The sequence below is a fragment of the uncultured Holdemanella sp. genome (assembly GCF_934772795.1).
In the GTDB taxonomy this organism is placed as follows: domain Bacteria; phylum Bacillota_I; class Bacilli_A; order Erysipelotrichales; family Erysipelotrichaceae; genus Holdemanella.
In genome coordinates this window covers 1-55,337 of the sequence record NZ_CAKVMR010000001.1, presented here as the reverse complement: position 1 = coordinate 55,337, position 55,337 = coordinate 1, and the positions used below count along the sequence as shown (strand labels likewise).

Here is a 55,337-nt window from a genome sequence, read left to right as displayed (position 1 = left end):
GGATAACCTGTTGGATAGAATATATATTCTCGTAAGGGAATGTAGCATCTTCACCTCTTAATTCAACTTTAACGTGTGTTGTATCTGTTGGAAGTTGTAACTTGCCACTCCATTGACTGTTTTGTGCCACTGTTTCCCAACCTGATGAATAAGCCAATGGCCATGTATCTGCATGAGAGAATATTACTTGATTATAAATCTCTCTCCATGAGGCTTTGCTGTTGTTAGAAACACTAATGATCAAAATATAGTTGTATCTTCCGCCATACTGTACATACTTTCCGTTACCTGTATATGTACCAGCATCCGTTACACCATAACCAACTAAATCTAATGTGAAAGTAACACCATAGTTTCCATCATCTGAAAAGTTGATACCTTTTCCATACCCTTTAGCATGGGCGGTAGCAAGAGGAAATCCAAAGTCTGCGGTATTGCCTGGATTTCCGCCTAATACTACGTTATTGTATGGCCCTGTGTTATCGTAAGCTCCATGAAAGTTTTGCCATGTCATTAAACACCACCAGCCAAATCATTCTCAGAACTTCCATTATTAGTACGGATGTATGAGTTTCCGTCAGGAGTACCACCAAAAATATTGATATTACCTGTTGCAATGCTTCTTCCGTCATTGAATTTTCCTTCAAATACAGTATCTCCTGTTTGTTTCCATGCACCACTGTTTTTAAGATTTGTAAGAATCTTTTCAACTGCACTGTACATATCTCCAACGCTGCCTTCAAGTTTTCCAACCTTATTTTGTAAATCTCTGATAGCATTCCAAAGCTTTTGGATTTCTGCCCATAGCTTTTCGATTTCTTCCCATTGCCCACAATCAGAACAAATCATTACATCCATGATACTGATTAGGTTCTTTTCCAAATCTTTGATAGCTTCTTTTGTGTCGCAAACATCAATTGTATCTATCTTTTCTAGCAATCCACCTAATAAGCAATCGTTCATATCGTGCATATCTGTACAGTTATTGTGGCCCTTGTTTTCAAAGCCTTGGTTTGCTTTAAGATTTGCACAAATAGTATCTGTTACACCTTTTTGAATGAAATTACTGCTTGTAGCTTTTAAAGAATCGCAAGCAGAACAAACATCTTTATTCATTTACGTGTACCTCCTAATCTCTACAGATAACGAAATTTACTTTGTTATCATTTACAAAACGAGTGTGTAGAGATATTTCATCATCTTCTAGCCAATCAACATAAATAGAAAGGAATTGCAACCAATTCGTTGTTTCTCCAGCTTTTACTGTTCCACTCATGCTTAATTCCACTGTTTTGTTAATATCTTCTTCAAATGAAGCATTTGTGATTTTTTGATATACCAACGATCCACTCTTATTAGGAACACGAATTGAAACAGTAGGAGCTGAACCAGCTTGAACTCCTGTCATTTTATAAGAATAGTGTTTCAATGTAACACTATTGAATTTGTATGTAGCACTCTTATCTTTATTAGGTTTCATACAGAAATCTACTTTTCCTGTAATGACTCCATCTGCTACCTTCGTATATCCACTTGTGTGAATCCAATCTGAATACTTGAATGTGAAATTACCTTGTCTGTCAATTTCAACGCTCAATCCAGGTGTAGACTGTTGAATAGTATATTGTGTTTCAATTGCTAAATTTTGAAGTTGAAGATTATACAACTGGTCTTGCAATCCACACATCCAACAAATCATAGCTGCTTTCATGTTGTAATCATTGTTAGCGTATTGGCTCATGAATAATTTCCAATCACACAAATCAAATCCATCTATAATGTCATATAAGCCTTTTGTAAGGCAATCGTTGGCATTTTCCATGTCTGTACACGTATTATTGCCATTATCAGGATTTAAGCCTGTATCGTTTCCTAAAGACGTACAGATTGAATCTGTAACACCATTTTGGATAAACTCTGCACTGCTATCTTTTAGCTTTCCACAAGCAGTGCAATAACTCTTTACATTTGCCACTGCAAGCCTCCTTAATTTGTAAGTTCATCAACATCTATATATACACAAGCCATCTTACAACATGAGCCTGTGACAACTAATCTATTCATTCCATGATGTACTGTGAATCCAAATTCATCTTCAATTACTAGATTATCTAAATCGACTTCCTCTGATGCACAACATCCATCTGCGGTAAAGTATAAGTTCCAACTTGAATCAAGTGTTAAAATTCCATCATATTCCCCTAGAATCATCATCTTGTTTCCGTTGATTTCAATTTCAGGGTTTTGGAATTTACCATCTAGAATCAATTTGACCTTATCTGTATCTAATATTGTTCCGCTGTAGAATCTTCCAGCAATTGATTCGACACAATAATCTTTTTTACAGATTTTATTCTTAATCAAATCATCACCGAAAATTTGTTCACCTTTGATGCAATCGTAGACAATCTTGTATGAATTGCCACAATTCATAAAATCTTCCAATGCCTTAGTTCCCATTACACATAAAGATGTTTCCTCTGTAATGTCTCCACAATCACATAAACATGAATTGCAAGTTTCCATATCAGGAGGACAAGCAACACAACACGATACACATTCTTGAGCATCTCTGAAATCCTCACAATCAAGGATATTACATACAGAATAAGGAACTAAGAATGTTTTCTTTGTGTCTGCAATATGCCATACACCTTCCCAAAGTTTGAAATCAATGTCAATTGATAGATAGCCTTGGTATTTTTTGTAATCTTCACTAAATCCTGTGACATAGGCCCATGCCCAAATCAATTTGTTATCTTGAATTGCCCATAATCTTCCTGGCTTAAGCAAATTCAAATTGAAATAGTCACGTAGGAATCTTCTATCTTCATCATGAAAATGTTCATAATTAAAATTCAATGTTAAGGACAAATCACCTTCCGTAAGAAACTGTTGATTCTTTTGGAAAGCTACATAACTACCATGTCCGTAACTATATTCTTGCGTTGTAGTCTTTGTATCTTGCTTTAGAGAGGCAGAGGAAATCTCCTCTGCACTGTCTATTACAAGATCATTGAACTGAACGTATGTTTTTAAAGGGTTTAAGTTATAACAATTCATTATGCCAAACCTCTCAAGCATCTACCTACTTTGATAGCCTGCCTTCTTTCGTTTCCTTCGTTGAAAGCAATACTGTTATTCGTAACACGATTATCGTTATTGTTGATAGTCACATTTTTATTAACAACACTTCCAACATGAGAACCATATCTAGTAGACAATTCTCTGAACGCACCTTTCAAGTCCATGTTGTTTACTTTGTCCAAGAAACTTTGACCTGCGTTCTTAACTGCACTACGTTTCATCACATACTCACCAGGAGTCAACATAGCAGGTACTGTATCTGTTCCGCTAGGTTTCATAACGATAGGTTGTCCACCTTTTTTTAAGTAAACTGGGCCACCCTTAGCAAACTTAAGATTGTTTCCTTTTGATTCGTTACCTCTGTTTACTGTAGGAGTAGTTGTACCACCTGTATTAATGTTTCCCGATTGATTGTTGAACGCATTTTTAAATGCACTTCCTAAGTATTGTCCTAAATCTGTGAATCGTGTTGAATATCCATACATCATAGTAATCTGATTAGAGATTGAACTAGACATATTAGAGATACCTTCACTGAATCCACTCACAACGTCTTTTCCAAACTTCTTACCTACTGATTTGAAGCTTTTCTTCTTCAATGTAGTTTTAGCATTATCAATCTTAGTTCCAAATGAACCTTCAATATCAATGCTTTTGAAGCCTTCAATAATTCCGTTGGCCATTTCTGTACCCGAAGTATTAAATTCCGATTTCATGTTAGATAAAGTTGTGGCCATGTTGTGGAATGAATTAACGATTGAGTTTACTTCCTTAACAACATCCGTAGTAGCTTCTCCAACCTTCAATCCTTTAACATTGTCTAGGAACGTTTGAATACCTGTTGTGACTTCTCCAACCTTAACAAAGTCTAGATTTAATCCAACGATAGAGTTTAAAGTCTCACACGTTTTATTTAATTTAGAAACCGTCTTTTTAACTGTGTCCATGTTCTCTAGATTTTCTGTCAATCCTTTGTTAGTTGCTAAATCATTGATTGTATCTCCAATTGTTTTGATATTTGCTCTTAGCGTTTTAAAATCAAAACCATCAGAATAAACATTCAAAGTTCCAAATTTTAGGATTATATCACCTAAAGTTGTAATTGCATCCAATGCGTTAGTAAATAGCTTAGAATCAGGCATTTGTCTCAAGTTGTAAGACAACATATTCTTGTCTTTTCCTGTACCAACTCCAGCTACAGAAATATAGCCAATAGCTTGAGAAATACTAGTGATTGTCTTTTTAATATCCTCTGCATTTGGTAAAGGATTGTTAGCAATCGTTGCTTGCAAGTTTCCAAATTCAGGTACAATCTGTTCCAAAATCTTCAATGTATCTAAGAACTCCTGAGCATTTGTAGAGTTTAAATTAGATTTAATACTCTTTGTAACATCAGGGAAAACAATCTTCTTCATTGATTCAACAACACTAGCTACATTCTTTAAAATGCTTGTACAATTCTCAACGTTAATTGAACTTCCGTTGATATTAGACATTTTAGATAAGCTAGAAGCCATTGTTGTATAGTTCTTAACGATACTGTTTGCATCTGCAATGTTTGTTGCACTAGATGTACTAACTGTTGGGAACTCAAAGTCATTAATACTCTTGATAACTTCTTGAATATCTTTGAATTGATCGTTGAAAGAACTGCTATCAATGCTCATTTCTTGTACTTTTGAAATTGATTCTCCAATTGTAACAAGTTTCTTTAGAATCCTAGTGATATTCCATGTTTCCATGTTCTTCCACAAAGACTCAGAGCTTTTAATAACTTGACTCCACCATGAAGAATATGTTCCTCCACCTTCAAACATATCAATAACATCCATGATACCTTGGATTTTCTTTTTCAATCCTTTTGTGTTTGAAGGAACATTCTTATCTACTTCTTGCATAGCCTTAGCGCAAGCAATCAACGTACCAGCCAATCCTGTTGTTGTTATCATGCCTAATATTTGAGCTAATGTAGTGATTCCACCTGTTAAGACTCCAGCACCGCCTTGAATTCCTGTAATAAGTGTCATAGCACCTATACATTCAAATAAGCCTAATAACTTATCGTTGAACGTGTCGAATCCATCAGGCATTGTTTTGTCTAGCTCTTGCATTGCTTTAGCAAATAGCCATAAAGAACCGCCCTGACCAATCATCATTGCCAATCCTGTAAGAGCGTTATTCATTTCTAATGCTTTTGAGACTGCTGCATTAAGTGCGTTAAATCCCATCATCAATCCCATTACAGAGAATAGATTTGTTAATCGCATAGGCAATGTAGTAATGTCATCAGGAACATTCTTTTCAATTTCCTTTATAGCTTTACAATAAAGAATGATTGTTCCAGCTCCACCAGCTATGATAGCTAATGAAGATAGTTTATTTTTAAATCCAACTGCATCAAAAGTCTTTGGAGTACCTACCGCAGTAGTAATCTCATCTGAACTTTTGAACACATCTTTAATAGAACTAAATTTGCTTCCTAGTTTTCCTAGGAAAGGAATATTGAAACTTTTTCCTTTGAATTTTGAAGCAATGTTTAATAAATCTCCTAAAAGACCAATTCCACCACTTCCAAGTTTCATTAATCTACCAGCCCATTTTAATCCAATTCCAATTTGGATGTAGTCTGATACGAAACGTCCTAATCCTTTAGAAAAGCTTCCATCTCCCATTTCAGTGATTTTATCTTTCACGAAATTATATAGGCCACTAACAAGAGGTTTGAAGAAATCAATTGCTCCTTTGAAATCTTCTAATCCTTGTTTAAATCCACCAATAAAATCTTTGAAGCTAAATGTTTTTAAAACGCTCCATAATTCAGTAAACTTCGTTTTAATGAAGTCTATACCTTCGCCAATTTCTTTTTTATGGCTTCTAATGAAGTTTGCTCCTATATCTCCTAAGCCTTCAACTTTTTGAGAAAGTTTGTAGATATTTCCGTAGATTGTAGAACCTGTTAACTCTGTAGAAACCTCATCTAATTCACCTAACCACTTTTCTTCGGCTTTACTGAATCTCTTAGGAATTAAGTCAAAAGCATTACCGATTGTGGCTACAGACGATTTAACCATAGTAGCTAATGAATCTAGGCCACCACCGCCTTTTTCATCCAACTCAATTAAGGCATCCTCAAATTGTTGTAATGAAATAGTTGGATTTGAACCTGTAAACGCTTCTCTAAACTCTGCAAATGACATATTAAATTTCTTTGCAATAGCAGTTAAGGCTGGTGTCATACCTGCATCTTCCATTGATCTCAATGTACGGGCATCCATTTTAGAACCCATGATTTGAGAATACTGAGTAACCGCATTGTTTACTCCCTCAGAATCTCCACCAAATGTCAAAATGGAATCATTAATTGCCGAGAATAGCTTTTGAGACCTATCTAAATCATGATTGATTGAAGTAAATCTCGTAACATGGCTTAGAGCATCGTCTAAAGTGGTTGGTAGGCCCAAAATGCTTTCATCAAGGTTATCAATCATCTTTTGGATTTTCGTTGTAGAATCGTCTACATCACCTACTACAGTGGACAATGTTCTTTTTGCAACTTTGATAGTATCATATCTCTTAACACCATTTGAAACTGCGTTTCCAATAGTGTTTTGTGCACCTGAAACCAATCTATACAAGCTAGAATATCCAACACCTTGTACTAAGAATCGTCCAATATCTCCTATTGGATTGTTTTGGAAATTCTTGGCAATGTTCAACATACCAGAGCCTAGATTTGACATTTTATTTCCAACATCAAATGTAATCTTACTAGCAGTTTTCAAAGCTTTAGCAGCTTTTTGAAGATTGTTTAGTTTATTCAAGCTATCTTGATAGCCGATAACTTGAGACTCAATGTCTGCTTTTGTGCTTCTTACATCATTCTCTTTTTTGATTGTTTCATCTAGCTTTTTATTTGCATCTTCTAACTTAGAAGAATCAGCTTCTAATTTGATTTTTTCTTTATCTAAATCTGCGATTGAATCATCAATCTCATCAACCAATTTTTGAGCATCATTTAATTCACTGATGTTCGCTTCAATCTTTATCTTTTCTTTGTTAAGATTGTTAATTTTCTTTTGTACTTCATCAATTTCAATGCCAACCTCTCGCATATCGTATTTGAGAGCTTCACGTGCACTGTATAGGTCTTTAAGCTTAACACTTTTATCGTTTTCACCTAGTGTCATGTCGTTAATGACATCATGAATTTCGTTGGCATTAGCTTTTAAATCAATATCAATAGAAAGCTTTTTATTACTCAAGGCTAATAACTCTTTTTTAAGCTCACTAATATCATCTTTAATATCCAATAATTGATTCTTGAAATTAGCTAGATTATCTAAATCTACTTTCATAGCAAGCTTTTGTCTTTCTAAAGCTTCCTTTTCCTTTTTGATTTCTTCTAATCTCGCCTTAATTCTTTCTAATTCTTGGGTGTTAGCGTCAAATTTGAGTTTTACCTTTTCAATTTCTTTTAACTCTTTTTCAAGTTGCTTTATTCTTGCTTCGGCATCCTTAATGTCAAGGACTAACCTAGCACCGACTTCACGTACTGACATCTTCGGACTCCTTCGCTAAATCTGTTTTCTGCATGAAATGAACCGTATATCTGTCAATCTGAGGTATTTTCTTCGTAGAGTTTTTATTCGCCTCATTAATTTCATTCCATGTTTTATCGCTTTGTAGATTTGCGTAGTACCCAAAGGCAACAACTAATTCAGAAACACCCCAATGGTCTAATATCTCATTGGGGCGTATTTTTAGAACTTTACCGACATAATGAGCCATGGTTGAATAAAGATTTAGTTCTGCAAAATAAGTCTTTGCTTTTTTTACCGAATCCCTTTTATCATCCCCCTTATCAATTATTTGATAAAAACTGTTTCTACCTCATTGAATAATTCAGGATATTTGATAATTAGACTAATCATGCAAGTTAAAACTGAATATTGCATCATGTGATCCTCATAAAATTCATCTAATCCTAAGAAAATTGCAACAACTTTATAAAGTCCATCAACTAAATTTGTAGAAGATTGAGCGTATAAATGGAAAATCTGTTCATTCGCTTCATTCATATATGCTTCATAAATCTGAACCATAGTTTTGTTCACTTCTTCATCATCTGCATCTGTTGTAACGTTTCCATCTTTTCCTTCAATGAATTTGTGACCATAGTATTCCTCGATTTCTTGGAATTTTTCTTTATATGGGTCTAGGATTTGTTCTGCATCCAATAGCAATGGTTTTACTTCGATTAAAGCTTCTACCATCTTCATATCTTGTCTAGGAGATAATGTTAGATTTTCAAACTTCTTATCGAACATAACGTATTGCCCTACTCTTTTAGCGTTCTCAGGAACATCAATTTTATGTTCTTCGATTTCTTTTTCAGTGAATCTGAAATTCACTTCAATATCAATTGTTTTAACATCTGTCTTATTTGCATCACCAACAACTGCAATTTCACCACCATTGCCATAGACTGCGTGAGGAGTATCATCCTCACGAGCTACTTTTAACTTTTCAATCATGGCATTTAACTGTGTTGGTTCTAAAATCTTTTGTTCTTCCATCTCATTTGCCTCTCAATTTCTATAAATTAGCGTTAGCTTTGTTTACTACATATACTTCATACCAGTTTCCACGAATATCTTTCTTGAACGCTAAACTAAATTCAAACGCTCCGTCATCGGGGATACCCATTGGGAATGAAGTAATTTTTGCATTGTGGTAAATAAATACTTCTACAGTTCCATCGCTTCTATAACGAGGGATTGTAACTTTTGCTCTCTTATTCTTTAAGCTATCGTTGTTTGCTACATAGTGTTGCAATACATCAACAGTCATTGGATAAGAGATTTTTAATGTTTTACCTACTAAGTTTTTGTTGAAGTAGATTTTTGAACCTTCAACATCTAAACTTGGATTGATTTTACTGTTCAATACTTGGTATTGAGACTCGTCTAAGTTTGCCAATAATGGAGTGTTGATTCGGTTCAATGTAGAATCTGTGATATTGCATTGGTCACTCAATGCTGCATAGATAAATCCACATTCTTCAACATAGTGGTCTGCAATATGGATTGAACCATATTCAGGATGTTCTTTATCTGCTTCAATAACTACTTCCTGAGTACGCATCATAAAGCCTTGAGATTTATCTCCCTTGCCAATGAATGGGTTCATAGTTAAGTAGTTAGATGTTAGTTGAGTACCTGTAAATGAACGCTCAATAGAAGCAGAATCATCATCATAAGAATCATCAAAGCAACTTGTATCTACAGGGTCTACAGTATCGTCACCATCAAATCCTGATAAGCAGCTTACTTTAATATCGTTGTTAGAATCTAAGTCCGCAAATTCTTCAAAGAAAGAAATTGAAGAAAGACCAATCAAGATACTATCTCCTGATTTATCTGTTAATGCTACTTCAATACTTAAACGAACACCTGATGTGCTTGCTTCCCATCCTTTTCCTGATGTTTTTGTAGGTACAGTAGATAAATCAATCTGTACAGGATAGAAGCCTTCTTTATCTGCTTTTAAAGTAGTTGTGTATTCATCTGTGTTAGTCATTTCATGATCTAAAACATCTGAAATCTTTGTTGTGATTGTATAAGTACCAGCTTGAGGAACATTTACATAGTAGTAAACAACACCTGCTGCAAAGTCTAATGCATTCTTCAATGCTTTAAATACTGCACCGCTTGTGTGTACTTTGTTTCCTTCTCCGCCTGTTGCATCAGTTTCTTTAGAAGTGATGAACAATGTACCTGTATTCTTGCATCCAAATGATTCGCAAACGTTGATTAAATCAGGTGCAATAGTACGTGATGTATAAGCACTTGCAGTACCTGTAATCTTTTCAAATTTACGAGTGTTGATTTTTAAACAAGCATCAATATCACTCATGATAGTAATATCAATTTCTTGAGTTTTAGTTAATTTAGAGACACTTAATTTGTCACTAATGATTTTGTTAATGTTACAGTTAGGCATTACTTTTTCCCTCCCATTGTAGCTTTTAGTACACGCTCCATAGCACGTTCTGCTTTAGCACCGCCTACTTGATTTAAAGCGTTTAATTTGCGTGAAACAAATGCTTGAACATCTACTTTTTGTTCAGGAGTGTTTTTAGCTTTTACAACTTTTTCTTCCATTTTTAATCTCCTTTATTTAACTTTTGCATCAAATCTAGATACCGCTCTAGCAACAAAATCATTTGCCTTTCTAGGTGGCATCTTAATTTTGTATGCAAAGTGTTTCTTTCCCATTTCATCTACCCAAACAAACGGACTTCCGTTTTTACGAACTAATGTATAAACTCGTTTTGTTCCGTTCTGTACCATTGGGGAGTAATCAACGTGAGAAGGGTTTCTAGAATCTTTTTCTAGTTTGTCTGCATCTACACCGATTAGATATTCGGTATTAGATACTTTTTCTTTCGTGATTGAATCCTTTAAAGCACCTGGTCTATATTCATTCCATGGCATACTCGTCATTTCCTGAGCATAGAACCTACTCCCTCTTGGAGCTTCTTCTCGCATAGTTTCTTCTAATTCACTAGCTAATCCTTCAAATTCTTCTTCACACACTTCTATAACATCTTCTAAGAGACCTTTTAGCATTTCCTACACCTCGATAAAGGGGTAATATACTTTGCCTCCATAGACGTATTTAAAGCCTTTTAGGAATACACCATCTTCATACGATACTTCCTCAGTTTTGTTCATAAGGAAGATTTTTACTAAGCCACTAGGCAAACACATACGTTTTGAATATTCGTAAGATATGTTTGATTTGGCTTTTGCACCGCATACAGGGCATCCATTTTTCTTCATGGAACTTTTCATTCCAATATATTTGATTCTCATACAACATCACCAACCCATATGTCTTTTGAATTACATACTGATAAGATACCTAACTGTTCAGAGTATGCTTTTGTAATATGTTCACGAACATACATACTAATCGAAATCTGAGCATCAGAATTTTCTTCTGAAATAAGAACATCACTACCATCTGTTTCTTCACATGAACTACATCCGCATTCGCATCTGTTCATTGCGATAACGAACTGTAGGAAGTCGCAGAATACAGGCAATAGACATTCAGGTATCGCTTCATATCCAGCTACATAACTGACAACGATCTTAGACAATTCATCACATCCACAATTGCACACATCTTTGTAGTCGATATTAGATAAATCAACGTACACGATACTTTCGTATGGGTTGTAAGAAAAATCTTTATCGACTTCTAGTTTGTGGGTAGTAAATGTAATTCTTTCTCTAGTGATAACAGATACCTCAATCGTTGTTGGGTCAATCATTGGATAGAATAGCGGTATACGTACAATTCCTGAATCGCACCCACATTTCTTAAATTCACCAACATCAAAGACTTCCTCTCTTTGAGATGAGAGGAAAGTCTCACAAGGATGGTTTTTCCAACAAGTGATGGTACTAATTAAATCAATTAGTTCTCCAACATTCTTTTCAAGTTTACCTGCTTCTAAATCGCTTTCCTTTATGCACGAACAATAGTCTTTCAATTGTTCGACAATTTTTTCGTACATTATTCACCAATGTTGATTGGTACGATTGTTGTTGGTTTCAATACTAGGTCTAATCCGTTTAATGTATCTCCTAATGTAGCTGCTGACATTGGAATACCTTGGATTACCATTAATCTGTTTGCATCTGTTCCAAATGCACATCCAAAGTTGTAGTAGTAGTCACACTGAGTACCGCATCCTTCGGATGGAGTATCTGTAGCACCGAATGTATGACGTTGGAATTTTTCAGATGGTTGGAAAGTAGTTCCCATTACCAAACCTACTGTATTTCCTTCCAATACCCATACATCACCTGTACCTTTTGTGATGTCGCATGGAACTAATTTATCTGCGATAAATCCATGTCCTTTATAAGCAACTTCTCCGTTCTGAGATTTTGTCCATCCATCAGGATATTCTCCGTTGAATTTACCTGGAACAATAACAGACTTGATACCTTCAAGTACTAATGGGTGACAAGCGAATTTATAATCGCCATCTCCTAATGCTGCCAAACGTAGTCCAACTGAATCAAATGCAGATAATACATTTGTACCTACGATTTTGATAACTGCTTTATCTTCCATTACTTCCAATAATCCATGGAATGGTTTTAATGTAGCAGTACCTGTAGCCATTGTTCCTAAGATAACGTTAATAGCAGTGAAGTATGCCATTGAAATCAAATCCATACGTTTCTGAGCTTCTTTAATAGTTTCTCCTTCACGTTGGAAGTAGCAAACCATGTCATTAGCTTTGATTTTACGTGTTTCGTTAACTAAGCTATCCATAATAGGTTCGCAGCTCTTTAAACACAATAATGCTAATGGTGCATTGCTACCGCATTTAGCTAAATCTAATGGAACCCAGCAACATTCACCTTGTGTTGATTTAGGTTCTGTTGTTCCGTATGTGAATGGCAACTGAATATAGAATTTGCCATCTTCTTTTTTTGTTACGCTCCATGCTCCTCGGTTCATAGCACCTTGCATCTTGCGTGAAGCAGGTGTGTTCATTAACCAAGAAACCAATGGGAACACGTTTTGGAATGGGTTGGCTGGTGAGTTATCTGAGTAATCAGTACCGATACCAACTGTTCCTACATTTGATTTAGAAGCATCTGCTGCTAAATTCTGTCTTGCTTTTTCATAATCAATATAAGCTCTTGAGAATGATGTTAAATCCTCGATATTAGAACTTAGACGTTCTACCATTCCTGGTGTAACTGCCATTTTTTCTAATAATGTGTTATCAGGATTTGTAAATAATAAATCTAACATGGTTTACCTCCTATCCCCACATATCTCCGCTAACTTTAGAAGTAGAAGCTAATTTTTCTTCTTTCTTTTCTTTATCGTTAGCTTGTCCTGAGATCAAACTAGACAATCTGTCTAATGTGCTTTCTGCTTTCTTTTCAAATTCTGTTTTTTCTTTCTTAGAACTTTTTAATTTTTCTTTTAATTCGGCATTTTCTTGTTCTAATGCTTCAACTTTTGCGCTTAAAGCTTCAAAGGCATCCATGAATTTGTTGATTTTTTCCATGTCATCCTTAGACATTTCAACAGTTTCTAATGTTTCTTCGCCTTTTTTAGCTTCTTCTTTGTTTTCTGCTCCTTCTTCTTTACTTTCAGGTGTTTTTTCTTCTTTAGAAGGTTCTTTTTCTTCTTTTTCTTCCTCTTTTTCTAAAGCTTCATTCTTCTTTTCTTCTTTGTTTTCAGAACTCAACTTTAAAATCTTTTCCCATAGGTTCATTTCTGAGTCTCCTTTACTGTTCAAATTTTCGCCTGTACTGTTTACATTGGCGGGGTTTGCAACAACTGAGAAACCAGCAATCTCGATTTCGTTGTAGAAAGGTGCATTAAATTTGAATGACGATTCAAAATCGAGTGTTCCTCTCAGTTCTGCACTAATACACAATGGTATTTCTTGTTTCAATAAATCTTGCACAATGTGCAATTCCCTGTTTAGTTTGACGTTTACATCAAGACCTTTTCTTCCATCCCCAATATCGACAACTGTTAAATCATCTTTAGTCCATGTACCTAAATTTAAAGGGAGTGATGTAATGTCAATGTGTGCTAGATTGATATATCCTACATAATCAGAACTCAAGCTATCGTAGAACGCTTGTACTGCCCCTTTTTTGATGTATAGACGAATATCATCTCCGCTCTCATACGTTATTGCCCCCTCGTCAATAAGACGTGTAGGCTTGTTTTCTACGTACCCTGATGATAGGTTCACACTGACATAATGGTTTTCTTTATCTACGTTCGATAAAGTGATTGCATTGTCATAAAATGCTTTGCCTTTTTTTCTACGTTCAAGGCTATCTTTAATGCTTGTTACATATGTTGGAATCTTCTTTTGTGGCATTATTTCTTAGTCTCCGTTTCTACTACGATTACTGGCTTATAGAATAATTTTTGAATTCTTCCCCCACATGAATTACATTTTCTGACTTCGTATGGAATTTTAGCTTCCTTTAAGATTTGCTCCATTGTTGAATCATATCTCTTTTGGATAGTTTTATTTCTAAGTGCTTCTAACAAGACTTTATCTTCGGGAATCTTGTATTTCTGTTTAGGCTCAAGAACTACATACCCGTATAGCAAAGTACCGCTATCCAATTTTGAATAAACGTCAATTTGCGTTTTTTCTTCGATAACATCAAGAAGCATTAAATACTGCTTTGCATTGTATGCTGCTTTTTCCAATACGAACTCATGTCTGCCATTTTGTTTTAAGAAAGCATTTCTTTCTTCTAGGGAATCGAACCAAGTAACACCGTTAATAGTTTGTACGTTGTTCTGCATGGTCTCTCCTTCTAAGCATCATGGCATTGATCGTCTGTATACTTTGTTTCTGTTTGTTCTGAGCGTTCTACTTTTGCTACATTACAGAATAAGAATGAAGTATAAGTTGTTACTGTTTTTACATTAGGTTTTTCACCTGTAGTAGTAATAACCGGCCATTCAAATCCGATAGCTCCGTCTTGGTCTAACATTTTGTTATGCCAAGCAGTGTTAAAAGCAGTTGCATCTTTTCCTGTTAAAGTGATAGGGTCTCCGTACCCTTCTTTAAAAGTGATTTTTACAGTGAAACTACGTTTAATTGACATTTATGTATCTCCTTTCGTTGTTTTGCATATAAAAAGGCAATACCTCGAAATATGCAAAAATATATATAGACAGTGAAAACTGTTTATACCTTTTGTTTATTTCCAAATATTGCCTTGTTTTCTTCTACTTTTTACTTCTAATTAAAACTCTAATTTATCTTCTACTTGTCTTGTTGGCTTATTACCAATCAATTTATAAATCTTGACCATTGATTCTTTGTCCAATTTACCTTTGAACTCGTTTATGAAATCTGTATCTGAAATATTTCTTTGACCAATTAAGAATAAATCAGCATTCCTTTTTGAATCTTTCTTAGCTCCAATCTGATATACAGGAATTGTAGTTGTATATACACGTCCACTAGCTTGTTCTTTGCAAGCTCTGTAGTCTGTTACAACTTCGTAATATACATCTTTAACAACTTCTTTTTCTTTCTTCGTTTTTTCATCAACAATTTTTTCTTTTACTTCAACTTTTCTGTATCTGTTCTCAAAGAAAGAAGTAGGAACTGCGATTGCATTGGTTTTTGTTTCTAAATAGCCTAATCCGTCAGGTCGCATAGGTCTTTCACCAAATTCAACCTCTTTACCTTGGATTTTCTCTTTAACCAATCCAATCTTGTTGATTCTCTGTGCATCTTCAAATGAATAAATAGGAGTTCCGTTTAAACTTCCTAATGGTGTTACCTCATTTTCAGATAAGATACTTTTTAAAATATCCATTTCCATTTTATTTTCTCCTCTCGCTATAGCGTTTTTTCGATAGAATCCATCATTCTAACAAGTGATTCCATCATCTGATTCTTTGTGCCCTTGTCTAACTGTTCTGCTCCGTTGACAATAGCACCTACGATTTGAGTAACTGACAATGCCAATTTATATGTCTTTGCAGACTTGTCTTGTTGTTCTTTCAATTCGTATTTATCAAAATAAACCTTCGGTACACCTAATTTCTCACTTAACATAGGAGAAATCTGAGTGGCGAACCTCTCTCGCATTGGTACGATTGTATTTGTCATGGCATTATCTATGATTCTTTCCATAGATACGTTTCCTGATACATCCCCTAAACCAATTAATTCAGGAGTAAGACCGAAACACTGACAAATAATAGAACCTTCCTTCATTTGAAGGTATTCTAAGAACTCTGTACCTTTTGTAACACGAGGCAAGTGGTCCATTTTATCGAAAATAGAACTTGCAAGGATTACATTGTCTGATTTTGAATTTCTGATTTCTTGTCCTAAGCGTTTAGCTTCAATTCTTGCTTTGTCGGCTCTGTCTGCTTTAGAACTTGATGATTCGTCTAAAACTTGTGAAGCCGATAAATCAATCGTATCTCCCTTGGCAAATCCATCTTTTAGCCAAAAAATCAAACGTCCTGGGCCATCATACTGAATATCGTAATTTAAACGCTCGTAAACCGCACCTAATAGCTTTAGACGTTGTTTATCACGTAATAAACACGATAATCCATTCTCATGGTCTGTTCCGTTTCTTAAATTGCAGAAATTATCAGGTATTTCTACAATGATCGTTCCGTCTTTGGACATTAGTTTGCCTGTTTGAAGGAATAATGCTTCGTCAAAGTCGATTTCTTTTGTTCCTAATGAGATAGGTTCTTTATCGTTTGCCGACATGGCATAACAAACAGGAACTCTAAATCCTTTATGTTCATCATCTTCACGAACGATGGAAACATAGTTGCGATAATTCTCTGTGATAATTCCTTTTTCTTCATCTAGCCAACGAATACCACACTTTCCATACAATAAGGACTGCATAATAGCATTTTGAAGTACAGAATAGTTCGTGACACCTTGTGCGTTTTGTCTGTAAAGGAATGGCATAAGAACATCTTTGTCTAAGTTCTCGTCACCCGTTGTGATGCCGTTTGAGAATATAAAGTCAATAACCTTACCGATAACGTATGGTAGCGTTGGTAGATTGTCTATCATCCAATCAATCTCATCAAACTGATTATTAAAGTTTGTCTTTACAAATCCGTTGATGCAATCTGAATTGCAGTTTAACATAGCTTCCATGACCTTTTCGGCTTCGGTTTCTGCATTAGAACTGTGAATATTGTGCGAAATGTTAGTTGACACATAGGTATTGGATGCTAGTTTAACTCTATCCTTTTGTCTTTTCTTTGTTCTTCGACTCAAATTAGCACCTCCTAATCGTTCTCTGCATACGCAAGTATTTCACCGCTTAGATTATACATTAAACAACTGCGGACAGAAAGTACTGAGGAATCTAGGGCATCAGGAGAGTGTCCTAAGCGTTGTTTTATCTCCTCTTTAGGAATAATGGCTATCTTCTTATTGTTTTTCGATACAGTCCTTGTAGCAAGCAATTCAGGTTTCAATCTTTTGGCAACTTCCGTTGTAAAAGTCAATTTCTTACTATCCATTAGCTGTTGAAAGTCTAGATACATTTCTGCTCTTAAATTAAATGCATATACTGCACTGTAATGTCTTGCCTTGATACGTGTTTTTGTTGGCCCTCCTTGGAAATTGACACCCTCAAGGATAAATCCTAGCTTATCTGAGTATTTTGACAATCCTTCGGTCAACCAAGTACCGAAACCAACGTCAACACAAACATATTTGATGTTTAATGTCTCAATAATCTTAACAATCTTGGCAATAATCTTCTCAGATGTGACTCCTTGCACCCAAACACCCTCTTTTAGATTGTAAATTGTCTCGATTTTACAGTTTCCATATCTATTTTGAGAGCATAAAGCAACATCTATACCGTCTTTTCCTGTATAAGCCGAGTCAATACCTAAGAAAAAACGCTTTTTATAAGAATTTTCGGCTTTATCATCGTCTAAAGTCATGGTTTTGAACATACTTTCGTCTGAAAATTCCTCTAATTCGCATACTAAATAGCGTTGGCAAGTACTTCTATTCTTGTAAAAATGTGAATTTAGTATCTGAGATGCACTTTTCATACGATCTTCTTCGTATGCAGTGCGTACATCCATCCAAACAACTAATGTTCCTTCGGGATATTTGTCGTTTGTCATGCAATCGTAGAACTCTCCTCGTTTGTGGGGGTTGGAAATAGCGATTTCGAGTTCTTTTGACCCGTCAACACTTGAAAATTCCCTTCGTCCTATCTCGGCATACGCATCTTCACTGACTTGGGCAGCTTCGTCAATTATATAATCTCCACCCTTACCGATAGCGTTGTTGTTTTTCTTCGGGTCTACACTGTTTCCACCTAATGTAACGATTTCTACGCATCCTCCACCCTTGAAGGAAATCTTAGTTTTGGAAGTAGAAGTCTGTAATTTCTCAATCTTGTTTCCTGAATCTAATACAGAACTCTGAATTGATTCGTCTGCATCTTGTAAATGCCCAATAACTTTTGACATGATGATAGTCGCAGTTTCTCCAGTTGCGGCCGCAATTCGTACTTGATGTCCTTTATATGCGCGATAAATAGCAATCATGCCTAAAGTCCAACTTTTGCCATACTGAGAAGTAGTAATAGCGTAAATAGTGTCGTACCCCTCTACAACTGCACCGAACAACATAGCTTGTGTAAAGTGAAGATTGACTTGAAAATACGTTAAAGCCTCTCTTGCACCGATAACCGCAAGTCTGAAAGCCTCTTGTTTGGAAACATTCAATCGTTTGTAATGCTCGGGGATATATCCTCTCGTCCAGTTCTTTAATTTATACTTCGGGGTAGCATCTTTAAGCAACTGTACAACAGTTTCTTGGCTCTTATTAATAGCTTTAGCTTCCTTTAAGTCCTCTACATCCTTAAAATACTGTTCCGTAACACTAAGAGTCTGCTTCTTCACACTCATCTTCTTCTTCGTCCTCCTCGTGTTCTATTACTTCGGCATCTAAAAACTCACTTCCCATATTAATACCTAATATATCGTTGATTCTTTCCTCTGCAATCGCTCTTTTCTGTTCAACAGTAATATTATTTACACTTCCAACATTTAAAATGTTGCTCTTTCCAATGCCATCCATTCTATTCAATTCCTTTAAGCATCCTAGTCTATCCTTCATAGCCTTTTCTTCGTCTTGAATGTTATCGCTAAGCCACTGCCTACGTTGCTCTACTGTCATAACACTTCTTTGGTCTCTCTTTTTGACCCTCTCATGTATGACATTCCTAAATAAAGGACTGTTTAATATCTTATATCCCTTGTTATAAGCACTCTTATCGCTTAAATCAGGACGAATCTTTTGCATGGACTTCGTAATATTCCCACTCTTTGAATACTCGTCAAAGAATCTTTTAGCTTCATCCTCACGCTTTAATTCTGAAACACTCTTTGCCTTTGACATTTATTAATCCTCTCTTTCTCTACCTCCCTACATTATAAATGATTTCTTTGAGGACGTTTTAGGTATCAAAAATACATGAACTCATTTTTTTCAAATCGTAAATTATCACTTTTCAAAAAATTTTATCTCAAAAAGGGGGTGGTTTTATCACTTGCGTTGGTTAATGATTTGGTTAGCACTCTGTTATGTGCAGTGCTAGGTGTAAAAAATGTGGTTTGGTCGAGAGGGAAGCCATGGGGTGTGTAGGGTCGTCCGTTCTTGTTGCGATTTTCAAACTAGCAGCAACCACAACAATATACAATGTATGTATTCCATAGACAATTCAATAAAGATCATGTAAATAGTTTTAGCAGCAAAGAGAAGAAAGAAAAAAGAAAAAGACAATAAAAAAGCTAGTTAAACATTTAAAGTTTTAACTAGCAAAGCAAATATATAATAATAAATAATAAGATAAATAATAATATAATCCAAACATAATACTTAAATATGAACGCAAGTATTAGAATAAATACAAGTATAGTTGTTAACTGATCAATCATTTAGCAGCCTTTCAAATTCATTTAATTTATTAATATAATGATTCATTCTCTTTTTTTCTCTTTTAGCTTTAAAACTATCATTATTATATAATTCAATCCAATTATTTAAGCCTTTTTTATAATATCTTAAAAGCTGCTCAAACATAAACTTTTTAGAATATGAATTAAAAGTACAATGATCATTCCCAATAAATCTAAATGTAATACAATTGCCATAAGGATATATAGTATATGTATATATATAGCCTTTATTGAATGCGCCTTTTTCATTTGTTCGTATAGTTTGACAACTTAAGCCAGCTATACAACTACACAAACTTTTAATATCTTTCATATATATTTTAGTCATTTCTTTTGCTCCTTTTTCTTAAGTAATTAATCAATCATTTTATTATTCCTAACTTTTTAAAAAAATCATGATCTATTATATTCCAATCAAAAGGAATTATATTACTTTTTTTTACTCTGGCATTATGTAATAAAACACTCTTAAATTTATAAGTTGCGCAATATACGCCACTACTAGCACTTAAATTTTTAGCTATATAATATATATATTTATTATTTGCGTACATATTCCAATTACCAGCGCATAAAGCTATTAAATGTAGCTTATTATTATCATATATAATATTATTTCTCATTTTTTATCATCCTTTATTTACTTCAATTAGTTCAGGCATTATCATTTTATGCGTTTTCATAGAGTGTTTGATTTTCAATTTATATATGATTTTATTATTTTTAGTAATAACTCTATTTTTTCGATCTATATTTATATCATTATCATCTAAAATTATTAAACTTCTATTTTTAACTTTATAACTAGACATAAGTCCATAGTTTTCAAAACTACACCAGTTTTTTAAGCAGTCTTTAACTGCTGCTAGCTCATCTTTATTTAATAACATTTCCTTTCATCCTTTCATTTACAATTTATTAATATATAAGTGGCAACACAATACATGACAAACCTAATATAATGCCGCCTATTAATAAGTCAATGCATATGACTATATATATTTTTAATAACGCAAGTATAAGCACGTGTAAAGTGCTCATATTGTCAAGCTGCTTTCTACTAATCATCATAAGCAACCCCTTATTATATATCCATGTTTGAATATATATATTATTATCTTTATATATATTTTTTATGTTTCCAACCGCTATATTATTGTATTCACTACATATTTTTTCAAGCTCTTGTTGTTTTTCATACGCTTTTTTATAAAGCTTTTTCAGCTCTTTTATTCGTTTCGGTATATTGTCGATATATTCTTTACTAGTGTAATAAAGTGTAAGATCATTGAATTCTAGAACTTGAATTTTATTTTCATCTAGTAACTTTTTTTGTTTTCCGTCTATGCATTTTGAACCGCACTCGATATTATAATTGTTATTACTAAATTCTAAAGGTATAATGTGGTATGTTTGTGATCCATATCTTTCGCTGATATAAAAGCTGCAATTTGTTTTTTCTTTTATTTCATCTTTTATTTTTTCTTCTGTTTTCGGGCCGTAAGATTTATTTTTATACTTTGCAAGTGCTTCTAACACCGTTGGCATAGTTTCGTTATATAGTGCTATTTTTGCGTTACTATTTAAGATTTTTATTGTAATTTGTAAGTCTTTCTTTTTTTCTTCTAATCTTGCAAGATCATTTTCTACAGCTTTTCTTTTTTCGTGTCTTTCTTTTAAATTAACGATATTTAAGTATGTGTTTTGGAGTTCTTTTATGTTTTCTTCTAATTCTTTAATTGTTTGATATGACTTATTTACATCTTTTATAATTTCATTAAATTTTTTCATGTTATGCGCCTCCCTAAATTACCCGCAAATTTTTTTCGTAACTAGATCAACACTAAAACTATTATTATGATAATCACATGTATTTTCTTCTATAATATTTAACACTTTGTGCCCGTTGTTCCATGTTTCGGTTTTTCTAATAATATAGGGGTTTTTCATGATGTCTTTTTCACGAAAGCCACCGTACTTTTTTACGATATTCTTTACCATATTGTCATACATTTCAGATTCTTTATTTTTTTCCATTTTCTTTTAGCCCCAATTAAGTTATAATAAGGACGTATATATATTTTTTTGGGGCTTGCCTCATCTTTCTATATTTATATATATACGCTTTTGTGGATGATCATGATTCTATTAAGTTTAGTAGCCTATGGAATCATGATCTTTTTTATGTCTTATTTTTGGATGTCACCTCTTTTCACACCATTATTATACCATGTTACCATTGCATTTACAACCCTTTTTTTCACTTTTTGTTCACGAATCGTGAATATAATAGCGGTATTTTTTATACCAACCCGTATTTTTGTCTACATATCGTGAACATTTTACAAAATACAAAATATACAAAATACAAAATTTTTCGCCGATTCAGGACTACAAAATACAAAATTTATTTTTTATATTGACAAAATTTTCTTTTTGGAACACTTAAAATCTGCCTAAAATAAAGGATTTCACTTATTTTTTGTGAACAAATGATTAATTTAATAAAAAAGACAATAAAAAAACCCATCAAACTTCATTAGAACTTGATAGGTAAATGAAACTAGTAATAATACTCTATATATCTTCTTCTATTAGGCTTTGGAAGGCTCTGTGGAGGACGTAGCTCCTTTTTCTTCTTTCCCCCGAAGTCAAAACCCCTCTTTTACTTCCCCGAGCCTCTTTCCTATTATATATATGCTCAGGGACTTTATATACATCTGTTTTCTTAGATCAATCATCTTAAAATGTGCTGAAATACTTTATAATATAGGCTCTGTGTGCTCAGTACAGAACCTTAAACCATACAATCGACAAGATATAGAATTTATATTAAGAATTTCTAAAGGAGTATGAAATGAAATATCTGCCTATTCATTTCAGTAGTAGTAGTATATGACTACGTGATGACAATTTATGAACCAACCTAAACAATCGTGTGTAAACATTATGGAACTTATCGTTTATTACGCATATATGACTGTATGGACGTTTCTATATCTCTGAATTTACTTGTTTTCTTTCTTTTCCCCCGAACCCCATTGCGATATAAGGGCACGTTTAACACAAATCCTGTTGCGATTGGGTGGCTACTGCGAATCATGGGGGCCATTGAAGAATATGGGGCAGTTTCTTATTGCGTTCCTAGGGCACAATTTCTATTACAACCTACCCCGTCAATTAAATATTGCACTTACACCCTTATAATATCCTCAGATTTCTCTGAGGCACTCAATTCTGAGTAAGTAGAAGTAAAAAATGTCTCGCTAGGAAGTGGCAATATTTGGTCTTTATAGGTACTTCCTAACTACATATATTATACCATTTTTCAATGCGGACGTGTGAAAAAAACCGATAAAAAAAGGCTATTTTGAAGTAGCCTCTTTCTTTTCTCTTTCTAAATCCTTCAAGATCAATTGCCTTACATAATCTGCTTTATTTGGCACTGAATTTAACTTTTCTAGTATCTCCTGATTGTTCTTAGTTATGTATTTTAAGCAAACTTGACTTACGTTCTTAGCTGCATACTTATTGTTTGCTCTCAATTTTGCTTCGCTTGTCTTTGCCATTGCTATTACCTCTACTTTTCTTCCATACATAGTATAACATATAATGATACTCTTGTAAATAATAAATTAAAAAAGCCTATTTTACTAGGCTTGATTTCTGTTATAAGCAAATCCTGAATATTCTAGGCAATCCCTTAGTTCTTCTAGACTGTAGTTGTTGGAAATGAACTGTATGTATCTTGAAAGTAGCTGCTTTCCACTTCTAACCCCATTTAAGTGTAATTCCACCCCGAATACCGATACCCCGATAAACCACGCAAATGCAAATGCATCTAACTCTATATGTTGGGCCTCATATCCTTCGTTTTCGCTCCCTTTATACTCTTTTAACTCCTTTTTCCAAATTTTGAGCATTTCAGGAGTAGCAATATCCGCTAATCCAACATCATTTATAGCCTGATATTGAGCACAATGTCTAACTTCATGTGCCAAACTCAAGTAAAGATCTATTTCATCCTTGAATTTATCTAAATCCACATAGATTCTGTTCTCTTTCACGATTGTTGTTGCTTTGGCAGATGGTTTTAATTGGAAACTTTCTGCTTTTCGCCCGTTTCCATAGTAGGCTTTCCCGTCTTTCTGATAAATAACTGTTGGCGGTTCTATCGCCATCAAATCAGATAAGAACATAATGTAATTGTTGTAAGTGTTCATGTCTATATTTTACTACACAACACTAAAAAAGGCTATAAACATATTTATCGTTTTAAACGTGTTTTTAGCCTTTTCTTTGTTTACCCTAACAAATACTCATCTCAATCTATTTTGTTCGTTAGAATCACTTCTAGACGTGTTTAAATTGATTTTAAGAAGTTTTTCTTCTTTTTCTGCGTAAATTGTAGTCTTTGTCAATCAAAATCTGATGTATCATTGTTCTATCAACTAGATATTCAATGCCATCACTATTGATACCAACGATCTTACACCACCAACGATTGAAAGTATAAGGTTTAGTCAATACAATTTGTACTAATTCAGTTTCTTCAAATAAAGTAGCCATAGCTACGTCACCTGCTCTTAAACCAATATTGCCATGGTAATTAAACCATCCTCCGCAGGTTTCTTTGAAATGCTCGTATTCTGTATCTCTTTTAGGCATTTAAATAATACCAATCTGAGTTAATAATGCACATTTTACTTCTTTTGCTTCTTGCCAATCGAGTGATTTTATATGCCGCTTAACATTTTCTCTGTTGATTGTTAAGATTTGTTCAGCTTTTGCCATTCCGCACTCATATCCTGTATCAATCATAACGTGACAAGGTAAATCCACTCTTTTTAAATTGCTAGTAATTGGAATTACATTTACTGTTTTACTCCCTTTATTTTGAATATCGTTTGAAATAACGATACATGGTCTCCTCTTATAAAGAATTGTATTACTATATTTTGGCAAGTCACACCAATAAATGTTATTGTTTAGGATTTCCATAATGATAACCACCTATCCTTCCTAGTTTATCCTCTAAGTTTTTGTTATGCTGCTGCAATCCGTATATTTTCCTGTCTCTCTCAATTAAAGCTTGTTTAATTAATACCATATCGTCATAGGCTTCATATAATCCGTTGTCTTTCAGAGCTTTTTCTACATTTTTAAAACTCATCTCTACCTGATTCATTGCTATCATCTTCATTCCAATCCATTCCATACACATCATCTATTGTATCTTCCTCATCTTCCTCATCATCTTCGACTGGAACACGTACAATTTTAGTGCCAATTCTATGTGTAAATAAGATACATACTGCCCAAATAGGATGCACATGAATTACCATATATGCAGTAAATATCATTACCGCTATATTGTGGATTGCCATACTTAAATACATCATTTTGTTGTTTTCTCCTTCACATATGTAGCTTTCAAGTCTTCTACTTCTACCCCTTCTTTTGACAATGCAATATTCCAAATTTCATTTAATAAGGAATCTACGATATGGCATGAATTACAGTTATTAACGTCAGGAACACTGATTTTTAATTTAATCAGTACGTCTGTACTTTCTTTAGGCTTATTTCGTTTCTTCAAACCCATCATATTCGCATCTCCTATATTGATACTTGTATTTTCTTGCTTCATATTCTGCTTTATTTAGATCATCAATCAATCTACCATTCGCAACTTCCAATTCGTTGATTCGTTCTGAAACAACTAAGGAATAAAGGAGCATTGAAGCAATACCTCCTATAAATACTCCTGCAAAGAAATAAATCATCAAACCACCTCACAATTATCTAAGATTTCACGAATTGGAATATTTGTATCAATGTCTTTAAAATATCCTTTTTCATGCATTTTAAACAAATGTATTTGATTTGCAATTTGATTATACGTTTTAAAATCTTTATGCACGCTTAACAAATCATACTCAAATTGAGTTAGCTTATATTTTGGCTTTTCATATGGTTTATTTAGCCAATCTTCTACCTTTTTACGACATCCTATTTGATTGATTTTAAAGTCACAATCATTGCAATTAGTTTTATAACATAGCGTAGGTCTTCCTTTGACTACTGCTAAATTCGCCATGCACTCTTCTAAAATTTCATCTTTGTAATGTTCAAAATTTGTTTCTTGCTTTTCTTCTTCTAGCCATCCAAGTTCCTTTAATTGTTGTTGAATTGCTTTTAATAAAGCTTTATTTATCGTGATAGCTTCATGGTCATCATACAATTCAATTTCTTTTTTTGTTAAATCAAACGTGATTTCAATATAACGATGCATTCCTTTTAGTACTTTGGTATATATTAATTTTCCCGAAGATAAATTTCTTGTATATCCAAGTTTTTCAAACATTTCTCTAGTAGTCATCTTCATCGTCTCCTTTCAACTTCTGTCCACAAAAAGGACAACGAGGATAATATTTGTTTCCATGATATGTTGGAATAGCAACAACTCCATGCTTGCAAGTTGGACAACATAACATCAAATCAGCACATGGACCAAACTCAATATCTATAGGTTTCTTTGGTGTTTCTTTATCAGCAAGATTCCCCAACAATTGAAAATATACCTTGGCACGAGCAGTCTCTTCTATGTCTGCTGCTTCGCACGCAATTTGATGTTCTTTTTCAAGAACTTGCAACACTTTTTGATATTTATTCATTTTCTTTCTCCTGTCTTTACATATTTTAACGATTCAATAAACATTTCAAACAATTCATTTTCTCTCATATATATTTCAATCGTTTCGACATATAATTTAAGATATTCATAACGTACATCGTCCAATTTCTCGATTAAAAGATTTTTGCGTTTTTTGATACTTTGGTTGTTCTCATCAATGTATCCTTCATACACTTTAATTAATGCATCAATTCTTTCTTCAATCATTTTCATCCTCCTATATTCGGACAAATACAATCCCAGTTATAATCATCGAATTTAACTTCTTCATCCTTGGTGATTTCTCCATCAATGATCTCAATAATTTGGTTGAACTGCATTCCTCTTTCAAATGCATGAATTCTCATGTCAACTCCGTATTTTTTACAAGATTGTAATAATTCTTCCGCACTAATACACCATGCGAATTCTGCTTCAAATCCAATTGCGATTTTTCCTTCATCGTTCCAATCATCAATATATTCATCTAAGTCAAGAATAAATCCTCTTCTAGTTCCTTTAATCCAACATCTGCTACATTTAACTTGACTATACTCATCCATCTTCAACACTTCTAAATCTTCGCCAAAATAATCAACCGGTTGTAATCCTTCTAAAACAAATTTTGTTAAATTCTCTTTTGTCCCTCTAACTCTTAAAGTTCCTCTACACCAATTAGGCATTTTCTTTCTCCTTATAAGCTTTTGGTAAAGGCATCCAAGCTAAACCATCTAAATCCATTCCACTTCCAAGCCCATATACATAAGCATCAGGTACTTCCCATGTATCAACCCACACATGTTCTTTATCAAATGTGCCATCCATATCCAATACTAAAATATCCTCATCAATATCAGGCAACTCACAATTAAGTATTCCTTCTTCATCAAAGGTAAATGGAATCCACTTACTTGTTACTTCTTTTTTAATCAGTTTAAGGCTATCTAGAAATTCTTTTATAATATATGCCCTTTGCTCAGTATCATTGATTTCTTTCGTCAAATTACTTAAATAATTTTTCTTATCTAAATAATAGGTAGATCCATCTTGCTCGGCTTTAATTAAAGCTCTGACATCTTCTTTTAGACGTTCATTTGCACCATTAAGTTGACATTGGTACATTTCTATAAACATATTAATTCTTTCTTCAATCATCTTTACCCTCCTCTGTTGTCATGATAAACAACAATAACAATAAGAACCAATAACTATAATTTGCACACATATAACAAGTGATTCCAATTATTGCTAAGTTATATAACATACAAACTATTTCTCCCAAACCTAATACCCCTTTGCTAATCTTTCTTTATTGATCTCATTCTTACGAATATACTCGTTGTAGATTTCTCCAAACGAATATCCTAAATGCAATCCTAATGCGATTACATAAGCTAATACGTTATCATCTCGTGTTAAACTGATTACACAACTAAATGCATATGCCTGTCCAAAACCTAAATCCGTTTTCAGCTTGTTGTAATTCCACTTAATATCTTCATATTGATAGCATCCTGAACCAAACTTGATTTCGTACATCAATGCAAAGTGAACAACATCAATGTATTCCTCAAGCACTTTAGCTTCGTCTTTAGGTTCTTGCGTGAACTTCCACCAACACCAATCTGATTTCTGAGCGTGCATCAATTCTCCTAATTCATCAAACAACGCACTTTCTAATTGAGCTTTAGAAACATAGTCTACATTATGTTTCTTAAATACTTCCTCATCATATGCTTTCTGTCTTTCAAGCATATCTTTAATTAATTCTGTACTTGTCATTTGTTTCTCCTTTTATAATCCTAACAATTTAGCAATCATATGCTCTGGTCTATTGCTCAAATCTTCATTATCACATTCTTTTTTTTTGAGCTTTTCTAAGTTGCTCACGTGTAATGACTCCGTAATCTGCTTTTTTATGGCAATTAGGACACAACATAATCAGATTATCTAGTTCTCCACTTCCACCTTCTGAAACAGGTACAATGTGGTGTATTTCGCAACCATATGAAGGTAACGTTTTTCCTTTGTGAATAACCAAATTTTCACTTATCTGCCATCCACATATAGCACATTTGCCTTGATACAATGAGTAAACTTTGTTTTTATCTCTAGACATATCCTTTGCTCTTTTAATTAGTGCTGGTTTTTCTTTTTCTCTAATAGCTGCACGTTTGCATTTATCGCTACAATAAATTGCTCTGTTGCTTTTAGTTTCAAACTCCTTACCACACACTTTGCATATCTTTTTCATTCTTTACTCCTTCAAAACATACTGTTTTATAAATCTTCGTGCATATTGTGGATGAATCATACTTCTTTGCGTTTGAACACTGTATTCACCTTTTTTGACCTTTGAAATAACTTTCTTAGGTACATATTCAATCGGTTCAAAATCTAGATTGTTTTGTACTTTGCAATTTATGAACCAATATTGTGTTGGCTTCTCGAAATAATCTCCGTCCATTCTTCTATTTCTATCAATCATAGAAGGCTTTATGCACCAATAGCTTGTTAAATAATGAGGTTGCGTATATGGATTTTCAATAATCATCTGCAATCCTCTTTTTTCTGCTACAACAACTAACATACTGATTAATTCATATAACTCATGTAGTTCATTATGCAGCTTCATGCTATATTCTAGTTTCTTTATATCATCCCAATTTTTTTGTTGCTGGGCTTGTCCTCTGAACCAAAGAGGAACTCTAGCTTCAAACCTTGTACAAGGAAAGAAAGCAATAATTAAATCGTCTTTCTTTATCCTGTCAAATATGGAAGGCTCGTTATGATACCCCCCCCCCGAATCTCTTTGAACAAATCAATAACATAATCAGTTTGATTGAACTCATTTTGAATATCGTAGTCATAAGCATTAATTCCTAGCTTTTTGAACTCATTCTTAAATGTTCCTGATTGTTCAAATAAACAATGTACTTTCATCTTTTTACTCCTATTTAAAACAATGGTTCTTGCTCAAATTTCTTACCATTAAATGTAAACACTTCTGATTTATTCTCTTTATCATTTTTAAGCTCTTCTTCTCTGTAAAATTCAACTAAATCAGAATAGCAATTTGTAAATGTTCCTTTGTAAGCAATCCCATTTATCACTGTATGATAATCAAGATCAATTTCTTCATCTTCGCCTATTCTTTCAAAAACTAATGCGTGCTCGTAATCTATATAAAACTCTGCATCAGGGAACACACGCTTAATATATTTGTCCGCTTTCTTTAATTCTCTGTTTTTTACAAACAAAGCGTTTCTTCCGTAAATGTTATCCATATACCATTTCACACCTCGTTAAAATAATGTGCTTGTTTCTATTGCGATTCTTTTCTTTGCAATTTGACAATATTCTTTAGATATTTCATATCCAACATATTTTCTTTTATTAAGTTCTGACGCAATAGCAGTTGTTCCTGTTCCTTAGAATGGGTCAACAATCGTATCTCCCTTAACACTGAAATTTTTAACAAACCAATCTGCAATTTCATATTTCATAATTGCTCCATGCCCTTTAAAGTGTTTTTCATTAACTGAGCTATGCACAATGTTTTTGATTGACCCATAAGCTCTAAACTCCTCTGCTTGTTCATTTAAAACAAAGAAATATTCAACCGCATTACATACTGATGTAAGTATGTTTCCGTTCTCATCCTTAATCTTGTTGATACTTGGTTGAGGGTTTGTTTTCTCCCAAATCACAATTCCTTTTAACTTATCTGCGAAATATCCAATGTATTTATAAACATCTTTTTTGTTGAAATACGTTGCTTGAATATTCACGATTACATCTTTCTTGCACACTCTTAATAACTCATTCGTTACATCAACGATCATCTTGTAATAATTGTTTTTAACATCGTCATAATGAGCGTACTTATCATTTCTTACCCTGTTATATGGAGGGGATGTAATCGCAACATCAAATTGATTGTCTTTAATTTCTTTTAGTCCTTTTAAACAATCTTGATTATAGATAACCCCCCCCGTGAGATTTATCTGTTTCTCCATTTATTTATCCTTCCCAACATATTCTCCAATGTAAATTTCTCCGTTGATAACATACACATTCTTATAGTTTTGCTTTGTTACCCCTAGAAAATCTTTGTCAGGCTTTTTAAAAGCTAGTTTTCCATCTCTCGTACAGTATTTGTATTTGTTAGAACTATCATCACATCTTTGAACACTGTACATAAGTTCATCATCATATCTTTTCGCAATCATCTAGAATGGCATCCCTTCACCCAAATCATCATTTGCTGGATATGATTTGTAATTTACTTGATTTGTAAATGGTACTTGTTGAGGTTGATACGCTTGTTGACACCTTTGTTGACTTGCTTGTTGTTGATAAGCTTGCGTTTGTGGCATTGTAGCGTTGTTTAAAGCCAATTCTACGTCCATAACGTAAACACTAGTCTTATATACCTTTTGGTTGTCTTTGTTCGTGTATGAGCTTTTTTGAAGCTTTCCGTCAACTTCAATATGTTGTCCTCTGAAACCATATTGATTAATGTATTCTGCATTATCTCCCCACGCAGTACAATCGAAGAAGTATTTGTGTTCCTGCCCGTTTTTTCCCTTTTCCTTTACTTCAATTGAAAAGTTGCAAAGGCTTTGTCCTGTAGTAGTTTTCTTTAAAACAATATCGCTACCGATTTCACCTGATAAAATAACTCTGTTCATTTCTTTTTGACTCCTTATCTATGCATATTCAACACCTATTGAATTAGGTCTGATTCCTTCTATCATCTGATACATATGTGATGCAGAAATGAAATTCTTTCTAGCACACTCGGCAATTGAGCTATAGACTGTATTGCCTATTCTTACTTTCTTCTTGTTTCTTAACCCTTGAGTCTGAGCTAATTTGATAACTCTTAGGTTTTCAATTTTCATTTCTCCGTCCCAAACGATAGAATCGTTCTTTTCTATTTCCCCTACAAAAGCTTTGTAGGCTTCAAACAATACATTCAAGTATCTTCTTCCTTCTTTAAAGTTCACTGCAACTCTGTATATTGATTCTGTTTCCTTTTTAGCCTTCATTTCCTTTTGATTTCCTTTTAGATCAACAGAAACAACTCTTAAATAACTTGTAATGTAATATCTGATTCCTGTTTTACTTTCGCCAATCAGTTGGAATTGCTCGTCATCTTCACTTGTGACTTTTCTTCTTTCTTCATTATCAGTTTCAACAGGAAGAAGAATACATCCTTTGTGGGTTTCCTCGTTTCTCAACATCTTATGGAATTGAGCGTTTGTAATGCCCAATTCCTTCATTACATCTTTGGCGTTTACGATTCCTCGTACAACTGATATATCGTTTTTATCCAACATATAATATTGCACTTGCTACCCCTCCTTTTTTATCCGTTCATCAAATCTCCCAACATTTTCATTCCTTCCTCCTTTTTTTGGAGGTGCAGGCAATCGATCGTGTTCCTGATACATTTCCAAACTGATTTGTCCTGAGTTTAATAACTGCACTTCTTCTTCACAAATTTCTTTGTAAGCTTGTAAAAATCTATCTCTGTAATATTGCAAGTCTTTTTTATTGCTCCATGCAATATCTCTTAACAGATAGCTCCCTCCGAGTGCTTTCTGAATGTTTCTAGGCAGTTTATCGTAGTTTACCTTACTTGTATGAGGGTCACACTTAGCGTTCCTTAAAACGATTTCCCAAGCCTCTCCACACTCTTTAGTTTTTCCAATAGCAGTTTTACTGATTCGTGTTTTTACTTGCGCTACATTTGGAGCAAACTCTCTTGTATCACTTTGAATGATTTGATTAACTGCATTTGCTACAACCAAGTATTCATAATCCTTAAAAGACACTTGCCAAAGCTTCAGATAGGCTTGTGTATCTTCTTGAGTCATGTTTTTGTAGCTCATAGGATAATTGATTCTTAGCACTTGTAAGATTCTTTCAGTTTCTTCTAATGTCAAAATGCATACCCCATTTCTTTTCTAGTCAATTGCCTTTGACCGCTATTGTTCTGCAACTTGTAGAATGTTAACCAGTTATGCATGATGCTCTGATTTACAATAGCAATCTTGGTAACATCATCTAATGCTAATTCAGTTAATTTATTTAAAGACAATTTCATAGCTCTAGCAGTCAAAGGCTTTCTTGCTTTATTTCTCATTTCAACAAACCCATGCAAAGCATCTTGCAAATCTTGGTTTTGTGTATACTCTGCAATAACAGAATTAACTGTTTCTTTTTTGCCTTTTTCACCTAAAGAATTATTAGTATTTAATCTATTAGTATTTAATTCTTTAGTATTTTGTTTATTAGTATTTATTTGTGGTTGATTTTCCGTGCACCGATTTTCCGTGCATTGAATATCCGTGCACCGATTTTCCGTCCACGGTAATTTGTCATACGGTTTCTCGTAAATATCATAGATGTAATCAAATCTTCCTGTTTCATCTTGAACTCTTGTACGCTTCAAATACTTGTGTTCTTCAAGTTCTTTAAGTGCAGTTTGAACTGCTGCTTTATTTTCCTTAACAATTGCAACTAATCCGTTTACTGAATAATCCCAATTACTAGGTAAAGAAAGCATCAAACCAAGAAGTCCTTTTGCTTTTAATGAGATTTCTTTATCTTGCAAGTGATAATTGCTCATTACTGTAAATCCCTTTGTATTGTTTACTCTGATCGTTGACATAACTAACGCCTCCTAACATTCAGTACCTATGTACTTCCTAAGATTCCCTTTATAAAATATTTTTTCAAAAGGGAATCCTTTAAGGTATCTTCCGTGTGCAAGTTTATATTTTATGCCATATTTTTCGCACCACTCTATAAGTGCTTTCGTTTCGCCATTATGTGTTATAAATACAGTGTTTGTTCTGTTTCTAATTTGTGCTTTTTGATCGGCAAATCTGCAATTTTCAGGGCAATAGTCACCATTAACATCTATTCTGTCAATTGTAAGATTTTCTTCGTACCCATTTTTTATCGCCCAATTATAAAAATTTTCAAACGATTTATTCCATTCATCACAAACTTTTATGCCTTTCCCACCATAATTTTCATAATGGTCATATTTTTTACAGTCGCATCTTTTTTTCATGGATATCCAAAGGCGGTATATACGTGTTTTTGACATACCATGAGTTCGCCTTTGCCCATGCTTTACTTTTCCTTCTTTTTCAAGTTCAGCTAAATGTTCTTTTGCTTTTTCTTTTTGCAAGCATCCACAACTTCTTGTTGGTCTAGTTTTTGCGACTAATTGAGAACCCTTAACTACACAACTATTGCCACAATCACAAATACATTCAAAATAAGCAAATCCGTTTTTATCTGAATGATCGTATTTAATAACTGTCAATCTTCCAAACTTTTTCCCTGATAAATCTCTATATTTCATGATTCCAACCACTTTCGTTCATTTTTTCATAAAACACACAAGCCACTGCTAAAGCAGAATATATGTCACTTTTGAAACCATAAAAGAATCCAGGCTCTTTTTTTGTTCCTTTTCCTTTGTTTGGAGTGTCCTTTGCAAACCTATCAACCAATGCTTGCCTGATATTACTGTCTTTCGCTTTCATAGAGTTGCATAGAAGCATTTTTTCTTCTTTTCTATATACAAATTCCACTTCCCATAAAAGCTTCAAACAATGCTCTTTAAAACGTCCTATCCACACACACGTATCAAATACAGATGCACCAACTGGCATCCCATATGAGGCAATCATTTCAATAGCTACATAACGAATATCGTATGTTAGCTTGAAACGAGTAAGTAATTTCATCAATTCATGATTTTCAACTTTCCCTTTTTCTAGGACTTTGCTTAAATCATCTGCAACAACTACATATGCACTCTCTATATTTCCTGGGTCAATTCCAATGAAAGCCATTTTAAGCACCTCCGATTTCAAACTTAGTGACCTCTATTTTTTTCTTGGTCGCATTCATCTTGGCTTCTATGCTTTCATAAGCAGTTTTGAAACGCTTTAAATCACTATCAACTTTTGCAAGCTTAGTTCTTTCATCAGCTACTTTTTGACAAGCCAACGCTTCAAAGAATTTAATGCTTGGTGCTTTCCCGTCATGGTCACGTTCCCAAGTGCTTCGTTCTACGTAGATAGCGTTTGTCATTTTATTTTCAATATCTGCTTTAAGAATGTTCGATTGTTCCTGTAATCTAGCCATCATTTCACCGATTAAGAACATTTGATTTGCAAGGTTTTCAACATTTAATGCCATTTCCATAACTGCGTTTTCATCAGGAATATAAGCATCCACTAAAATTTCAAGTTGTTCTTGGATTTCTTCGTCTTTCCAATACTTGACTTTGAATGGATTGTATTTAAACAACAGTTCATTTTGACTTAGCATTATATTTCACCTCTGTTTCATCAATGTTTCCATAGATACGTTCTAGATATTTTTTGGCAATACTTAACATTTTCTCTCTCTTTGTGCTTTGGTCTAAAAGATTGTGACATCTTCTACACACTGTAATAATGTTTTTTTCTACCCCAAGACCTCCACATGATCTAGGGATTATGTGTGCTTCGGGAAATGCGAAGGGAGAACCGCAAAAGATACACATTCTCCCGTCTCTTTCCCATACAGTATCTTTAACTGATTTAGGAATATCTGTAGCTTGGCTACGTTTGCTTTTATACAAGACTTACACCTTCGGGTTGCGGTTCTTCGGGTTGCGAATATGTTTGTGGTTGAACAGGTGCTTGTTCAATTGGTTGTTGGATTGGAGCTTCATCCAATTTCATATCCACATTCATTTCTTCCTCTGAATACATCTGTTGGAAATCGTTAGGGAATGTTTCTCTTAAAGCTTGAGTGATTGCAACTTTACGAATCATTGTTGCCATTTTAGCCCCCCATTGTGAGTTAAGTTTTCCATCCTTAGTTCTTCCTGCGTATTCTTCAACTGAGACTTCAATATGCGTTGGATGTGAAGTGTTCTTTCTAAATACATCTGCCCATCCACCTACGACTTCTTCTCTGTCTTTTAAGTAGAAAGCACCTTTTCGGTAAGCCAATTCACCACTTTCACCATTGAGTACGATAATTCCTGCATCTAATCCATCAAATTCTGAATTTCTTTCGGCACGTTTCAAGAAAACATCTTTTGAAACTACCATTTGAGCTGGAAGTGTATTTCCATACTTGATTAAGTAGCAATCTTTAATGAATGGGTTCAACCCTTGCGATTTACATAGGTTGATGAAATAAACAATTTCTTGGTCTGTAATTTGGCCATTTCCATTTACTAGATAATTTCTAACGATAGCTGGAGATAATTTAACTTTTTCTCCGTTGGCAGAAAATTCTACCAATTGATTGTCATTTTTCTTTGCAATATTGTTTTGTAACATAATTAACATTCTCCTTTTTCCAAAACATTGACTTTCACATCATGTTCTTTAATAAATTGATTCAAAATCGGATTAAACGCTTGTAATTCGCTCATAGGGCCTTCAAATCTAAATACACAATATCTTCTTGGCTCTGTCTGATTTTGAGCCTGAGTGACTTCAAACAGAGCTTGTGTAGGAACTGTATTTTCTCTTTCCATTTGTGCTTGTTTAGATTGCTCAATCTTAGCATTTACTTTTTCTTGAAGCTTTGCTTTGGCTGCCTTGATTTCGTTGATACGTTCTGTAGCCTTGCTTAAATCCAATGTTTTACAGAACAATTGGATAACTTGTTCTGCCTGTAGTTCATCATCAGGTAAAGAAGCTTCGATAAAAGATAATTGTTCTTCGGCTTTCAAGAACTTGTTATTCAAGCTTTCTTCAATTTCTTTAGGCTTAACAGATTTGTTCAAATATCTTTCTTCAAAAACTAAATCGAATGGATATTTGTTGTTGGTCATGTTTAACCACAACTCTTTAATCTGATTTTTCTTCAATTCTTTTTCTGCGTTATCAATATCATTGATTCCGTTACCCAATTTATCGGATGCATCTTTGATAGTCTTTTCGACTTGCATAATGTCTTTTTTATCCTTTATCCACTGAGCGAATACATCATCCTCAACTTGCTTACGCTTATCAGATACAACTTTCACTAAATTGTTAAGTGAAGCTCTGTCTGTTTTAGCTTGCTTGTAGTTGTTTTCATCAACAACGTAATCGTAAGCTTTCAATCCTTCTTGGATTGCGGGTAATAAATCGCTTGCATTTGTGTACACTTTTCCGTTTTGTGCACGTACCTCTAAATTAAATTCCATATTTCCATCTCCTCTTTTCTATATAGACAATGTGATAGGTGGTTCTACATCACCTATGAAGTACCTATCCCATTTTTCTATCATTGCTTGTTTTAGATCGTTCATACTGTCTAAAGCTTCTTCTTTGCGATATGAACGCTCAATGATTCGTGCATCACCATCTGCAAATCTTAGCTCTGCACAATAGATAACGAAGTCAAAATCCGTAACAATCAATCCTTCTAAAGTTTGGCAATAATAGTTATCAGGAACTGTTTCGTTTCCTTTAGAACCCCATTTCTGCAAACTATGAGAATTGATTATCTTAGATGTTTTGATTTCCAAGATTCCTCTTTCTCTTGTTTCCTTGTTGTAGATTAGTCCATCAGGACTGTATCTCAAGAACTCATGTTCCTTAGAAACAAGCGTTACGTTATCCACGTATTGAACATCTAATTCAGGGTGTTTCGCCTGAAATAATGTTCTTAAACAAGGCTCTGCGGTATTTCCATATTCGATAGCCTCGTTCGTAATTTGTTGTGAACCGAACTTCTTGTCATGCCACAATTGATTAAGCGTTTTCCATGGGTTCAAATCCATGAAACAAGCTGCATCCGAACCGCCGATTCCACGTCCACGTTTCTTTAGCCATTCTTCATGACTACCATACTTTTCAACACTGAATTTATCGGTGTCTTGGTAAAGATTCATCCTTACTTCCTCCCCTCAATTTACAAACCTCTTATGTACCAATTGGCTATTACAATGAAAGCTAGAGAAACTAAGAAACAGATTAACGAGCAAATGTAATTAAACTTAGCAGCACGATTAACCATATGCGTTTGTTTTTGACTTCTAACAAGCATTGAATACTGGGTTTCATACTCATTATTGGCGAAAGAAGGAAGCGTGATGCAATCACCTAATTCAACTGCATTCTTCTTTGCGTTTGACTTAGAACCAGGCTTCTTCGTCACGTTCTTCTTTGCAACAGTCGAAACAGTAGTCTTCGTAACTGTACTCATCTTGTTCTTCCTCCTCATCTTCATCAATAAAACGGTTGTCATCCAACTCTCTTAAATCATCTACATCCATCATGTTGTTCACACCTTTCTTTAAACTCAGGAAACATCCTGATAAATAACTTTGTTGGAACTTTCTTTGTATCTATCACTTTAGATAGATTGGATTTTTTGTAGGCATCCGTTTCGCAAATAAGATTCAACATCTTGTATGCGGTTTTCTTAGAAACACCTAGTTCCATGATGTCTCTATAGCCTAAGAGAACTTTCATTCTTTTACGCATCTCTTTCCAACTTCAAATCCATATGCGTAAATCATGGAAAGTAAAGTTGATACTTCTTTTAAATCTTCCCTTTTGCATCCGCTTTTGATTAGTACATCAAGAACTCTTCCTTCTGCTTTTACTGATTCATGGATTAAATCAATTGAATTTAATCTTTCATTTGGTTCTGACATTTTATTCACCCTTTCTGTTTATATCCCTTTATCGGGATGTTTATCTTAAAAAAATTTTTGCTCTGTCTTCATCTTTATCAATATGCAAAATTTCGCACATTTTAGTAGCTTCATCAGTATAAAGTCTACATTTGCCTGTTACTTTTAAAGAGAGTGAGTTTTTGCTGATTCCAAGCTTTTCTGCTAACTCTCTTTGTGACATATTGTTTCTTTCGAGCATCATTTTATAAAGCCCTCTGTCCATAAATTCTCACCTCTTTCATCCCTTTTTCGGGTCATCTACAGTATACCACGTTTGCACGATTCGTCAACCCTTTTTTGGGATAATTGTTTTAATTTTTTTATTATGTCATTGCTAAATTGGGATATTATAAATATAATATATTTAGCAGATAGTACTTTAGGAGGTGAATATTAATGAATAATGTAGTATCTGATAGGATTAAAAAAGCAATAGAAAAAAGTGGGTATTCATTTATTGAATTAGAAAAGAGGACAGGATTTTCTAAATCGGCCTTACAAAGATATTCTCAAGGAGTAACAACTAAAGTTCCTGTTGATGTTGTAAATGCAATTGGAGGTGCTACAGGGGTTTCACCGTTCTACTTAATTGGTTGGGGTGACGATCCTAATTATTTCCCTTTGAAAGATGTCAAAGACAAATCAATTCCTTTATATTCTTCTATATGTTGTGGTGCTGGATTATTTATTGATGAGAATATCGAAGACTATATAGCTGTTCCTGATAGATATATAAATTCTAACAAGGAGTACTTTGCCAATATTGCAAAAGGTGATTCCATGATTGGAAAAGGTATCAATGATGGTGACACATTGATATTTGAGAAAACAAACGTGTTGGAAAGTGGACAAATCGGTTCTTTCTGTATCAATGATGGAAATGATTGTGTATGCAAGATATTTAGAAAATTAAATAATGGAATGATTGTATTGGAAAGTGCAAACCCAAAATACGACCCAATAATTATTGATGTTACTAACGAGTGCTTTAGAGTTATTGGAAAGCTAGTTTGTAAATTCAGTGGTGTAGAATAATAATTGTTGAATGGAGATGATATAAGTGATTATATTCGTATGCTTATTAACACTTGGATTGTTAGGCTTAGGAAAAGCTACAGGTAGTATAATAGATATGGTAATAAGTGGATTTGTTTATTTACTTGTTATTGCGTTCTTCTTTAAATATGTACTGCCATTCTTTATAATAGTTTTCATTCTAGTTATATTATATGTATTGTTTTGGTAGTATAAAAACGTCCGCAACAAAACATGATAAACTTTAAGTGCCTGTAAATAGGCAACTGTATATTTTCATCTCTCTCTATTTCATGGAAGGCACATTCGCTAAAGGATGTGCTTTTCTTTTTGCAAACAAAAAAGCACTAGAAATTAATCTAGTGCATCTATCAAATTATCCTTGTCCATAAACTTTGCAATTCCTTTATCGGCTTGAGGTAGCCAATGAGCATAAACACTCAATACAGTACTTAAATTGTCTCCTAAGCGCTTTGCAACGTCATATAAGCTAAAATGCGAGCTTCCATCTCTTACCATATTACCTATCATATAACTTGCACATGAGTGCCTTAAATCGTGTACACGAATGATAGGTATTTGTTCTTCATTGCTTTCATTTGCAATTTTAATGGCTTCTCTCATTCTTGTTCTAACTGTTGTATTACATACGGGTATATCTATACCGAACACAAATGATTTCTCAGGAACATCCAACATTTCTTTAAATTCTCTGTATTCATCAGATAAGAACTGAGGCATTGTAATCGTCCTATAACTGTTTGGAGTTTTTGGAGTTGTGATTTTATGCAAATCTTTTGACCATGTTTTTTTAATTGCAATCGTATTGTTTTCTAAATCCACATCTTCCCATGTTAAAGCTAATGTTTCTCCAATTCGCATCCCCATATAAAATTGATTATTAAATAGAAGATGATACAAAGGATTTTCAACATAAGGAATAAATAAATTGAATTGTTCCAAGGTCCAATACTGCATTTCTGTTTTCTTTTCGTTTGGGTCTTTAACTAATTCTATCGGGGAACAAGGATTGCTTTCTAAATATCCTTTACGAACTGCAAATCGCATCATCTTATTGATTCTAGATAAATAGTTCTTTGCAGTTTCATATCCCACATTATTAATCATTAATTCCATTGCACATTCTATATCGTTTGTTGTAATGGATTTTATATTAACATCGCCAAGAGTATCAATCCATCTATTCAAAATCCTATTCTGACTTATCCAAGAACTTTGTTTGATTCTTTTCTCAGTATAAGCCGAGAAAACATCAAATAATCCTTCCAATGTAATATTCTTGTATGGGTCTTTGATATTCTCTTTAAATAGAATCTCTGCTTTTACTGCATCTTTCTTTTTTGGAAAGCCACGTTTCTTATACTGCCTATACTTTCCATTCTTCATTTTGTACGATCCATAGAAATACCACGTACCTGTTTTTTCATCTTTTTTTACTGCCATGTAATTTTCTCTCTTTCTTTAGATAACACTTAAATTTTATAAAAAACTAGTGAAAAAAGGTGAAAAATAAGGCTATTTTATGCCAATTTTATTCCATTCATATGTTATGCACTTTATATAAAGCAATTTTCTTTTTGTTGAATATTTGGCAGTGTAATCAACAATAATAGCGCAACAATCAACATCACGATCATCATTTCAAGTATTGTAAAACCATTTTTCTTTTCCATTTTTCTTTCTCCTTTTAGAATTGATTTAACATATTGAGTGGCATCATCATAATTTGATAGACAATCAAAACTAAGATGCCAATACTGATATACGAAAACATTTGAATACCCGTCGATATCTTTTTGACCGATTTTTCTAGATCGAAACTGCATTTCTTGATGTATAAATCAAAAAAGACGTGCATTTGATTGCTTGTTAAGGCATAGACCAACATCTTTTTAAATTGCGAATCAAATACTTTGATTTCTAGAAAGCTTTCTTCAAGACTCTTTCCGGTTTTTAAATCATCAAGTATTTCCAGCGATATCTTTCCTACTACACTAAAATCCATACAAGCTAATGTTTCTAATATTTCCTGTGTTGAACTATAGGACATATCTAAAGCTTGATACATACATACAAATTGCAGAGATATCATTTTCTTCATTAGATTAAATGGACACTGCATCTTATTGTTGTATTTATAAAACAATGCATAATAAAGTATCAAGTAGAATACAATCGAAAGAATGCCAAGCGCAAATGTATATTTCAATACATTGATAAACACAAATACACTTATATTTGAAATGTAGTCTTTCATTTGAACAAGGACATAGTCTGAAAAGAATAGAATCATAAAGAACGCAAAAATAAGTAAAAAGAAAGGATAGCTAATCTTTTTTAGAAGTGTTTCAAAAAAAGTATTCGAACTCTTCTCAATCTTATGGACACAAGTTATCGCATCGCTTAAGTTTAATTTTTGAGATAAAATTTTTAAGTATTTAAAATACAATTTCTTTTGATTCTGTGTAAAGACATCCACGAGACTCTTTCCTTCTTTTAAATAATTCAATATCTCTTCATCCTTTTTAAACGTCAAATGAATCAATGTATCTAATGGCAAACCTTGATTCATCAACATCGCAAATTGTTCAATTTCATCCCGATAAACTAAGACTGTCGTATTTTGCCTGGGCATCCACGATATATCCTTTTTCAATACCTTCTGTAATCTTTTTAGATAAAGTTTTAAATTCTTTTGGATACCTTCCATGTTCCAAGACATACTGTAATGTTTTTTGATCCATGATTTCATAAACACATACCTTAGAATCGCCTTTTGAATAGAGGCGTTGTGAAATAATGGCCATACAAACACTGGCCAGATCTTTCTTAGATACCCCTAGATCTTCCAGGCGACTCATACACTCCTTTCCATCTTTGGCATGAATACTTGTAAAGACAAAGTGCCCCGTTAGACTTGCTCTTAAGACCATCTTTGCGGTATAGCTGTTTCTTGTTTCCCCGATACAAATAATGTCCGGATCATGTCGCAACAATTGTTCAATGCCTACATCATAGGTAAATCCCATACTTTCATTGATCTGCAGCTGCAAATAAGAATCATCCTCGATCTCAATAGGATCTTCCAGACTAACAACTTTATGTTTCTTCGTTTTGGCAATCTCATGAAGCAAGGCATGTAGCGTAGTGGTCTTTCCACTATTGGTTGGTCCTACACTAATGACGAGGCCTTGTCTTAATGGCACAAGCGATTGAAAAAATTTCGTGTCTTCATCCCATAAAGATAGATCCTTGAGTTTGATCGCATGCATCGTATTCAACATTCTTATAACACCTGTTTGTACGTTATGATTATGTAGCATGCTGAAACGACAAAAGACTTCGTGATCATGAAGCAAGACTTTAAATTGTCCACTCTGTGGAACATATGGATTAGCTAGATCCATTCTTGAAATGAATTTGAGATACTCAAAGAATGCGGGTTGCCAAATATCTTGGTAGACATCTAACATTTCATTTTGCGTTCGAAGTTTGATTTGAAGTTTTTGATTTTGCAGGACAAAATGAATATCACTCGCCTTTTTTTCAATCGCATACGCAATGAGATCTTTTAATAAATCATCCATTTTTTATCACCCCTACTCTTATACGAAAAAAAAAGCAGAAATTCTAATAAATTTCCGCATATTTTAAACTTTCGTTCCATTTTTTCTCTTGCGATAAAGAAGTTGAGGGTCCATGACCTGGATATACTTTATAATCTTTCTCTAATTGAACCAATTTTTTTAGAGATTGTTTCATACTCGATACGGAGCCTGTAGCCAAATCCATTCTTCCAATAGAACCTTGAAACAAGACATCTCCTGTAAATAAACAATCTTCAAATTTTAATACCGTTGAACCAATAGAATGGCCTGGACAATACATAGCCTCTATGTCAAATCCTGCAATCTCATTCTTTCCTTCTAAAATGGGTTTACATGTGGCATTACATGTAACATCCATATAAAAGGCAGAAGATGAATTTAAGTCGGGATCTTGAAGAAAGTCAAATTCATTGGGATTTAAGTATACATCACAATGAAAGGCGTTCACAATCTTGTCGACACCTGAAATATGATCAAAATGTGCATGCGTTAAAACGATGGCCTCTAAACTACATTCATTTTCTTTTAAGATGGAGTCAAGATTTGGATACATATCTGCAGGATCAATTATTAAAGCATGGCTACCTTCCATCACCAAATAACAATTCGCCTGTACAGGTCCTAAGGGTTGTTGAAGTACTTTCATAGTCTAATACATAAAAAAGACCGGATAAAACGGTCTTTCTTACTTTTTCTCCTTATGTTCAGTCTGCTGATTGCATTTTGGACAATATTTTTTAACAGTCATACGTTCAGGATGTTTTTTCTTATTTCTTGTACCAATATAATTTTCTTCACCGCAAACAGAGCACTTAAATGTAATACGATCTCTCATGTTCAGTCCTCCTCACATTAGTAATTACTAGTTGATTCTAGCATAACTTACAAGTAAATTTCAAGTCATTTTCAAAATTTTAACTTGCCGGATACAATTCAAAATATTTTTTTACCACTTCTGGCATAACAGCCGTTGTACAAATATTCGGTGAAACACTTTGATCATTAACACTTGATGTTGGTGCAGAACAGGCAAATGCCATGGTTGGAGACGAACTTGGCGCAAATCCAACAAGGTTTGCGGTCGTATAGTCGCCAACTTCGGCTGTACCTGTTTTGGCCGATACTTCCACGCCAATATCCTTTAGCTCATCCCCACAATAGCCAGAAGATACACAGGCTCTAAATCCTTGTTGAACACGCTCTAGATATTGCGCATTCTTTTCAGGTAATGTCGATTTAATTTTCTTACCATAGCTTACGACCACTTCACTTGAGTTGACTTCTGTCGCATACGACATAAAGTGTGGTTCATATAGATTCCCACCAGAGGCAATGGTTGTACCATAAACAGCCAATTGAAGTGGTGAATACATGTCAAACTGCCCAATCGAATAGTTTAGTAACATACCTGGTTCAGAACCATAGCCCATATAAGAGCTCGATTCATTTGGAACATCGATACCCGTCTTATTTCCAAGGCCAAACATCGAATAATACGAACGCATTAAGTTAAGTGTCCCTTGAACGTCTGCCACAGCCAATGGTTCTTTTTCAACATAGCTTGCACCCGCTAAACGAATAGCTACATTAAACATATAAACGTTACTACTTACTTGTAGTGCAGATACATCATCAACAGGTCCATGATCTTCATACGAACCAAATTCCTGACCACCAATATTCATGACTTTATCGACAATCACTTCGCCTGGAGTTACGACATGTTCACTCTCGCCCATATAGACAGTAGCCCCTTTGATACAAGATCCTGGATTAACCAAAGACATATAGTTACCAGACGCAAAGTAGGTCAATTCCTTCGTGTCTAGATCCATTTGATAGCCAGACATCGCAAGTACCGAACCATCTTTGGAATTTAATACAGTTGTAAATAAAGATTGGAAGTTTTCACGATTTTTCGTACCACCATTCTCACTCAATGTATTCTTTAATACATTATCCAAAGTCGATTGAAGATCAATATCGATGGATAAATGAATGTCATAGCCTTTTTTTGCTTCCTGAACCACTTCTTTTTGCGCTAGACCCTTTGAATCATAGGTAATCTTGGCAATTTCTGGTGTTCCCGCTAATAAATCATTATATTGATATTCTAAGCCTGACTTACCAACACTCGCATTGTATTGATAGCCTTTTGATAGATAGTAACTCGCAAGCTCACTTGGTAATCCTTGTGTACTTGTAGTCACACTACCTAATACATCGGATAAAGATTCACCATATGGATATTCGCGTTTCCAGCCTCCAAAATCAACGTCAAAACCAGGGAATTCCGTTTTATGTTCAACAAGATAAGCGACATCATCATCACTGACATCTTCAAGTACAACATTTTCTTGACCCGTACTTTGGTTGGCCACCATTCTTTGGTAGATGACACACATCTTTAAATCGGCTTGTGTCATTTCACCAATTTGTTTCTTACCAATACGATTCATTAAGATTTGATATCTTTTACTCTCGGCATTATCACCCCATGCCCCATTCTTATATTGTTTCAATTCTTTAGCCGTCAATAAATGATTGGCGGCATATTCACTATCACTTGGTGATAAGAAGGATTTGTATGTGATATACGCTTGTTTTTTATCTTCATCCGTAAAATCTTTAGCACTGACACTGAAGACTTTTACGATACGCTTGGCATAAAGTTCATAGTCATCTTCATCAAAGTTATTCGGTGAAGTAAAAACGATATTGTGACTGACTACCGTTTTTGCCAAGATTCTTCCCTTTACATCATAAATCTGACCTCGAGGTGCCGATGTATATTGTTTGATAGAAGTATAATCTTCACGTTTTGCGGTATAGTCATTATATGAAATGATCTGTAGATAGAACAATCGTAAAAAGATGACCAAGAAACACACGGCGATTGTGACCGTTAGTATCAATATACGATTGGAAATGACTTGATCAACAGAAACATTTTGATTTGCCCTTTTCAATGTTTTTCTACTCTTTTTCAATTGGATCCCCCTTTGTACGAAACAATATATATTATACACGTTTCCAAGATGAAATGGAAAAAAAAGAAGGAATGGCGTATACTTTAGTCATGGAGGTTGTCTATGAAAAGAACAGAAACTCGTCTAGTAAAAGTAGGAAATCTTGAAATTGGACATAATAATCAAGTCATTATTCAATCTATGTGTAACATAGAGACTAAAAAGGCGGATGAAGTTGCCAAACAAATTCTAAACCTAGAAAAAATGGGATGCGAATTGATTCGTGTCAGCTGTATGGATATGGAGGATGCCAAAGCCATTAAAGACATTAAAAAACAAATCCATATTCCTCTAGTCGCTGATATTCATTTTGATTATCGTTTAGCCTTGGCATGTATTGAAGCGGGTGCCGATAAGATTCGTTTAAATCCAGGTAATATTGGAGCTAGAGAAAACGTAGAAAAAGTTGTGAAGGCATGTAAAGAAAAACACATTCCAATTCGTATTGGAATCAATGGGGGTTCTTTAGAAAAAGACATTCATGAAAAATATGGCAAGCCAACAGCCGAGGGTATGATTGAAAGTGCCAAAAGACATGTACAAATTCTAGAAGATCTAGATTTCTATGACACGGTATTATCTTTTAAATCCAGTGATCCATTGCTTTGTATTGAAGCCTATCGTTTAGCTGCCAAAACTTTTGATTACCCACTACATTTAGGTGTAACCGAAGCCGGTACTACAATGACTAGTGCCATTAAATCCAGTCTTGCGTTAGGTACTTTATTAAATGAAGGCATTGGAAATACGATTCGTATTAGTGTCAATGGTGCTCCTGAAAAAGAGATTCCCATTGTCAAAGAGTTATTAAAAGATTGTAAGTTAATTAAAAACGTGCCAAATCTAATCGCATGTCCAACGTGTGGTCGTACACAATGGGATATGGAGCCGGCCGTAAATGAAATTGAAAGCTATCTTCAAACGGTCAATAAAGAAGTGACCGTCGCCATCATGGGTTGTGCTGTCAACGGTCCTGGAGAAGCTAAACATGCCGACATTGCGATTGCGGGCGGTAAAAAAGAGGGGCTACTCATCAAGAAGGGTCAAATCATTGAAAAGATCCCACAGGAACAAATCGTAGCTCGTTTAAAGGAAGAAATTGATAAGTTTTAAAAAATCTCAGCGTAATGCTGAGATTTCTTCTTTATAAGGCGCCTTTCCATCAATAAAAGGAGTCTCTAATATTTTTGTGACATGTTCAAGCTTTGGATGATGTACAATTGAATACAATACATCAAATCCAATGTATCCTTTACCTAAGTTTTCATGACGATCCTTATGGGCACCCAAATCATTTTTAGAATCATTGATGTGCATACATAATAGATTTTCTAAGCCTAAAATGGAATCAAATTGATTTAAGACTTCATCAAAATGAGTAATATCATAACCCGCATCCCAAATATGGCATGTATCCATACAATATCCAATACGCGATTTTTTATGTACACCTAAATAGATCTGTTGAAGCTGTTCAAAAGTAAAGCCACACTCATTTCCTTTTCCAGCCATCGTTTCTAGGGCAATCTTAACATCACTTGAATCTTGGTCCAAGACTTCGTTTAAGCCATGAATGATCCATTCAATCCCTACATCCATGCCCGCTCCTACGTGGCTTCCTGGATGGAGTACAAGTGTTTTTGCACCGATTTTAGAAACTCTTTCTAATTCTGTCTTTAAAAAGTCTTGTCCAAACTGGGCTGTTTCTGGCTTTAGCGCATTGGCCAAGTTAATGATATAAGGGGCATGTACAATGACGCGATCAATTGAAAAATTGTGTTTTGCCATATAGTCTTTGGCTTCTTCAATCTTTAATTTAGAAACATCCACACGACGTGTATTGCTTGGAGGACCCGTATAGATCATACAGGCATTGGCACCATACGATAGAGCTTCTTCAATAGCGCCTTTAAAGTAATTTGGTGCTTTAAAAGAAACATGACTGCCTAAATAGATCATACGTCCATTCCTTTTTGGCGTTGTCTTTCTTTCGCACGCTCTTTTTGTTGGCGCTTAATATCCGACTTGATCATTTCACGACGCTTTCTACGTTTCATACGATCAATTTCCTGGCGTTGTCTTTTTTTATAGTTTGGTTTTACTTTCTTTTTCTTGTGAACGATTTTTTCCACTTCTTCATGGAACTCATCCTTTTTCACAGGACGCTTGTTGACATAGGGTTTTAAATCTACAAATTGTTTGTTCTTTACATCTTGATGTTCAAATTCAATACCTTGTTTAATCAAAGATTGAATTGATTTCGCATCACTTTCTTTATATAACGCAATACATTGACCATCACGAGATGCTCTTCCGGTACGTCCTGCACGGTGAATATAGAATTTTAGATCTTTAGGGAAACCACAACTAATAACGTGAGTAATTCCTTCTAAGTCAATTCCACGACTGGCAATATCACTGGCAACAATGTAGCTCTTCTTCTGACTTTGAATCATTTTAATAGCCTGCATACGCTGACGTGACTCAAGACCGGAGTGAAGTTCAACTAGATCATAGCCATGTTCACGCATCGTATTCGCAATACTTTGGGCTTCTTGTGTTGTATTCGCAAAGATCAAACATACATAGGGTTGAATACATGGAAGTACGTCTAAAATCTTTTGTTCGTAGCTCTTGTGCTTACATGGAACTAAAATGTGTTTAACATCACTTTGGAAAGCTTCTTCCTTTTTGATTTCAATAAATTCTGGATCATATAAATATTTCTTTAAGAATGGTTGTAAAGATTCTGGAATCGTAGCCGAGAAGACCATCATTTGTACTTTCTTATCCATCTTAGATAAAATTTCATCAATATCTTCTAAGAATCCAAATTCTAACGTCATATCCGCTTCATCGATGACGACAATTTTTGCGGTATCCAAACGCAAGACATTGTCTTTAATAAACATGTCTTTCATTCTTCCTGGTGTACCAATAACGATTTGTGGCTGTTTTTCCATTTGTGTCACTTTTTCCATACCACCAGTCACAAGTTTTACACGTACATTAAAGTGTTTGGCAATCTTACGACAACGATCATACAATTGGTAGGCTAGTTCTCTGGTTGGAGCTGAAATCACGGCTTGTACACAATCTTGATCAAAGTCTAGCATTTCAAAAATTGGCATAAAGAAAGCGTGTGACTTTCCAGAACCCGTACTTGAAACACCGATAATATCTCTATTTTTATTTTTACGATTTAACACCTGTTCTTGGATGGGTGTTAAGGTTTTAAAATGTTCTAAACCCATTATTTCTTGAATACGATTATTCATAATTTTTCACATCCTTTACTTTAGTATTATCCCAAAATTCTTCCCATTTTACAAATACAAATAATTAGGGCATAATGTATATATGAAAACACAAAACATCATTACAGTCAAGCCTCAGGGCTATTGCGGCGGGGTTTTAAAAGCCATTGAAGTCGCAAAGAAAACACGAATTCAATATCCATATCAAAAGATTACGATATTAGGTAATCTTGTGCACAATCAATATGTTAAAAAGGCTCTTCAATATTATTCGATTGATACGATTGAAGATAAGACAAAGACAAGAGTGGAATTACTCGATGAAATCCATGAAGGTATCGTGATCTTTACCGCGCATGGTGTCAGTCCGAAAGTCTATGAAAAGGCCAAAGAAAAGGGACTCGTCTTAGTGGATGCGAGTTGTCCGTTTGTACTTCAAACCCAAAGAATCGTGAAACAATATCTAGATGAAGACTATACCATTTTCTATATTGGTAAAAATAAACATCCTGAAGCCGAATCCATTTATACAATGAGTGAACATGTCTATTTGATTGAGCCACATAAAGAAATTCCAGATATAAGTACATCCAAAATCTTTGTGACCAATCAAACGACGATGTCCATCTATGAATTAAAGGATACTTTTGATAAAATCAAAAAGTTATATCCTTCAGCCATCTTCCATGATGAAATCTGTAACGCCACACGTGTTCGACAACAAGCTATCTTAGATTTAAAAGGTGTTGATTGTTTGATCGTAGTGGGAGATCCTACAAGTAATAACTCCCAAAAGCTTGTCGATATTGGAAAGCAGGCTGGAATCCAACATGTCTTCTCGATTCAAACGGTTGAAGATATTGATAAGAAAGATTTTGAGATGTATACATCGATTGCGATTACCAGTGGTGCAAGTACCCCAACGTATTTAACGAATCAAGTAAAGGATTATTTATCTTTGGATATTGAAAAACCAAAAATCCGTATTCAGGACATTCTCTGAGTACGGATTTCTTTTATATATTCAATTTTTTCAAGAAATTCAGGTTTATTGACTTTAGATAAAATATTTTTGTATTTATTCTCTTCAAAATCTAAATACGATGCATACGTTTCATCCATCTGCATATTTACACCATAGTAAAGTTCAGAATTAGAAACTTCTTGTTTCGTATCTGCACAAACACAATCTAGAATTGGATAGTAGTGTCCATGATCATAGATCATTTTTTCGCGTACGATATGAATGTGATGTTCGTGTAAATACTCTCTTAAGGCATAATCATCTTTATGACTGGATAATAAAAGGCGTAAACCAGGATACAAATTTCCTTTTGATAGGATATCGATAATCAGTTTTCCTCCCATGCCACAAATAATGATTTGGTCTACATCGCTTTCTAAACCTTGAATGCCATCTAATAATCGACAAGATACTAAATCGGATAAGTGATTATCAACGATTGTTTTCTTGGCATTATTTAATGGGCCTTGGGCTACATCACAGGCATAACCCTTTTTAGATTGATGATTCAGGATGGCGTTGCAGACAACGTAGGCATGATCACAGCCAATGTCCGCAATGCACTCTCCATTCACCCATTCTAATATTTCTTGAATACGAGAAGAACAAGGTATCATTATTTTACGAAATCTCTTAAACGCTTGCAGCGATTTGGATTTTTCAATTTACGTAATGCCTTCGCTTCGATCTGACGAATACGTTCACGTGTTACGTTGAATTCTTTACCAACTTCTTCAAGTGTACGTGTTCTTCCATCTAACAAGCCAAAACGCAAACGCAATACTTTTTCTTCACGTTCTGTAAGTCCTTGTAGAACGGCATTGATTTCATCTTTTAATAATTGATTGTTTGTGTAATCATCTGGAGATAATGTATCTTTATCTTCAATGAAGTCACCTAAGTGAGAGTCATCTTCTTCACCGATTGGTGTTTCTAGACTGACTGGATCTAAGGCAATCTTCTGAATTTCACGAACTTTTTCAGCCGAGATGTTTTCCATCTTTTCAGCAATTTCTTCTGGCAATGGGTCACGACCTAAGTCTTGTACCAATTGACGTTGAATACGTGTTAATTTATTGATAGTTTCAACCATATGAACGGGAATACGAATGGTACGTGCCTGGTCAGCGATCGCACGAGTGATCGATTGACGAATCCACCATGTCGCATATGTTGAGAATTTGAATCCTTTTGTGTAGTCAAATTTTTCAACGGCTTTGATTAGACCACAGTTTCCTTCTTGAATCAAATCCAAGAACAACATGCCACGTCCTACATATTTTTTAGCGATAGAAACAACCAAACGAAGGTTTGAAGAAATCAATGTTTGTTTGGCTTGTTCACCATCCGCAATGACTTTTGCGAGTTTCTTTTTCTCTTCATCACTTAAATCTGGCTTTTTCATCGCTTCTTTGGCTTCTTCTCCTTCTTGGATCTGACGCGCAATGATTGGCTCTTCTTTTGGATCCAACAATGGGATTTGACCAATTTCTTTTAGATACATTTTAACAGGGTCATTGATTTTGGCATGAGATGCATTGGCGAATGTTTTTTCCAATTGAGAAATTTCTTCCGCAATTGAATCTTCTTCGTCTAAATCCTCATCACTTAGATCATCGTCTAAGACTTCATCCTCATCTAATTCTTCCCCATCGATAAATTCGATTAAGTTTTCATCGATCCAGTTATATAGATCGTCCATTGTATCATCATCTAAATTTAAAGTACTTACCGCATCTAAGAATTGTTTTTGGGAAACATCGGCATTTTCTTCTTTACTCTTTAGTAAGAATTCTTTTGCCTCTTCTAAGCTTGTAAACTTTAATTTTTCATTTGCCATACTTTCATCCTTCCTTTCGATGTAAGATTTCATTTCGTTGAATAATTAATTCCTGTTTTTTACTAGCCAAGGAAATCTTTAACATCGGATCTTGCACATTCTTGATCTGATCATTGAGATTGTCAATTTGGGCTTGTAAAGTACATTCTTTGATCTTCATTAAACTATCGTTAAAGAAGTCTTCATTATATCCATCAACATGAAATGGATTTTCCATTAGGCTTACTAACAAATTACGGACATCTTCTTTTTCAATGTAGCTCATGAGTACATCAAAATCGATGTGGTCCATATTTCGATACATGTCGTAACAATATAATGACAATTCTTCGCAGACTGGATCTTGGAAAAAACCAATCTGATCTTTGAATTGATCGGCCGCAAGTTTACTGTTTAGAATCATCCATAAAACACCGTGTTCGGCAAGTGTTCTTCCATTTTTTAATGGCTCTATATTTCGAACCACAGCCGCATTATTTCTGGATTCTTTTTTGGATACCGAAATATTTTGATTTTGATGTGATAAATCAAATCCGGTCAAATCTTTGATACGAGAATAATAATCGGCCTTTTCAAAGTCGGTGCATGTTCTTTCAATGAAAGACTGCATTTCCGATGTGAATTTTTTCTTATCCTCGTAATTGTCTAAATCATATTGGTTCGGTAAATAATCCAATAAAAATTCTACAAATGAAACAGTTTTATGAACGGATAAATAGAGTTCATCTTTTCCGAGTTCATTAAAGATTTCATCGGGATCTTTACCGGTTGTATTTTTTACTATGGAAAAGTTCAATCCGTAATCGACGGCTAACTTTCCAAACTTATAGGTTGCTGCTTTACCAGCTTTATCCCCATCATAACAGACAACCAAAGGAACGTTTAAGCGTTTTAATAACGCCATTTGTTCTTTTGTACAAGCCGTTCCTAAACAGGCAATACTTTCATGAATATCGGCCTTTTCAAAGGCAATAACATCCATAGCCCCTTCGACTAATATGCATCGCTTGTTCTTTTTTGCGAACTCTTTGGCTCTATGATAATTAAAAATCAAATTGCCCTTATGATAGATCTTTGTTTCAGAAGTATTGATATATTTGGCTACATCCTTATCTTCATTTAGGCGCCTGGCCGTAAATCCAACGGGATTTCCATTTTCATCATGAATGGGAATCATCAATCGATTGTCGAATACGGCATAGGTATTTAGATCGTGAGTACGAATTAAACCTGTATCTGTTAGTATTTGTTCGTTAAAACCTTTTGCCTTGAGATACTTCACACTACGACTCGATTCAGGTGCATACCCAATCTCAAATCTTTTTATAATATCTTCATTTATTTTTCTTTGACTTAAATACCTTTTTACACTTTCGCCATTTTCACTCTCTAACTCAAATGTTAAAAAGCGAATATACGATTGAATGCAGTCATATAAAGGCTGATTTTGATCAACCTTAGGTTGAAACTGAGACTTATCCATATGTAGTGGATAATGTATCAGTTCAGCAACCTTACAAACGGCTTCTAGAAAAGAAATGTTTTCAATTTTTTGAACGAATGTGAAGACATTTCCTCCTGTACCGCATACGAAACATTTAAATATTTGTTTATCGGTTGAAATTGATAAACTCGGATCGTGATCATCATGAAATGGACAAATGGCTTTATAATTTTTGCCTTGTTTTTCTAATGTGATATAACGGGACATCACATCAACAATATCGGCCTGCTGACGAATGGCCTTTATATCCTCTTCTGATATCCAGCTCATTAAAATTCAATTCTTTTTTCAATATATGAAACAAGGTCATCTAAAGCGATACGTTCTTGTTGCATAGTATCACGATCTCTGACAGTTACACATCCATCGTTAGCTGTTTCAAAGTCAACGGTTACACAGAATGGTGTACCAATCGCATCTTGACGACGGTAACGTTTACCAATGCTTTGAGCATCATCATAGGTTACGCTAAAGTGTTTAGCTAATTTAGCGAATACTTCATCACCTTGATCCGATAATTTCTTACTTAGTGGAAGTACAGCTACTTTATATGGAGCTAATGCTGGGTGTAATTTTAAAACGACACGAGAATCATTTTCCAATTGTTCTTCTTGGTAAGCTTCACACATCACTGCCAACATCAAACGTTCAACACCGACACTTGGTTCGATAACGTATGGAATGTATTTTTCGTTAGCTTCTTGATCAAAGTATTCTAAGTTTTGTTTAGAAGTTGTCTGGTGTGCTTTTAAGTCAAAGTCAGTACGGTCTGCGATACCCCATAATTCACCCCATCCGATAGGTTCAGAGAAGTGGTATTCGATATCACTTGTACCATTTGAGTAGTGTGCTAATTCTTCAGGATCATGTGCACGTAAACGAACGTTTTCTTCGTTGATACCTAAGTCTTTTAAGAATTGAACACAGTTTTTACAATAGTATTCAAACCAATCTAAATCTGTACCTGGTTTACAGAAGAATTCCAATTCCATCTGTTCGAATTCACGCGTACGGAAAATGAAGTTTCCTGGTGTGATTTCGTTACGGAAACTCTTACCAATCTGTCCAATACCGAAAGGTAATTTTTTACGCATTGTTCTTTGTACGTTTTTAAAGTTGACAAAGATACCCTGTGCTGTTTCTGGACGCAAGTAGATTGTACTCTTCGCATCTTCCAATACACCTTGGAATGTTTTGAACATCAAGTTAAATTGACGAATGTTTGTGAAGTTTTTAGCGCCACATTTTGGACATGTGATTTCATGTTCAGCGATATATTTTTCCATATCTTCATTAGACATACCACCACAGTTTACTGTGTGATTACTTGCTTCTTCAATCAATTGATCCGCTCTAAAACGGCTCTTACATTCTTTACAATCCATTAATGGATCACTGAATCCTCCAACGTGACCACTGGCAACCCAAACATTTGGGTTCATTAAGATTGCACTTTGCAAACCTACATTGTGTTCACTTTCCTGGATGAAACGTTTCCACCATGCATTTTTAATATTGTTCTTTAATTCAATGCCTAAAGGACCAAAATCCCAAGTATTTGCCAAACCACCATAAATTTCTGAACCTTGGTAAACAAATCCAGAGGTTTTCATGTGATTTACTACATCATTGAATGTCTTTTCGTTCATGTTATTTACCTCATTTCTTTCATGTATACAGACAAAAGGATACACTTTCATATTATATCCCATTTATCAACAAATTTCTAGACTAAATCCAAAGACAGGCATAAAGAAAAACCATGATTTCTCATGGCATGTTTTTAATCGCCAACTATAGCATGGCCTCTCTCGTTTTTAATCGCCCACTTAAGCAGGGCCTCTCTTTTTTCTTTTTGCCCACTATAGCAGGGTCTCTCTCGTTTTCATACATAGTATACCACAAAACTGTTATGAAGTGACCTTTGTCAAGACAAAATTACACTCATATTTCATAAATATTCAGTTTTAGATTGATGAC

74 protein-coding genes and 2 pseudogenes (1 of these 76 running past the window's edge) are annotated in these 55,337 nt (G+C 34.4%); 3 read left to right on the top strand and 73 right to left on the bottom strand.

Annotated elements, in window-relative coordinates:
• From Q0F04_RS00380 to Q0F04_RS00085, 60 genes and pseudogenes are all read right to left on the bottom strand, one after another.
• A protein-coding gene (locus Q0F04_RS00380; RefSeq protein ID WP_295748845.1) for a hypothetical protein crosses the window boundary here: on the bottom strand, positions 1-514 show its 5' portion. It extends 203 nt beyond the left edge of the window; 514 of the gene's 717 nt are visible here — the first part of the coding sequence; the start codon lies at positions 512-514; its stop codon lies off the left edge, out of view.
• On the bottom strand, positions 514-1,116 hold the full coding sequence (locus tag Q0F04_RS00375; RefSeq protein ID WP_178650318.1) for a hypothetical protein: 603 nt from the start codon (positions 1,114-1,116) through the stop codon (positions 514-516). The genes Q0F04_RS00380 and Q0F04_RS00375 overlap by 1 nt, the downstream gene beginning before the upstream one ends.
• 13 nt (positions 1,117-1,129) lie before the next feature.
• The gene (locus Q0F04_RS00370; RefSeq protein ID WP_295748840.1) at positions 1,130-1,975 is read right to left on the bottom strand and encodes a hypothetical protein; all 846 of its coding nucleotides are present in this window, start codon (positions 1,973-1,975) and stop codon (positions 1,130-1,132) included.
• 11 nt (positions 1,976-1,986) lie between these two features.
• The gene (locus Q0F04_RS00365; protein ID WP_295748838.1) at positions 1,987-3,063 is read right to left on the bottom strand and encodes a hypothetical protein; all 1,077 of its coding nucleotides are present in this window, start codon (positions 3,061-3,063) and stop codon (positions 1,987-1,989) included.
• Complete coding sequence (locus Q0F04_RS00360; protein ID WP_295748835.1) at positions 3,063-7,646, bottom strand: tape measure protein; 4,584 nt, start codon at positions 7,644-7,646, stop codon at positions 3,063-3,065. Before Q0F04_RS00360 ends, Q0F04_RS00365 begins: the two co-directional genes overlap by 1 nt.
• Complete coding sequence (locus tag Q0F04_RS00355; protein WP_295748833.1) at positions 7,633-7,875, bottom strand: hypothetical protein; 243 nt, start codon at positions 7,873-7,875, stop codon at positions 7,633-7,635. Before Q0F04_RS00355 ends, Q0F04_RS00360 begins: the two co-directional genes overlap by 14 nt.
• 77 nt (positions 7,876-7,952) lie before the next feature.
• Positions 7,953-8,663, bottom strand: a complete 711-nt coding sequence (locus Q0F04_RS00350) for a hypothetical protein (protein ID WP_295748831.1) — start codon at positions 8,661-8,663, stop codon at positions 7,953-7,955.
• 19 nt (positions 8,664-8,682) lie between these two features.
• A complete protein-coding gene (locus Q0F04_RS00345; RefSeq protein ID WP_295748828.1) occupies positions 8,683-10,089 on the bottom strand; it encodes a hypothetical protein in 1,407 nt (468 codons plus the stop codon).
• Positions 10,089-10,250, bottom strand: coding sequence for a hypothetical protein (locus tag Q0F04_RS00340; RefSeq protein ID WP_295748826.1), 162 nt, complete (start codon positions 10,248-10,250; stop codon positions 10,089-10,091). Before Q0F04_RS00340 ends, Q0F04_RS00345 begins: the two co-directional genes overlap by 1 nt.
• A gap of 12 nt (positions 10,251-10,262) precedes the next feature.
• Positions 10,263-10,718 carry a hypothetical protein gene (locus tag Q0F04_RS00335; RefSeq protein ID WP_295748823.1) on the bottom strand — a complete coding sequence of 152 codons (456 nt, stop codon included), beginning with the start codon at positions 10,716-10,718 and terminating at the stop codon, positions 10,263-10,265.
• 3 nt (positions 10,719-10,721) lie between these two features.
• Positions 10,722-10,964 (bottom strand): hypothetical protein, encoded by a 243-nt coding sequence (locus Q0F04_RS00330; protein ID WP_295748820.1) that lies wholly within the window; start codon positions 10,962-10,964, stop codon positions 10,722-10,724.
• Positions 10,961-11,674 carry a hypothetical protein gene (locus tag Q0F04_RS00325; protein ID WP_295748817.1) on the bottom strand — a complete coding sequence of 238 codons (714 nt, stop codon included), beginning with the start codon at positions 11,672-11,674 and terminating at the stop codon, positions 10,961-10,963. Before Q0F04_RS00325 ends, Q0F04_RS00330 begins: the two co-directional genes overlap by 4 nt.
• Positions 11,674-12,933, bottom strand: a complete 1,260-nt coding sequence (locus Q0F04_RS00320) for a hypothetical protein (protein WP_295748815.1) — start codon at positions 12,931-12,933, stop codon at positions 11,674-11,676. Before Q0F04_RS00320 ends, Q0F04_RS00325 begins: the two co-directional genes overlap by 1 nt.
• Before the next feature lie 10 nt (positions 12,934-12,943).
• The gene (locus Q0F04_RS00315) at positions 12,944-14,029 is read right to left on the bottom strand and encodes a hypothetical protein (protein WP_295748812.1); all 1,086 of its coding nucleotides are present in this window, start codon (positions 14,027-14,029) and stop codon (positions 12,944-12,946) included.
• Entirely contained in the window at positions 14,029-14,469 is a 441-nt protein-coding gene (locus Q0F04_RS00310; RefSeq protein WP_295748810.1) for a hypothetical protein, read from the bottom strand. The genes Q0F04_RS00315 and Q0F04_RS00310 overlap by 1 nt, the downstream gene beginning before the upstream one ends.
• Before the next feature lie 11 nt (positions 14,470-14,480).
• Positions 14,481-14,774 carry a hypothetical protein gene (locus tag Q0F04_RS00305; protein ID WP_295748808.1) on the bottom strand — a complete coding sequence of 98 codons (294 nt, stop codon included), beginning with the start codon at positions 14,772-14,774 and terminating at the stop codon, positions 14,481-14,483.
• Between the two features lie 141 nt (positions 14,775-14,915).
• Positions 14,916-15,503 carry a hypothetical protein gene (locus Q0F04_RS00300; RefSeq protein ID WP_295748803.1) on the bottom strand — a complete coding sequence of 196 codons (588 nt, stop codon included), beginning with the start codon at positions 15,501-15,503 and terminating at the stop codon, positions 14,916-14,918.
• A 17-nt stretch (positions 15,504-15,520) separates the two neighbouring features.
• Positions 15,521-16,942: a hypothetical protein gene (locus Q0F04_RS00295; protein WP_295748801.1), complete on the bottom strand. Its 1,422-nt coding sequence runs from the start codon at positions 16,940-16,942 to the stop codon at positions 15,521-15,523.
• A gap of 11 nt (positions 16,943-16,953) precedes the next feature.
• Positions 16,954-18,603, bottom strand: coding sequence for a hypothetical protein (locus Q0F04_RS00290; RefSeq protein ID WP_295748798.1), 1,650 nt, complete (start codon positions 18,601-18,603; stop codon positions 16,954-16,956).
• Positions 18,578-19,096, bottom strand: coding sequence for a terminase small subunit (locus Q0F04_RS00285; protein WP_295748795.1), 519 nt, complete (start codon positions 19,094-19,096; stop codon positions 18,578-18,580). The genes Q0F04_RS00290 and Q0F04_RS00285 overlap by 26 nt, the downstream gene beginning before the upstream one ends.
• Before the next feature lie 531 nt (positions 19,097-19,627).
• On the bottom strand, positions 19,628-19,984 hold the full coding sequence (locus Q0F04_RS00280) for a hypothetical protein (protein WP_295748793.1): 357 nt from the start codon (positions 19,982-19,984) through the stop codon (positions 19,628-19,630).
• Positions 19,985-20,018: 34 nt separating this feature from the next.
• Positions 20,019-20,279, bottom strand: a complete 261-nt coding sequence (locus Q0F04_RS00275; protein ID WP_295748790.1) for a hypothetical protein — start codon at positions 20,277-20,279, stop codon at positions 20,019-20,021.
• A gap of 6 nt (positions 20,280-20,285) precedes the next feature.
• The gene (locus tag Q0F04_RS00270) at positions 20,286-20,546 is read right to left on the bottom strand and encodes a hypothetical protein (RefSeq protein WP_295748787.1); all 261 of its coding nucleotides are present in this window, start codon (positions 20,544-20,546) and stop codon (positions 20,286-20,288) included.
• A 28-nt stretch (positions 20,547-20,574) separates the two neighbouring features.
• Complete coding sequence (locus Q0F04_RS00265) at positions 20,575-21,447, bottom strand: hypothetical protein (RefSeq protein WP_295748785.1); 873 nt, start codon at positions 21,445-21,447, stop codon at positions 20,575-20,577.
• Between the two features lie 18 nt (positions 21,448-21,465).
• Complete coding sequence (locus tag Q0F04_RS00260) at positions 21,466-21,693, bottom strand: hypothetical protein (protein ID WP_295748782.1); 228 nt, start codon at positions 21,691-21,693, stop codon at positions 21,466-21,468.
• Positions 21,694-23,021: 1,328 nt separating this feature from the next.
• Positions 23,022-23,225 carry a hypothetical protein gene (locus Q0F04_RS00255; RefSeq protein ID WP_295748779.1) on the bottom strand — a complete coding sequence of 68 codons (204 nt, stop codon included), beginning with the start codon at positions 23,223-23,225 and terminating at the stop codon, positions 23,022-23,024.
• Positions 23,226-23,309: 84 nt separating this feature from the next.
• Complete coding sequence (locus tag Q0F04_RS00250; protein ID WP_295748777.1) at positions 23,310-23,879, bottom strand: hypothetical protein; 570 nt, start codon at positions 23,877-23,879, stop codon at positions 23,310-23,312.
• A 151-nt stretch (positions 23,880-24,030) separates the two neighbouring features.
• Entirely contained in the window at positions 24,031-24,324 is a 294-nt protein-coding gene (locus tag Q0F04_RS00245) for a hypothetical protein (protein WP_295748773.1), read from the bottom strand.
• A complete protein-coding gene (locus tag Q0F04_RS00240) occupies positions 24,325-24,657 on the bottom strand; it encodes a type II toxin-antitoxin system PemK/MazF family toxin (protein ID WP_295748770.1) in 333 nt (110 codons plus the stop codon). It lies immediately after the preceding gene.
• Complete coding sequence (locus tag Q0F04_RS00235; protein WP_295748767.1) at positions 24,638-24,883, bottom strand: hypothetical protein; 246 nt, start codon at positions 24,881-24,883, stop codon at positions 24,638-24,640. The genes Q0F04_RS00240 and Q0F04_RS00235 overlap by 20 nt, the downstream gene beginning before the upstream one ends.
• Positions 24,819-25,058, bottom strand: coding sequence for a hypothetical protein (locus Q0F04_RS00230; protein WP_295748764.1), 240 nt, complete (start codon positions 25,056-25,058; stop codon positions 24,819-24,821). The genes Q0F04_RS00235 and Q0F04_RS00230 overlap by 65 nt, the downstream gene beginning before the upstream one ends.
• A complete protein-coding gene (locus tag Q0F04_RS00225) occupies positions 25,055-25,264 on the bottom strand; it encodes a hypothetical protein (protein WP_295748761.1) in 210 nt (69 codons plus the stop codon). The genes Q0F04_RS00230 and Q0F04_RS00225 overlap by 4 nt, the downstream gene beginning before the upstream one ends.
• Positions 25,239-25,397 carry a hypothetical protein gene (locus Q0F04_RS00220; protein ID WP_295748757.1) on the bottom strand — a complete coding sequence of 53 codons (159 nt, stop codon included), beginning with the start codon at positions 25,395-25,397 and terminating at the stop codon, positions 25,239-25,241. The genes Q0F04_RS00225 and Q0F04_RS00220 overlap by 26 nt, the downstream gene beginning before the upstream one ends.
• A 44-nt stretch (positions 25,398-25,441) precedes the next feature.
• On the bottom strand, positions 25,442-26,038 hold the full coding sequence (locus Q0F04_RS00215; protein ID WP_295748755.1) for a hypothetical protein: 597 nt from the start codon (positions 26,036-26,038) through the stop codon (positions 25,442-25,444).
• On the bottom strand, positions 26,028-26,333 hold the full coding sequence (locus Q0F04_RS00210) for a hypothetical protein (RefSeq protein WP_295748752.1): 306 nt from the start codon (positions 26,331-26,333) through the stop codon (positions 26,028-26,030). The genes Q0F04_RS00215 and Q0F04_RS00210 overlap by 11 nt, the downstream gene beginning before the upstream one ends.
• Positions 26,330-26,560: a hypothetical protein gene (locus Q0F04_RS00205; protein WP_295748749.1), complete on the bottom strand. Its 231-nt coding sequence runs from the start codon at positions 26,558-26,560 to the stop codon at positions 26,330-26,332. The genes Q0F04_RS00210 and Q0F04_RS00205 overlap by 4 nt, the downstream gene beginning before the upstream one ends.
• A 2-nt stretch (positions 26,561-26,562) precedes the next feature.
• On the bottom strand, positions 26,563-27,015 hold the full coding sequence (locus tag Q0F04_RS00200) for a hypothetical protein (RefSeq protein ID WP_295748746.1): 453 nt from the start codon (positions 27,013-27,015) through the stop codon (positions 26,563-26,565).
• Complete coding sequence (locus Q0F04_RS00195) at positions 27,008-27,487, bottom strand: hypothetical protein (protein ID WP_295748743.1); 480 nt, start codon at positions 27,485-27,487, stop codon at positions 27,008-27,010. The genes Q0F04_RS00200 and Q0F04_RS00195 overlap by 8 nt, the downstream gene beginning before the upstream one ends.
• A gap of 129 nt (positions 27,488-27,616) precedes the next feature.
• Positions 27,617-28,114 (bottom strand): dUTP diphosphatase, encoded by a 498-nt coding sequence (locus tag Q0F04_RS00190; RefSeq protein WP_295748740.1) that lies wholly within the window; start codon positions 28,112-28,114, stop codon positions 27,617-27,619.
• Between the two features lie 70 nt (positions 28,115-28,184).
• Complete coding sequence (locus Q0F04_RS00185; RefSeq protein WP_295748736.1) at positions 28,185-28,586, bottom strand: HNH endonuclease; 402 nt, start codon at positions 28,584-28,586, stop codon at positions 28,185-28,187.
• Between the two features lie 3 nt (positions 28,587-28,589).
• Positions 28,590-28,967, bottom strand: coding sequence for a hypothetical protein (locus Q0F04_RS00180; RefSeq protein ID WP_295748733.1), 378 nt, complete (start codon positions 28,965-28,967; stop codon positions 28,590-28,592).
• 125 nt (positions 28,968-29,092) lie between these two features.
• The gene (locus Q0F04_RS00175) at positions 29,093-29,275 is read right to left on the bottom strand and encodes a hypothetical protein (RefSeq protein ID WP_295748730.1); all 183 of its coding nucleotides are present in this window, start codon (positions 29,273-29,275) and stop codon (positions 29,093-29,095) included.
• 14 nt (positions 29,276-29,289) lie between these two features.
• The gene (locus tag Q0F04_RS00170; protein WP_295748727.1) at positions 29,290-29,619 is read right to left on the bottom strand and encodes a hypothetical protein; all 330 of its coding nucleotides are present in this window, start codon (positions 29,617-29,619) and stop codon (positions 29,290-29,292) included.
• A gap of 18 nt (positions 29,620-29,637) precedes the next feature.
• Positions 29,638-30,351, bottom strand: a pseudogene (locus Q0F04_RS00165) (site-specific DNA-methyltransferase).
• Positions 30,352-30,564, bottom strand: a complete 213-nt coding sequence (locus tag Q0F04_RS00160; RefSeq protein WP_295748720.1) for a hypothetical protein — start codon at positions 30,562-30,564, stop codon at positions 30,352-30,354.
• Positions 30,565-31,026, bottom strand: coding sequence for a single-stranded DNA-binding protein (locus Q0F04_RS00155; protein ID WP_295748717.1), 462 nt, complete (start codon positions 31,024-31,026; stop codon positions 30,565-30,567).
• A gap of 18 nt (positions 31,027-31,044) precedes the next feature.
• Entirely contained in the window at positions 31,045-31,689 is a 645-nt protein-coding gene (locus tag Q0F04_RS00150) for a hypothetical protein (RefSeq protein ID WP_295748714.1), read from the bottom strand.
• Positions 31,690-31,692: 3 nt separating this feature from the next.
• Positions 31,693-32,286 carry a replicative helicase loader/inhibitor gene (locus tag Q0F04_RS00145; protein WP_295748711.1) on the bottom strand — a complete coding sequence of 198 codons (594 nt, stop codon included), beginning with the start codon at positions 32,284-32,286 and terminating at the stop codon, positions 31,693-31,695.
• Entirely contained in the window at positions 32,283-33,014 is a 732-nt protein-coding gene (locus tag Q0F04_RS00140) for a helix-turn-helix domain-containing protein (protein WP_295748708.1), read from the bottom strand. The genes Q0F04_RS00145 and Q0F04_RS00140 overlap by 4 nt, the downstream gene beginning before the upstream one ends.
• A gap of 12 nt (positions 33,015-33,026) precedes the next feature.
• Positions 33,027-33,719 (bottom strand): hypothetical protein, encoded by a 693-nt coding sequence (locus Q0F04_RS00135; protein ID WP_295748704.1) that lies wholly within the window; start codon positions 33,717-33,719, stop codon positions 33,027-33,029.
• Positions 33,709-34,215, bottom strand: a complete 507-nt coding sequence (locus Q0F04_RS00130; RefSeq protein WP_295748701.1) for a hypothetical protein — start codon at positions 34,213-34,215, stop codon at positions 33,709-33,711. Before Q0F04_RS00130 ends, Q0F04_RS00135 begins: the two co-directional genes overlap by 11 nt.
• 1 nt (position 34,216) lies before the next feature.
• Positions 34,217-34,696, bottom strand: coding sequence for a hypothetical protein (locus tag Q0F04_RS00125; RefSeq protein WP_295748698.1), 480 nt, complete (start codon positions 34,694-34,696; stop codon positions 34,217-34,219).
• On the bottom strand, positions 34,680-34,991 hold the full coding sequence (locus Q0F04_RS00120) for an HNH endonuclease (RefSeq protein ID WP_295748696.1): 312 nt from the start codon (positions 34,989-34,991) through the stop codon (positions 34,680-34,682). Before Q0F04_RS00120 ends, Q0F04_RS00125 begins: the two co-directional genes overlap by 17 nt.
• The gene (gene bet, locus Q0F04_RS00115; protein ID WP_295748693.1) at positions 34,984-35,703 is read right to left on the bottom strand and encodes a phage recombination protein Bet; all 720 of its coding nucleotides are present in this window, start codon (positions 35,701-35,703) and stop codon (positions 34,984-34,986) included. Before bet ends, Q0F04_RS00120 begins: the two co-directional genes overlap by 8 nt.
• Before the next feature lie 2 nt (positions 35,704-35,705).
• Positions 35,706-36,560: a DUF1351 domain-containing protein gene (locus tag Q0F04_RS00110; RefSeq protein WP_295748690.1), complete on the bottom strand. Its 855-nt coding sequence runs from the start codon at positions 36,558-36,560 to the stop codon at positions 35,706-35,708.
• 18 nt (positions 36,561-36,578) lie between these two features.
• Positions 36,579-37,250 carry a lambda-exonuclease family protein gene (locus Q0F04_RS00105; protein WP_295748688.1) on the bottom strand — a complete coding sequence of 224 codons (672 nt, stop codon included), beginning with the start codon at positions 37,248-37,250 and terminating at the stop codon, positions 36,579-36,581.
• Between the two features lie 243 nt (positions 37,251-37,493).
• Positions 37,494-37,646, bottom strand: a complete 153-nt coding sequence (locus tag Q0F04_RS00100) for a hypothetical protein (protein ID WP_295748685.1) — start codon at positions 37,644-37,646, stop codon at positions 37,494-37,496.
• Entirely contained in the window at positions 37,621-37,845 is a 225-nt protein-coding gene (locus tag Q0F04_RS00095; protein WP_295748680.1) for a hypothetical protein, read from the bottom strand. Before Q0F04_RS00095 ends, Q0F04_RS00100 begins: the two co-directional genes overlap by 26 nt.
• Positions 37,830-38,018 (bottom strand): hypothetical protein, encoded by a 189-nt coding sequence (locus Q0F04_RS00090; RefSeq protein WP_295748678.1) that lies wholly within the window; start codon positions 38,016-38,018, stop codon positions 37,830-37,832. The genes Q0F04_RS00095 and Q0F04_RS00090 overlap by 16 nt, the downstream gene beginning before the upstream one ends.
• Positions 38,019-38,058: 40 nt before the next feature.
• Entirely contained in the window at positions 38,059-38,262 is a 204-nt protein-coding gene (locus Q0F04_RS00085; protein WP_178649667.1) for a helix-turn-helix transcriptional regulator, read from the bottom strand.
• Positions 38,263-38,435: 173 nt separating this feature from the next.
• Here Q0F04_RS00085 and Q0F04_RS00080 point away from each other — a divergent pair, with 173 nt between their 5' ends.
• Entirely contained in the window at positions 38,436-39,074 is a 639-nt protein-coding gene (locus tag Q0F04_RS00080) for a S24 family peptidase (RefSeq protein WP_295748670.1), read from the top strand.
• A 354-nt stretch (positions 39,075-39,428) separates the two neighbouring features.
• On the opposite strand, the gene Q0F04_RS00075 is transcribed toward Q0F04_RS00080, so the two are convergent.
• The 7 genes and pseudogenes from Q0F04_RS00075 to Q0F04_RS00045 form a co-directional block, all read right to left on the bottom strand.
• Entirely contained in the window at positions 39,429-40,538 is a 1,110-nt protein-coding gene (locus Q0F04_RS00075; protein WP_295748668.1) for a site-specific integrase, read from the bottom strand.
• Positions 40,539-40,666: 128 nt separating this feature from the next.
• Positions 40,667-40,768: pseudogene (locus tag Q0F04_RS00070) on the bottom strand (prepilin-type N-terminal cleavage/methylation domain-containing protein); the annotation flags it as partial.
• 14 nt (positions 40,769-40,782) lie between these two features.
• Positions 40,783-41,730 carry a type II secretion system F family protein gene (locus Q0F04_RS00065; protein WP_295748665.1) on the bottom strand — a complete coding sequence of 316 codons (948 nt, stop codon included), beginning with the start codon at positions 41,728-41,730 and terminating at the stop codon, positions 40,783-40,785.
• Positions 41,690-42,682, bottom strand: a complete 993-nt coding sequence (locus tag Q0F04_RS00060) for an ATPase, T2SS/T4P/T4SS family (protein ID WP_295748662.1) — start codon at positions 42,680-42,682, stop codon at positions 41,690-41,692. The genes Q0F04_RS00065 and Q0F04_RS00060 overlap by 41 nt, the downstream gene beginning before the upstream one ends.
• 43 nt (positions 42,683-42,725) lie before the next feature.
• Positions 42,726-43,349 carry an MBL fold metallo-hydrolase gene (locus Q0F04_RS00055; RefSeq protein ID WP_295748659.1) on the bottom strand — a complete coding sequence of 208 codons (624 nt, stop codon included), beginning with the start codon at positions 43,347-43,349 and terminating at the stop codon, positions 42,726-42,728.
• 39 nt (positions 43,350-43,388) lie between these two features.
• The gene (rpmG, locus tag Q0F04_RS00050) at positions 43,389-43,538 is read right to left on the bottom strand and encodes a 50S ribosomal protein L33 (protein WP_003864966.1); all 150 of its coding nucleotides are present in this window, start codon (positions 43,536-43,538) and stop codon (positions 43,389-43,391) included.
• Between the two features lie 79 nt (positions 43,539-43,617).
• Positions 43,618-45,693: a penicillin-binding protein 2 gene (locus Q0F04_RS00045; RefSeq protein WP_295748656.1), complete on the bottom strand. Its 2,076-nt coding sequence runs from the start codon at positions 45,691-45,693 to the stop codon at positions 43,618-43,620.
• Positions 45,694-45,795: 102 nt separating this feature from the next.
• Here Q0F04_RS00045 and ispG point away from each other — a divergent pair, with 102 nt between their 5' ends.
• On the top strand, positions 45,796-46,845 hold the full coding sequence (gene ispG / locus Q0F04_RS00040) for a flavodoxin-dependent (E)-4-hydroxy-3-methylbut-2-enyl-diphosphate synthase (RefSeq protein WP_295564302.1): 1,050 nt from the start codon (positions 45,796-45,798) through the stop codon (positions 46,843-46,845).
• Positions 46,846-46,851: 6 nt separating this feature from the next.
• Here the strand turns inward: ispG and Q0F04_RS00035 are convergent, their stop codons facing one another.
• Together Q0F04_RS00035 and Q0F04_RS00030 are read right to left on the bottom strand one after the other, a co-directional pair.
• Positions 46,852-47,691: a deoxyribonuclease IV gene (locus Q0F04_RS00035; RefSeq protein ID WP_295748653.1), complete on the bottom strand. Its 840-nt coding sequence runs from the start codon at positions 47,689-47,691 to the stop codon at positions 46,852-46,854.
• Positions 47,688-49,010 (bottom strand): DEAD/DEAH box helicase, encoded by a 1,323-nt coding sequence (locus Q0F04_RS00030; protein WP_295748650.1) that lies wholly within the window; start codon positions 49,008-49,010, stop codon positions 47,688-47,690. Before Q0F04_RS00030 ends, Q0F04_RS00035 begins: the two co-directional genes overlap by 4 nt.
• A gap of 82 nt (positions 49,011-49,092) precedes the next feature.
• Between Q0F04_RS00030 and ispH the strand changes: the two genes are divergently transcribed.
• On the top strand, positions 49,093-49,992 hold the full coding sequence (ispH, locus tag Q0F04_RS00025) for a 4-hydroxy-3-methylbut-2-enyl diphosphate reductase (protein WP_295748646.1): 900 nt from the start codon (positions 49,093-49,095) through the stop codon (positions 49,990-49,992).
• Here ispH and Q0F04_RS00020 read toward each other — a convergent pair.
• Genes Q0F04_RS00020 through Q0F04_RS00005 form a run of 4 tightly spaced genes read right to left on the bottom strand, consistent with a single transcriptional unit; the run spans position 49,977 to position 55,006 of the window.
• Entirely contained in the window at positions 49,977-50,630 is a 654-nt protein-coding gene (locus Q0F04_RS00020; RefSeq protein WP_295748643.1) for a class I SAM-dependent methyltransferase, read from the bottom strand. The genes ispH and Q0F04_RS00020 overlap by 16 nt on opposite strands.
• Complete coding sequence (rpoD, locus tag Q0F04_RS00015) at positions 50,630-51,853, bottom strand: RNA polymerase sigma factor RpoD (RefSeq protein ID WP_295748640.1); 1,224 nt, start codon at positions 51,851-51,853, stop codon at positions 50,630-50,632. Before rpoD ends, Q0F04_RS00020 begins: the two co-directional genes overlap by 1 nt.
• 4 nt (positions 51,854-51,857) lie before the next feature.
• On the bottom strand, positions 51,858-53,627 hold the full coding sequence (gene dnaG, locus Q0F04_RS00010; RefSeq protein ID WP_295748636.1) for a DNA primase: 1,770 nt from the start codon (positions 53,625-53,627) through the stop codon (positions 51,858-51,860).
• Entirely contained in the window at positions 53,627-55,006 is a 1,380-nt protein-coding gene (locus Q0F04_RS00005) for a glycine--tRNA ligase (protein ID WP_117571632.1), read from the bottom strand. The genes dnaG and Q0F04_RS00005 overlap by 1 nt, the downstream gene beginning before the upstream one ends.
• Positions 55,007-55,337: the final 331 nt, after the last annotated feature.

Excerpts from the sequence above, each read along its gene's own strand:
- Q0F04_RS00375 (WP_178650318.1), bottom strand. The coding sequence starts at position 1,116 with ATGAATAAAGATGTTTGTTCTGCTTGCGATTCTTTAAAAGCTACAAGC.
- Q0F04_RS00365 (WP_295748838.1), bottom strand. The coding sequence starts at position 3,063 with ATGAATTGTTATAACTTAAACCCTTTAAAAACATACGTTCAGTTCAAT.
- Q0F04_RS00360 (WP_295748835.1), bottom strand. The coding sequence starts at position 7,646 with ATGTCAGTACGTGAAGTCGGTGCTAGGTTAGTCCTTGACATTAAGGAT.
- Q0F04_RS00355 (WP_295748833.1), bottom strand. The coding sequence starts at position 7,875 with ATGGCTCATTATGTCGGTAAAGTTCTAAAAATACGCCCCAATGAGATA.
- Q0F04_RS00350 (WP_295748831.1), bottom strand. The coding sequence starts at position 8,663 with ATGGAAGAACAAAAGATTTTAGAACCAACACAGTTAAATGCCATGATT.
- Q0F04_RS00345 (WP_295748828.1), bottom strand. The coding sequence starts at position 10,089 with ATGCCTAACTGTAACATTAACAAAATCATTAGTGACAAATTAAGTGTC.
- Q0F04_RS00340 (WP_295748826.1), bottom strand. The coding sequence starts at position 10,250 with ATGGAAGAAAAAGTTGTAAAAGCTAAAAACACTCCTGAACAAAAAGTA.
- Q0F04_RS00335 (WP_295748823.1), bottom strand. The coding sequence starts at position 10,718 with ATGCTAAAAGGTCTCTTAGAAGATGTTATAGAAGTGTGTGAAGAAGAA.
- Q0F04_RS00330 (WP_295748820.1), bottom strand. The coding sequence starts at position 10,964 with ATGAGAATCAAATATATTGGAATGAAAAGTTCCATGAAGAAAAATGGA.
- Q0F04_RS00325 (WP_295748817.1), bottom strand. The coding sequence starts at position 11,674 with ATGTACGAAAAAATTGTCGAACAATTGAAAGACTATTGTTCGTGCATA.
- Q0F04_RS00320 (WP_295748815.1), bottom strand. The coding sequence starts at position 12,933 with ATGTTAGATTTATTATTTACAAATCCTGATAACACATTATTAGAAAAA.
- Q0F04_RS00315 (WP_295748812.1), bottom strand. The coding sequence starts at position 14,029 with ATGCCACAAAAGAAGATTCCAACATATGTAACAAGCATTAAAGATAGC.
- Q0F04_RS00310 (WP_295748810.1), bottom strand. The coding sequence starts at position 14,469 with ATGCAGAACAACGTACAAACTATTAACGGTGTTACTTGGTTCGATTCC.
- Q0F04_RS00305 (WP_295748808.1), bottom strand. The coding sequence starts at position 14,774 with ATGTCAATTAAACGTAGTTTCACTGTAAAAATCACTTTTAAAGAAGGG.
- Q0F04_RS00300 (WP_295748803.1), bottom strand. The coding sequence starts at position 15,503 with ATGGAAATGGATATTTTAAAAAGTATCTTATCTGAAAATGAGGTAACA.
- Q0F04_RS00290 (WP_295748798.1), bottom strand. The coding sequence starts at position 18,603 with ATGAGTGTGAAGAAGCAGACTCTTAGTGTTACGGAACAGTATTTTAAG.
- Q0F04_RS00285 (WP_295748795.1), bottom strand. The coding sequence starts at position 19,096 with ATGTCAAAGGCAAAGAGTGTTTCAGAATTAAAGCGTGAGGATGAAGCT.
- Q0F04_RS00280 (WP_295748793.1), bottom strand. The coding sequence starts at position 19,984 with ATGACTAAAATATATATGAAAGATATTAAAAGTTTGTGTAGTTGTATA.
- Q0F04_RS00275 (WP_295748790.1), bottom strand. The coding sequence starts at position 20,279 with ATGAGAAATAATATTATATATGATAATAATAAGCTACATTTAATAGCT.
- Q0F04_RS00270 (WP_295748787.1), bottom strand. The coding sequence starts at position 20,546 with ATGTTATTAAATAAAGATGAGCTAGCAGCAGTTAAAGACTGCTTAAAA.
- Q0F04_RS00265 (WP_295748785.1), bottom strand. The coding sequence starts at position 21,447 with ATGAAAAAATTTAATGAAATTATAAAAGATGTAAATAAGTCATATCAA.
- Q0F04_RS00260 (WP_295748782.1), bottom strand. The coding sequence starts at position 21,693 with ATGGAAAAAAATAAAGAATCTGAAATGTATGACAATATGGTAAAGAAT.
- Q0F04_RS00255 (WP_295748779.1), bottom strand. The coding sequence starts at position 23,225 with ATGGCAAAGACAAGCGAAGCAAAATTGAGAGCAAACAATAAGTATGCA.
- Q0F04_RS00250 (WP_295748777.1), bottom strand. The coding sequence starts at position 23,879 with ATGAACACTTACAACAATTACATTATGTTCTTATCTGATTTGATGGCG.
- Q0F04_RS00245 (WP_295748773.1), bottom strand. The coding sequence starts at position 24,324 with ATGCCTAAAAGAGATACAGAATACGAGCATTTCAAAGAAACCTGCGGA.
- Q0F04_RS00240 (WP_295748770.1), bottom strand. The coding sequence starts at position 24,657 with ATGGAAATCCTAAACAATAACATTTATTGGTGTGACTTGCCAAAATAT.
- Q0F04_RS00235 (WP_295748767.1), bottom strand. The coding sequence starts at position 24,883 with ATGATGTGTATGGAATGGATTGGAATGAAGATGATAGCAATGAATCAG.
- Q0F04_RS00230 (WP_295748764.1), bottom strand. The coding sequence starts at position 25,058 with ATGATGTATTTAAGTATGGCAATCCACAATATAGCGGTAATGATATTT.
- Q0F04_RS00225 (WP_295748761.1), bottom strand. The coding sequence starts at position 25,264 with ATGATGGGTTTGAAGAAACGAAATAAGCCTAAAGAAAGTACAGACGTA.
- Q0F04_RS00220 (WP_295748757.1), bottom strand. The coding sequence starts at position 25,397 with ATGCTCCTTTATTCCTTAGTTGTTTCAGAACGAATCAACGAATTGGAA.
- Q0F04_RS00215 (WP_295748755.1), bottom strand. The coding sequence starts at position 26,038 with ATGACTACTAGAGAAATGTTTGAAAAACTTGGATATACAAGAAATTTA.
- Q0F04_RS00210 (WP_295748752.1), bottom strand. The coding sequence starts at position 26,333 with ATGAATAAATATCAAAAAGTGTTGCAAGTTCTTGAAAAAGAACATCAA.
- Q0F04_RS00205 (WP_295748749.1), bottom strand. The coding sequence starts at position 26,560 with ATGATTGAAGAAAGAATTGATGCATTAATTAAAGTGTATGAAGGATAC.
- Q0F04_RS00200 (WP_295748746.1), bottom strand. The coding sequence starts at position 27,015 with ATGCCTAATTGGTGTAGAGGAACTTTAAGAGTTAGAGGGACAAAAGAG.
- Q0F04_RS00195 (WP_295748743.1), bottom strand. The coding sequence starts at position 27,487 with ATGATTGAAGAAAGAATTAATATGTTTATAGAAATGTACCAATGTCAA.
- Q0F04_RS00190 (WP_295748740.1), bottom strand. The coding sequence starts at position 28,114 with ATGACAAGTACAGAATTAATTAAAGATATGCTTGAAAGACAGAAAGCA.
- Q0F04_RS00185 (WP_295748736.1), bottom strand. The coding sequence starts at position 28,586 with ATGAAAAAGATATGCAAAGTGTGTGGTAAGGAGTTTGAAACTAAAAGC.
- Q0F04_RS00180 (WP_295748733.1), bottom strand. The coding sequence starts at position 28,967 with ATGAAGCTGCATAATGAACTACATGAGTTATATGAATTAATCAGTATG.
- Q0F04_RS00175 (WP_295748730.1), bottom strand. The coding sequence starts at position 29,275 with ATGAAAGTACATTGTTTATTTGAACAATCAGGAACATTTAAGAATGAG.
- Q0F04_RS00170 (WP_295748727.1), bottom strand. The coding sequence starts at position 29,619 with ATGGATAACATTTACGGAAGAAACGCTTTGTTTGTAAAAAACAGAGAA.
- Q0F04_RS00160 (WP_295748720.1), bottom strand. The coding sequence starts at position 30,564 with ATGATTGCGAAAAGATATGATGATGAACTTATGTACAGTGTTCAAAGA.
- Q0F04_RS00155 (WP_295748717.1), bottom strand. The coding sequence starts at position 31,026 with ATGAACAGAGTTATTTTATCAGGTGAAATCGGTAGCGATATTGTTTTA.
- Q0F04_RS00140 (WP_295748708.1), bottom strand. The coding sequence starts at position 33,014 with ATGTCAACGATCAGAGTAAACAATACAAAGGGATTTACAGTAATGAGC.
- Q0F04_RS00135 (WP_295748704.1), bottom strand. The coding sequence starts at position 33,719 with ATGAAATATAGAGATTTATCAGGGAAAAAGTTTGGAAGATTGACAGTT.
- Q0F04_RS00130 (WP_295748701.1), bottom strand. The coding sequence starts at position 34,215 with ATGGCTTTCATTGGAATTGACCCAGGAAATATAGAGAGTGCATATGTA.
- Q0F04_RS00125 (WP_295748698.1), bottom strand. The coding sequence starts at position 34,696 with ATGCTAAGTCAAAATGAACTGTTGTTTAAATACAATCCATTCAAAGTC.
- bet (WP_295748693.1), bottom strand. The coding sequence starts at position 35,703 with ATGTTACAAAACAATATTGCAAAGAAAAATGACAATCAATTGGTAGAA.
- Q0F04_RS00110 (WP_295748690.1), bottom strand. The coding sequence starts at position 36,560 with ATGGAATTTAATTTAGAGGTACGTGCACAAAACGGAAAAGTGTACACA.
- Q0F04_RS00105 (WP_295748688.1), bottom strand. The coding sequence starts at position 37,250 with ATGAATCTTTACCAAGACACCGATAAATTCAGTGTTGAAAAGTATGGT.
- Q0F04_RS00095 (WP_295748680.1), bottom strand. The coding sequence starts at position 37,845 with ATGCGTAAAAGAATGAAAGTTCTCTTAGGCTATAGAGACATCATGGAA.
- Q0F04_RS00090 (WP_295748678.1), bottom strand. The coding sequence starts at position 38,018 with ATGTCAGAACCAAATGAAAGATTAAATTCAATTGATTTAATCCATGAA.
- Q0F04_RS00085 (WP_178649667.1), bottom strand. The coding sequence starts at position 38,262 with ATGGACAGAGGGCTTTATAAAATGATGCTCGAAAGAAACAATATGTCA.
- Q0F04_RS00080 (WP_295748670.1), top strand. The coding sequence starts at position 38,436 with ATGAATAATGTAGTATCTGATAGGATTAAAAAAGCAATAGAAAAAAGT.
- Q0F04_RS00075 (WP_295748668.1), bottom strand. The coding sequence starts at position 40,538 with ATGGCAGTAAAAAAAGATGAAAAAACAGGTACGTGGTATTTCTATGGA.
- Q0F04_RS00065 (WP_295748665.1), bottom strand. The coding sequence starts at position 41,730 with ATGCCCAGGCAAAATACGACAGTCTTAGTTTATCGGGATGAAATTGAA.
- Q0F04_RS00060 (WP_295748662.1), bottom strand. The coding sequence starts at position 42,682 with ATGGATGATTTATTAAAAGATCTCATTGCGTATGCGATTGAAAAAAAG.
- Q0F04_RS00055 (WP_295748659.1), bottom strand. The coding sequence starts at position 43,349 with ATGAAAGTACTTCAACAACCCTTAGGACCTGTACAGGCGAATTGTTAT.
- rpmG (WP_003864966.1), bottom strand. The coding sequence starts at position 43,538 with ATGAGAGATCGTATTACATTTAAGTGCTCTGTTTGCGGTGAAGAAAAT.
- ispG (WP_295564302.1), top strand. The coding sequence starts at position 45,796 with ATGAAAAGAACAGAAACTCGTCTAGTAAAAGTAGGAAATCTTGAAATT.
- Q0F04_RS00035 (WP_295748653.1), bottom strand. The coding sequence starts at position 47,691 with ATGATCTATTTAGGCAGTCATGTTTCTTTTAAAGCACCAAATTACTTT.
- Q0F04_RS00030 (WP_295748650.1), bottom strand. The coding sequence starts at position 49,010 with ATGAATAATCGTATTCAAGAAATAATGGGTTTAGAACATTTTAAAACC.
- ispH (WP_295748646.1), top strand. The coding sequence starts at position 49,093 with ATGAAAACACAAAACATCATTACAGTCAAGCCTCAGGGCTATTGCGGC.
- Q0F04_RS00020 (WP_295748643.1), bottom strand. The coding sequence starts at position 50,630 with ATGATACCTTGTTCTTCTCGTATTCAAGAAATATTAGAATGGGTGAAT.
- rpoD (WP_295748640.1), bottom strand. The coding sequence starts at position 51,853 with ATGGCAAATGAAAAATTAAAGTTTACAAGCTTAGAAGAGGCAAAAGAA.
- dnaG (WP_295748636.1), bottom strand. The coding sequence starts at position 53,627 with ATGAGCTGGATATCAGAAGAGGATATAAAGGCCATTCGTCAGCAGGCC.
- Q0F04_RS00005 (WP_117571632.1), bottom strand. The coding sequence starts at position 55,006 with ATGAACGAAAAGACATTCAATGATGTAGTAAATCACATGAAAACCTCT.